Origin of the sequence: Rothia nasimurium (genome assembly GCF_928392795.1) — a bacterium.
Classification (GTDB): domain Bacteria; phylum Actinomycetota; class Actinomycetes; order Actinomycetales; family Micrococcaceae; genus Rothia; species Rothia nasimurium_F.
On sequence record NZ_CAKMTJ010000007.1, the window covers coordinates 115343 to 165504 of the forward strand.

The 50162-nt window shown below is 58.9% G+C and carries 42 protein-coding genes and 1 tRNA gene (1 of these 43 cut by a window edge); 18 read left to right on the forward strand and 25 right to left on the reverse strand.

The features are described 5' to 3' along the window. The 9 genes from L6963_RS08755 to L6963_RS08795 form a co-directional block, all read right to left on the reverse strand. A protein-coding gene (locus L6963_RS08755; protein WP_237206637.1) for a helix-turn-helix transcriptional regulator crosses the window boundary here: on the reverse strand, positions 1-1081 show its 5' portion. 872 nt of this gene lie to the left of the window's left edge; only the first 1081 of its 1953 coding nucleotides appear in the window; the start codon lies at positions 1079-1081; the stop codon falls past the left edge of the window. Between the two features lie 72 nt (positions 1082-1153). Continuing rightward, complete coding sequence (locus tag L6963_RS08760) at positions 1154-1555, reverse strand: FKBP-type peptidyl-prolyl cis-trans isomerase (protein ID WP_237185669.1); 402 nt, start codon at positions 1553-1555, stop codon at positions 1154-1156. 38 nt (positions 1556-1593) lie between these two features. Then, complete coding sequence (locus L6963_RS08765; RefSeq protein ID WP_237206638.1) at positions 1594-2646, reverse strand: FKBP-type peptidyl-prolyl cis-trans isomerase; 1053 nt, start codon at positions 2644-2646, stop codon at positions 1594-1596. A gap of 105 nt (positions 2647-2751) precedes the next feature. After that, positions 2752-4185, reverse strand: a complete 1434-nt coding sequence (gene pafA, locus L6963_RS08770; protein ID WP_237185667.1) for a Pup--protein ligase — start codon at positions 4183-4185, stop codon at positions 2752-2754. A 52-nt stretch (positions 4186-4237) separates the two neighbouring features. Then, on the reverse strand, positions 4238-4435 hold the full coding sequence (locus L6963_RS08775) for a ubiquitin-like protein Pup (RefSeq protein ID WP_237185666.1): 198 nt from the start codon (positions 4433-4435) through the stop codon (positions 4238-4240). 29 nt (positions 4436-4464) lie between these two features. Further along, positions 4465-6069 carry a depupylase/deamidase Dop gene (dop, locus tag L6963_RS08780; RefSeq protein WP_237206639.1) on the reverse strand — a complete coding sequence of 535 codons (1605 nt, stop codon included), beginning with the start codon at positions 6067-6069 and terminating at the stop codon, positions 4465-4467. A gap of 2 nt (positions 6070-6071) precedes the next feature. After that, on the reverse strand, positions 6072-7757 hold the full coding sequence (gene arc / locus L6963_RS08785; RefSeq protein WP_237206640.1) for a proteasome ATPase: 1686 nt from the start codon (positions 7755-7757) through the stop codon (positions 6072-6074). A gap of 87 nt (positions 7758-7844) precedes the next feature. After that, a complete protein-coding gene (locus L6963_RS08790; protein WP_237206641.1) occupies positions 7845-8879 on the reverse strand; it encodes a tRNA (adenine-N1)-methyltransferase in 1035 nt (344 codons plus the stop codon). A gap of 65 nt (positions 8880-8944) precedes the next feature. Beyond that, entirely contained in the window at positions 8945-9985 is a 1041-nt protein-coding gene (locus tag L6963_RS08795) for a site-2 protease family protein (RefSeq protein ID WP_237209115.1), read from the reverse strand. Between the two features lie 205 nt (positions 9986-10190). On the opposite strand from L6963_RS08795, the gene L6963_RS08800 reads away from it, so the two are divergent. Next, a complete protein-coding gene (locus L6963_RS08800) occupies positions 10191-11075 on the forward strand; it encodes a PAC2 family protein (RefSeq protein ID WP_237209114.1) in 885 nt (294 codons plus the stop codon). Here the strand turns inward: L6963_RS08800 and mshC are convergent. The 4 genes from mshC to L6963_RS08820 all read right to left on the reverse strand — a co-directional run bounded on the left by mshC (position 11072) and on the right by L6963_RS08820 (position 14834). Then, the gene (gene mshC / locus L6963_RS08805; protein WP_237185660.1) at positions 11072-12376 is read right to left on the reverse strand and encodes a cysteine--1-D-myo-inosityl 2-amino-2-deoxy-alpha-D-glucopyranoside ligase; all 1305 of its coding nucleotides are present in this window, start codon (positions 12374-12376) and stop codon (positions 11072-11074) included. The genes L6963_RS08800 and mshC overlap by 4 nt on opposite strands. 120 nt (positions 12377-12496) lie before the next feature. Beyond that, on the reverse strand, positions 12497-13327 hold the full coding sequence (locus L6963_RS08810; protein WP_237206644.1) for an undecaprenyl-diphosphate phosphatase: 831 nt from the start codon (positions 13325-13327) through the stop codon (positions 12497-12499). Between the two features lie 89 nt (positions 13328-13416). After that, positions 13417-13719 (reverse strand): hypothetical protein, encoded by a 303-nt coding sequence (locus tag L6963_RS08815; RefSeq protein WP_237206645.1) that lies wholly within the window; start codon positions 13717-13719, stop codon positions 13417-13419. 152 nt (positions 13720-13871) lie between these two features. Continuing rightward, positions 13872-14834 (reverse strand): L-lactate dehydrogenase, encoded by a 963-nt coding sequence (locus L6963_RS08820; RefSeq protein ID WP_237185657.1) that lies wholly within the window; start codon positions 14832-14834, stop codon positions 13872-13874. A gap of 387 nt (positions 14835-15221) precedes the next feature. On the opposite strand from L6963_RS08820, the gene L6963_RS08825 reads away from it, so the two are divergent. Further along, a complete protein-coding gene (locus tag L6963_RS08825; RefSeq protein WP_237206646.1) occupies positions 15222-17288 on the forward strand; it encodes an MDR family MFS transporter in 2067 nt (688 codons plus the stop codon). An 82-nt stretch (positions 17289-17370) separates the two neighbouring features. Here L6963_RS08825 and L6963_RS08830 read toward each other — a convergent pair whose 3' ends face one another. Together L6963_RS08830 and L6963_RS08835 are read right to left on the reverse strand one after the other, a co-directional pair. Further along, a complete protein-coding gene (locus L6963_RS08830; RefSeq protein WP_237206647.1) occupies positions 17371-18876 on the reverse strand; it encodes a protein adenylyltransferase SelO family protein in 1506 nt (501 codons plus the stop codon). 249 nt (positions 18877-19125) lie between these two features. Beyond that, positions 19126-19211: transfer RNA gene (locus L6963_RS08835), tRNA-Leu, on the reverse strand. Positions 19212-19359: 148 nt separating this feature from the next. Between L6963_RS08835 and pepN the strand changes: the two genes are divergently transcribed. Both pepN and L6963_RS08845 read left to right on the forward strand, forming a co-directional pair. Further along, positions 19360-22020, forward strand: coding sequence for an aminopeptidase N (gene pepN, locus L6963_RS08840; RefSeq protein WP_237207661.1), 2661 nt, complete (start codon positions 19360-19362; stop codon positions 22018-22020). A gap of 115 nt (positions 22021-22135) precedes the next feature. Next, the gene (locus L6963_RS08845; protein WP_237207662.1) at positions 22136-23305 is read left to right on the forward strand and encodes an HIRAN domain-containing protein; all 1170 of its coding nucleotides are present in this window, start codon (positions 22136-22138) and stop codon (positions 23303-23305) included. Between the two features lie 85 nt (positions 23306-23390). Here L6963_RS08845 and L6963_RS08850 read toward each other — a convergent pair whose 3' ends face one another. The 4 genes from L6963_RS08850 to L6963_RS08865 all read right to left on the reverse strand — a co-directional run bounded on the left by L6963_RS08850 (position 23391) and on the right by L6963_RS08865 (position 26749). Next, positions 23391-24551: an LCP family protein gene (locus L6963_RS08850; RefSeq protein ID WP_237199055.1), complete on the reverse strand. Its 1161-nt coding sequence runs from the start codon at positions 24549-24551 to the stop codon at positions 23391-23393. Between the two features lie 169 nt (positions 24552-24720). Beyond that, positions 24721-24978 carry a type B 50S ribosomal protein L31 gene (locus tag L6963_RS08855; RefSeq protein WP_083091002.1) on the reverse strand — a complete coding sequence of 86 codons (258 nt, stop codon included), beginning with the start codon at positions 24976-24978 and terminating at the stop codon, positions 24721-24723. Between the two features lie 96 nt (positions 24979-25074). Further along, positions 25075-25953, reverse strand: coding sequence for a TrmH family RNA methyltransferase (locus tag L6963_RS08860; RefSeq protein ID WP_237207663.1), 879 nt, complete (start codon positions 25951-25953; stop codon positions 25075-25077). Between the two features lie 10 nt (positions 25954-25963). Continuing rightward, a complete protein-coding gene (locus L6963_RS08865) occupies positions 25964-26749 on the reverse strand; it encodes an ABC transporter ATP-binding protein (protein WP_237207664.1) in 786 nt (261 codons plus the stop codon). 30 nt (positions 26750-26779) lie between these two features. On the opposite strand from L6963_RS08865, the gene serB reads away from it, so the two are divergent. After that, a complete protein-coding gene (gene serB / locus L6963_RS08870; RefSeq protein WP_237207665.1) occupies positions 26780-27715 on the forward strand; it encodes a phosphoserine phosphatase SerB in 936 nt (311 codons plus the stop codon). Between the two features lie 156 nt (positions 27716-27871). Here serB and L6963_RS08875 read toward each other — a convergent pair whose 3' ends face one another. Both L6963_RS08875 and L6963_RS08880 read right to left on the reverse strand, forming a co-directional pair. Continuing rightward, complete coding sequence (locus L6963_RS08875; protein WP_237207666.1) at positions 27872-28612, reverse strand: SDR family oxidoreductase; 741 nt, start codon at positions 28610-28612, stop codon at positions 27872-27874. Positions 28613-28791: 179 nt separating this feature from the next. Beyond that, entirely contained in the window at positions 28792-29499 is a 708-nt protein-coding gene (locus L6963_RS08880; protein WP_237207667.1) for a beta-ketoacyl-ACP reductase, read from the reverse strand. Positions 29500-29682: 183 nt separating this feature from the next. Between L6963_RS08880 and L6963_RS08885 the strand changes: the two genes are divergently transcribed. Genes L6963_RS08885 through L6963_RS08895 form a run of 3 tightly spaced genes read left to right on the forward strand, consistent with a single transcriptional unit; the run spans position 29683 to position 31424 of the window. Next, complete coding sequence (locus L6963_RS08885; protein WP_237207668.1) at positions 29683-30198, forward strand: DUF3099 domain-containing protein; 516 nt, start codon at positions 29683-29685, stop codon at positions 30196-30198. A gap of 3 nt (positions 30199-30201) precedes the next feature. After that, complete coding sequence (locus L6963_RS08890; protein ID WP_237207669.1) at positions 30202-30444, forward strand: acetone carboxylase; 243 nt, start codon at positions 30202-30204, stop codon at positions 30442-30444. A gap of 11 nt (positions 30445-30455) precedes the next feature. Beyond that, positions 30456-31424, forward strand: coding sequence for an SURF1 family protein (locus L6963_RS08895; RefSeq protein WP_237195936.1), 969 nt, complete (start codon positions 30456-30458; stop codon positions 31422-31424). 83 nt (positions 31425-31507) lie between these two features. Here the strand turns inward: L6963_RS08895 and L6963_RS08900 are convergent, their stop codons facing one another. Both L6963_RS08900 and L6963_RS08905 read right to left on the reverse strand, forming a co-directional pair. Beyond that, on the reverse strand, positions 31508-32098 hold the full coding sequence (locus tag L6963_RS08900) for a xanthine phosphoribosyltransferase (RefSeq protein ID WP_237195934.1): 591 nt from the start codon (positions 32096-32098) through the stop codon (positions 31508-31510). Further along, a complete protein-coding gene (locus L6963_RS08905; RefSeq protein ID WP_237195932.1) occupies positions 32095-33438 on the reverse strand; it encodes a nucleobase:cation symporter-2 family protein in 1344 nt (447 codons plus the stop codon). Before L6963_RS08905 ends, L6963_RS08900 begins: the two co-directional genes overlap by 4 nt. Before the next feature lie 231 nt (positions 33439-33669). Between L6963_RS08905 and L6963_RS08910 the strand changes: the two genes are divergently transcribed. Further along, entirely contained in the window at positions 33670-34401 is a 732-nt protein-coding gene (locus L6963_RS08910; protein WP_237207670.1) for a metal-dependent hydrolase, read from the forward strand. Between the two features lie 587 nt (positions 34402-34988). On the opposite strand, the gene abc-f is transcribed toward L6963_RS08910, so the two are convergent. Then, a complete protein-coding gene (gene abc-f / locus L6963_RS08915; RefSeq protein ID WP_237199046.1) occupies positions 34989-36587 on the reverse strand; it encodes a ribosomal protection-like ABC-F family protein in 1599 nt (532 codons plus the stop codon). Between the two features lie 173 nt (positions 36588-36760). Here abc-f and L6963_RS08920 point away from each other — a divergent pair, with 173 nt between their 5' ends. From L6963_RS08920 to L6963_RS08945, 6 genes are all read left to right on the forward strand, one after another. After that, a complete protein-coding gene (locus L6963_RS08920) occupies positions 36761-37363 on the forward strand; it encodes a biotin transporter BioY (protein ID WP_237207671.1) in 603 nt (200 codons plus the stop codon). 14 nt (positions 37364-37377) lie between these two features. After that, positions 37378-38184, forward strand: a complete 807-nt coding sequence (locus L6963_RS08925) for an energy-coupling factor ABC transporter ATP-binding protein (RefSeq protein ID WP_237195925.1) — start codon at positions 37378-37380, stop codon at positions 38182-38184. Continuing rightward, positions 38181-38795 (forward strand): energy-coupling factor transporter transmembrane component T family protein, encoded by a 615-nt coding sequence (locus tag L6963_RS08930; RefSeq protein ID WP_237207672.1) that lies wholly within the window; start codon positions 38181-38183, stop codon positions 38793-38795. Before L6963_RS08925 ends, L6963_RS08930 begins: the two co-directional genes overlap by 4 nt. A gap of 95 nt (positions 38796-38890) precedes the next feature. Beyond that, on the forward strand, positions 38891-40645 hold the full coding sequence (locus L6963_RS08935) for an ABC transporter ATP-binding protein (RefSeq protein ID WP_237207673.1): 1755 nt from the start codon (positions 38891-38893) through the stop codon (positions 40643-40645). Continuing rightward, complete coding sequence (locus L6963_RS08940) at positions 40642-42564, forward strand: ABC transporter ATP-binding protein (protein WP_237207674.1); 1923 nt, start codon at positions 40642-40644, stop codon at positions 42562-42564. Before L6963_RS08935 ends, L6963_RS08940 begins: the two co-directional genes overlap by 4 nt. Before the next feature lie 151 nt (positions 42565-42715). After that, positions 42716-46093: a DEAD/DEAH box helicase family protein gene (locus L6963_RS08945; RefSeq protein WP_237207675.1), complete on the forward strand. Its 3378-nt coding sequence runs from the start codon at positions 42716-42718 to the stop codon at positions 46091-46093. Positions 46094-46103: 10 nt separating this feature from the next. Here the strand turns inward: L6963_RS08945 and L6963_RS08950 are convergent, their stop codons facing one another. After that, positions 46104-46424, reverse strand: a complete 321-nt coding sequence (locus L6963_RS08950) for a nucleotidyltransferase family protein (RefSeq protein WP_237185634.1) — start codon at positions 46422-46424, stop codon at positions 46104-46106. 74 nt (positions 46425-46498) lie between these two features. Between L6963_RS08950 and L6963_RS08955 the strand changes: the two genes are divergently transcribed. From L6963_RS08955 to L6963_RS08965, 3 genes are read left to right on the forward strand one after another with little or no spacing between them, the layout of a single operon-like run. After that, positions 46499-47980 carry a type I restriction-modification system subunit M gene (locus L6963_RS08955; protein WP_237207676.1) on the forward strand — a complete coding sequence of 494 codons (1482 nt, stop codon included), beginning with the start codon at positions 46499-46501 and terminating at the stop codon, positions 47978-47980. After that, the gene (locus L6963_RS08960; RefSeq protein WP_237207677.1) at positions 47977-49068 is read left to right on the forward strand and encodes a restriction endonuclease subunit S; all 1092 of its coding nucleotides are present in this window, start codon (positions 47977-47979) and stop codon (positions 49066-49068) included. The genes L6963_RS08955 and L6963_RS08960 overlap by 4 nt, the downstream gene beginning before the upstream one ends. Before the next feature lie 16 nt (positions 49069-49084). After that, positions 49085-49903 (forward strand): hypothetical protein, encoded by an 819-nt coding sequence (locus L6963_RS08965; protein WP_237207678.1) that lies wholly within the window; start codon positions 49085-49087, stop codon positions 49901-49903. Positions 49904-50162 lie beyond the last annotated feature (259 nt).

The following is a 50162-nucleotide window of genomic DNA, read 5'->3' on the forward strand; positions in this document are numbered from 1 at the left end:
AATCGGCCAGGGAAGTTAGCGGCAGGCCACCGGTGCTTTCCACCAGGGAGACCATCAGTAGAAGCCTCATCAGCTGATCAGCGGCGCTTTCACGCGACCGCTGGGCGGCCACCGGCTTCCAAGCTTTTGCACGTTCAGGAATAACTAGATCAGGCAAAGAGGTGTGCCAGGCCCTCAGCTCCTGCCGCAGGCCGGCTTCTTTCTCAGCAACCTTCTGCTGGTAACCCTGAACCACACCAGCAACCTCCCTGTCTAAGGGGAGCAGGTGGGTGCGTCCGTCCTTTATAGCCTGCAGGGCAGACTCCACCAGCCCGTAGGAGGGGCTCAGCTGCGGCTCGTCCTTACCGTCGTCCTCTGCCACCAGAGGCAGGCTGGCCACCAGTGGAACCTGCTCGGGCTCCAAGGCTGCCAGCTCCCGCACCATCGAAAAGGACGCCGGAGGCTCCGGCCCCTCCACTGCAAGGACAGCCAGGCCCGCAGCCCGGTCAAGCCTAAAAATACGCTGGCCCTGCCGGGCCCTATCCCAGCCCACCAGATACCAGTGCCCAAACCGTAAACCTAAGCCCCAGCAGGTAACCGTCCGCACCTCATCCCGGCCAGCATACTGAAAACTCACTCCCTTGCCCTCAGCCACCGCTGCCAGGCACTCAGCAACCCCGGGGACCGTCGTAAACCGAGCTGGCTCCCCCAGCTCACCGCCCAGGCGCTGGCCCACACTCGCCCCCACCTTCAGCAAGGCAGCCCGCGCCAAGCGCTCCAACTCGGTGCCCTCCCAGGCCCTGGCACAGTGACTCAAAACCACCACATCCAAGGCAGAAAAATCAGCAACCGCCTGAGACTTGCTCTCAAGACGGTACACAAAACCCAGCTGTGACCGGTCAGCCCGCTCAGCTACCAGCTCAACACCCAAGGCTCGCAAAACCTGCTTATCCCGCTCAAACATACGCTCAAAAGCAGCATCTGTAGCGGCTAGATCATACCCCGGCACCCGCTGACGCAGGGCCTGTCGGTCCAGCCCCCAGGGGGCCGACGAAAGCACATCAAGCAGGGCAGCGGCACGTTCAACAGCTTTAGAAGTCACATACATAAAGATAGCCCCCGGCTCTTTCGAACCGGGGGCCAAACACGCTCAGGCAGAGACCAGGAGCAAGAATTAACGCTTGATGACGTCTACCAGGTCAACCACGAAAATCAAAGATTCGTTAGGACCAATAGCAGAACCGGCACCGCGGGAACCGTACGCCATCTCGCTGGGGATCTCCAGGCGACGGCGGCCGCCCACCTTCATACCCAGCAGGCCCTCATCCCAGCCGCGGATCACCATACCGACACCAACCTGGAAACGCAGGGGCTCACCGCGACCCCAGGAAGAGTCAAACTCTTCACCGGTGGAGAAAGCTACACCCACGTAGTGGGCTGAAACGGTATCGCCAGCCTCAACGACCTCACCGGCACCCTCAATCTCATCGATGATGATGAGTTCTTCGGGGGTGCCGCCTTCGGGAAAATCAATTTCGGGCTTGCTACGGTCGAGATTACGCTGACCAAATGACATGAGGTTTTACCTTTTCTAATCGAGTGATAACAGAGGTCTTATTCGCTGGCTGAGGCGGTAGCTTCAGCGCTCGCAGACTCAGAAGCAGACTCGGTAGCGCTGGCATCTGCGGTTGCGGACGCGTCGGCTGAGGCGCTAGCTGATGCTGCGGCGGTGCGGGTGGGTGAGGAGCCCAGGATGTCTACCACGAAGACCAGGGCACCTTCGGGGGCGCCGCTGGTGGCGGCGTCCTCGCCGTAGGCCAGCTCGCTGGGGATGACCAGCAGGACGCGGGAACCGACGGTCTTACCGGCCAGGCCCTGCTTCCAGCCCTCGATGACGCCGTTCAGGGAGAGGGCGGTGGGGGTAGCGCCGAAGTTGCCGTCGAACTGGGTGCCGTCTGACCAGGTCACACCAACGTAGTTGACGTAGAGGGTGTCGGATTCACTCACAGTTGCACCGGTGCCGGTGATGAGGTCTTCAGTGTAAAGCTCGGTGGGGGCATCGCCGCGGTCTGCTGACAGGGTCAGGGTGGCGGTGCCGTCATCGGCAAGGGAGAAGCTTTCCAGGGCGGACGACTTCTTCTCGTTCTCGGTGCCTTCAGCGCTCTTGAGCAGCTTACCGGAGACGGTGTAGACCTCGACGTTGGTGGCGGTGCCCGCTGAAACGGTGGGGGTTGCCTCAGCGGTTGAGGTGGAGGTGGTATCGATGTTGGTGGAGTAAGAGAAGGACATACCGACCTTTGAGCCGATCAGAATGTCGTATAGCTCGGGGGCGGCGTTCTTCAGGTCTTCGCCCACGGGGATAATCATGGGTGCGTCGGTGTAGGTGGTGCCCAGGGAGGTGCCGTCGGCTCCGCTGAAGACGGTGGCGTCAACGAGCAGGCTGTCGCCGTCCTCGATGGTGGCGCCGTCGCCGTCCTCAATCTTGTAGGCTTCGGTGCCGTTGGCTGCGAAGGGGGTTGCGAAGGAAACCGAGGGTTCGGCGGTTGCCCCGTTCATGGAGTAGTCGACATCTGAGAGGCTGCTGCCGCTGCCGGAGCCGCCGCAGGCAGACAGAACGAGGGCGAGCACGGCGCCGCTGGATGCGAAAAGGGCTGACTTTTTCTTCACTGGTTTCACTTTCCTTGAGGTTGCGCTCTTCAGCAGAACGCTTTTATTCACCGCGTACATACTAGCGGATAGAGCTGGGTGGGGTCTGGTAATTTGCCGGTTTGCCTAGATAAAGGGTGGGGACCAGGCGTCCTGGGGGCCGGGGTTGAGGGTGGCCAGCAGGTCGTCCATGGCGGCGCTTTCGGTGGCGAAGGGGTCCTTGCACATGACGGTCAGGTGGGGCTTGTTGTTGAGTTTCAGGTGTACCCAGTCCACGGTGAAGGGCTCGCCGGCGTTGCGGGCAGCACTGATGAAGCGGCCGCGCAGGGAGGCCCTGGTGGCAGGAGGGTGCACGGTGGCATGGGCAATGTCATCGGGGCTGACCAGGTTCTTGACCAGGCCCTTGCGGGTGAGCAGGCCAAAGACGCCTCGTGCGGGGTCGATATCGTGGTAGGCCAAATCAAGCTGCTGGATTTTGGGGTCGTCGTAGCCACTGGCCCCGCGGGCGATGTAGGTATCGAGTAGCTTCTTTTTGATGGCCCAGTCAATTTCGGTATCGATCTGGGAGGTATCGCCGCTTTCCACCGCATCCAGGGCCCGGCCCCAGAGATCCAGGATATAGGGCACGTCCTCGTGGTGGGCCCCTTTCTCTTCGATGTAGCGGGTGGCGGCCACCTGGTAGTGACGTTGCAGGGTCAGGGCGTTGGCTTCACGGCCGTCCGCCAGGGGGAAGGTTGCTGTGCCGGTCAGGTCGTGGGAGATAACGCGCAGGGCGGTGGCGGTGTCTTTGATTTCGAAGTTCTCGAGGGGGTAGTAGTCCTCAAGCATGCGAAGCACCAGGTCGGTAGCCCCGAGTTTGAGCAGGGTGGTGGCCTGCGACATGTTGGAATCCCCGTTGATGACGTGCATACGACGGTAGAGCGAGGCGTCGGCGTGGGGCTCGTCGCGGGTGTTGATGATGGGGCGGGCCCTGGTGGTGGCTGTTGATGAGCCCTCCCAGATGTAGTCGGCGCGCTGGGAGAAGGAGAAGCTGGGCTGCCCCTCTGGCCCGAGCGGACGTCCGCCCCACTGCGGGGGGCCTGCCGGGTGTACCTTACCCGCCCCCACCACAATCTGGCGGGTAATCAGGAAGGGAATCAGGGAGCGGACCAGGCGGGAGAACTCCACCTTGCGCTCTAGCATGTAGTTCTCGTGGGAGCCGAAAGAGTTGCCCGCCGAGTCAACATTGTTTTTGAAGAGGAAAATCTGCCCCTGATAGCCCTCTGCTTCGAGGGAATCTTCTGCCTGGTTGACCAGGTCATTGAGCAGGTACTCCCCCGCCTTGTCCTGAATCAGGGCATCGCGAACCGAGGCGGTCTCGGCGGTGGCGTATTCGGGGTGGGATCCCACATCGAGGTAGAGTCGCCCGCCGTTGGGCAGGAAGACGTTGGAGGAACGCCAGGTGTCTACCACCGGTTTGAAGAGCTTGCGGGCGGCCTCTTCTGGGGCCAGGGGGCCAAGCCCTTTCGGGATGTATCTGATGCCGAACTCGGTTTCGATGCCGAATATTCTGCGTTCCACGGGTCTTCCTTAGGCGTTGGGGCGGGTACTGGCTGCTTGTGAGGGGCTGGGCCTACTGGCCGCCCTTTTGGACGAAGCCCTTGACGAAGTCTTCGGCGTTCTCTTCGAGCACGCCGTCGATTTCTGCCAGCAGGTCATCGATGTCTGATACTGCCTGCTCGTTCACCTCGGTGTTCTGGTGGGCGATGGCTACTTCTTCTACCTGCTGGGAGGTGGTTGAGGTGGTGTTCTGACGCTGGATGCGGTCCATGATGTCTCTCTTTCTATGTGGTATGACGGCTAGCTGTGCTGCTGCTGGCCGGCCAGTAGGGCAAAAAGCTGGTCTGCGTGCTCTAGCCCCAGGTGGGGTTCAACGATTTCGGCGGTAAAGTACTCGGGGTTATCCATGGTCAGACGGTGCAGGTCGATGGAGAGCGGGTTGCGTACCGAGAGGGTGTCCCAGTTGGCTCCCACGACCTCGTCGGGCCAGGTGGTGATGAGTTTACCGCGCAAGTAGGCACGGGTGTCGCGTGGCGGCTCGGCGGCGGCCCGGGCAATGTCTTCGGGGCTGAAGAGTGTCTTCATGCGACCCAGGGCTACCAGCTTGTGGTACAGGCCCTTGCCGGGGCGGACGTCCGAATACTGCAGGTCGATGGCGGCCAGCTTGGGGTTATCCCAGCTCAGGCCCCGGTCAACGTAGCCCTTCAGTAGGGCGTACTTGGCAACCCAGTCCAGGCGGTCGGCCAGGGATAGGGGGTTATCTGCCAGGACCTCTAGCACCTCGCCCCAAAGCTGCAGAATCTCGGCGGTTGCCTCATCGGGGTTGGTCTCTAGCGCGATGGCAGCATCGAGGTAGGCCCGCTGAATCTGCAGGGCGCTCATGCTGCCCCCGCCCGCGAGGGGCAGCTGGGTGCTCAGGGTCAGGTCGTGGCTGACCGTGTGCATGGCAGCAACCGGGTCAGCCAGTTTGATGGCGGGAGCAGTTTTCGCCTCAATGAGGTTCAGCACCAGGGACATGGTGCCAAACTTGAGCAGGTTAGAGGTGTGCGATAGGTTAGCGTCGCCGGTGATCACGTGCAGGCGGCGATAGCGGTTGCTATCGGCGTGGGGCTCGTCGCGGGTGTTAATCAGAGGGCGGCGAACGGTGGTTTCCAGCCCGACGGTGCGCTCAAAGAAGTCAGCGCGCTGGGAAATCTGAAAACCTGCCTGCTCCCCCGCTGTACCCAAGCCCAGCCGTCCTGCCCCCACCATGACCTGGCGGGTGGCGAAGAAGGGCAGCAGGCTAGCTGCCAGGTACTCAAAATCGACGGTGCGGGGCACCAGATAGTTCTCGTGGGAACCGTAGGACTGGCCCTTGCCGTCCGTATTGTTCTTGTAGAGGTTGACCGCAGGCATAGCCGAACTCTGGCTAGCGGTTACCTTTTCAATGGTGGCTACGGTTTGTGCGGCGATGTGGTCGCCTGCCGCATCCCAGAGGACGGCGTCGCGCGGGTTAGTCACCTCGGGCGAGGAGTACTCGGGGTGGGCATGGTCCACGTAGAAACGGGCCCCGTTGGGCAGAATCGAGTTCATGGTGACCGCGTCCCAGTCGATACGCTCGGCAAAATGCCCGGCCTCGCTCAGGGCTTCTGCTGCGATGTCTTCGCTGGTGAGCACGTGGGCGGTATCGGTTAGCTGGGTGGGGTGGGCCTGCTCGCGCGGCATGTCGAAACCGCGAGCATCGGCTAACGGTGCTTCTGAACCGTACTCCCAGCGGGTTTCAAGGGCCGCTGAGAGCTCCTGCTTGAAAAGGGTGTCGTAGGTGTTGACTACAAAGGCAGAGAGCACCGTGGGGTTGGCGTGGGGCTTTTCCGGGGCGTGCACCCCGTACTCGGTCTCGGCCCCCATGATACGGCGAACAGTCATCGCTAGACCCCCGCTCCGGTATCGACGGCACGAGCCGGGGCTGCGTTAAGCACGCGCAAACGAATGTTGAGGGTGGAGAGGACGTCCTCAATTTCGCTGGCCTGGGGCACCTCGACCTGGTCCTCGAATTCTGCGCGCACGGCCTCAAGCAGGTGCTCGGTGCTGATGCCCTCAGCCCCGGTAGACAGGTAAGACTTAATCGCCAGCTTCTTAGCCTGATCGACGATATTGCGGATCACTGCGCCCGAGAGGAAGTCGCCCCTGAAGAGCCAGCGGCTCACGCCGTTCTCTAGATCAACGCTGATGTAACGGTTCGCCGGCTCAGCGGAGAAGAGGTGTTCAATGACCGTCTCAATCATGCTGGCAACAGCTTTCTGCTGGGACCCGGCTCGTGCCACCTCAGCCTGACTAATCGGCAGGTCCTCTGTCAGGTAAAGCCCGAAGATTTCGGCAGCGCCGGCCCTGTTGGGGCGGTTAATGCGGATCTTCACGTCCAAACGCCCCGGGCGCAGCACGGCCGGGTCAATCATGTCTTCGCGGTTGGTCGCACCAATCACAATGACGTTATCCAGGCTCTCAACCCCGTCAATCTCAGCCAGAAGCTGGGGCACAATGGTGGTTTCTACGTCCGAAGACCGGCCCGAACCGCGGGTGCGGAAGAGCGACTCCATCTCGTCAAAGAAAACCACCACGGGGTGGCCCGCTCGTGCCTTGTCGCGGGCAGCAGAGAAGATATCGCGAATCTGTCGCTCGGTCTCACCCACATACTTATCCAGCAGCTCCGGGCCCTTGATGTTCAAGAAGTAGCCGGTCTTTTTACCATTCTCAGACCGCTCCGCAGCCCGCGCAGCCAGAGAGTTAGCCACAGCCTTGGCAATCAGGGTCTTACCGTTGCCGGGAGGGCCGTAGAGCAAGATACCCTTGGGCGGGGTGAGGCGGTACTGGCGGTAAATATCGGGGTGCAGGAAGGGCAGTTCAACGGCGTCCCTAATCAGGTCAATCTGGTCACCCAGGCCACCGATATTGTCATAGGTAACATCGGGTACCTCTTCCAGCACCAGCTCCTGGGCATCGGTATGGGGAACCAGGGAGGTCACCATCTGAATACGCGAATCGTAGGTGACGGTATCCCCCACCCGCAGCTCGTCCGGGTCCAGAGCGCCCGAGATGCGGGCCACAGCCTTTGACTGGTTGGGCAGGTCAACCACCAGGTGATCGTGATCGAGCACCTCACGCACCGTCACCACATCACCGTAGCCCTCAAACCCCAGCGACACCACGGCCTGGGTCTGCTCGTTGAGCAGGACGGTCATACCCGGCTTCACCTGGGCAATCGGCAACAGGGGTGAGCAGGTGATACGCACCAGACGGCCGCCCAAGAGCACATCAAGATACTCCTCAATCTCAGCCGGAGTCTTGCCCTCGGCAAGATCCTGGTAGGTCATCGTCGCCCCGTGCACCCCCAGCACCAGGGCAGAATTCAGCGGCGGAGCCACCTCCTGAGCCAGCGCCATGCGCAGGTGCTCAATCTCGTTCTTAGTCTTGGTCAGAGCCGTCACCAGTTTTTGATTACGCTCACCAGCGGCCCGCAACTGCCGGTCAAGGTTGCGGCGGTTATCGTTGGCTATGTTGAGCTGCCGCAGAATTCGCTCGTAATCAACCGACGAGACGGTCAAACGTTCATTCATGCTGGAGGCACTTCCTTCTGGTAAGACTCACCGGTGAGCCAGAACCCCGCCACCCCAAAACTCGGGTAGCGGGGCCGTCATGGGGTTTTAGTTTTCGGAATCCTGGTCAGTCTGCGCTGCCTCAGCCTTCTGGGCTGCTGAAGCTGCCTTCTCAGCCAGGTTCAGGGCATCTCGGCCAGCCCGGCGCAGCTTGCGGTCAGAGACGTTACGCTCACCCAGGGCTGCCGGAGTCCAGGCGTTGAGATCCTCTTCTGAGAAATCGGTCTTGGAGGCACGACGCTTAGGGGCCAGACGCTCCGCCCCGTCGGCCAGACGACGGGCGGTAATGAGGAAGCCGGTGTGGGCTACCATGCGATGGTCGGGGCGAACTGCCAGGCCCTCAACGTGCCAGCCGCGCACCATGGTTTCGTGGGATTCGGGCTCGGTGAAGCGGCCATCGGCGCGCAGGGCCTCAGCCACGCGGGAGAGCTGGGTTACGGTTGCAACGTAGCAGATGATGACGCCACCGGGCGCCAGGGCGGTGGCTACAGCATCCAGGCACTCCCAGGGGGCCAGCATGTCGAGGACGGCGCGGTCTACGCTACCGGGTTCTTCGACCTCGCCCAGTGCTTCAGCCAAATCGCCCAGGGTCAGCGACCAGGCGGGGTGCTCCCCACCGAAGAAGGTCTCGATGTTGCCGCGGGCGATATCGGCAAATTCTTCTCGGCGTTCGAAAGAGCGCAGGTGGCCGCCGTCCCCCACGGCCCGCAGCAGGGCGATAGAGAGGGCACCGGAGCCGACGCCAGCTTCAATCACGCGGGCACCGGGGAAGATATCGGCCATGGCCACAATCTGGCCGGCGTCCTTGGGGTAGACCACGGCAGCGCCGCGGGGCATAGAAAGCACAAAGTCCTTGTAGAGCGGGCGCAGGGCCTGGAACTTGAACCCCTCGGAGTTTTCAATCACGGTGCCCTCAACGTTGCCGATGAGCTCGCTGTGCTTAAAGAAACCGCGGTGGGAGTGGTACTCCCCGCCTTCAGCCAGGGTAATGGTGGTCATGCGTCCGCGCTCGTCGGTTAGCTGGACGCGCTCTCCCGGGCGGAAGGGGCCACGGCGGTTGACACTACCGGTAGGGGTGCTCATAAGGTCAGATTTCTCTTTCGTTTTTGGTCTGGTTTCTTCTATTGTCTCAGAAAAGCGCGGTGGGGTCATTTAGATGAAGACGTGCCAGCGCCCACGGTGGCGAGCACCGCCTGGGTCATGGCCTGGGAGGTCACCAGCCCTACGGGGGTGGCGGCGTCCATCACCACCCAGGTGAGGTTCTGCCCCCGCTGCTCTTCGGGCAGCCGGTAGTGGGCAAAGCCGCTGTACTCATCGAGGGTGTCGATGTAACCGGTCTGGATGCCCAGGGTGCGGGCTGCAAGGGGCTGGGCGATTGCAGCTAGAGGCTGCTGGTCAAGAGTGCCCAGCGAGGCAGCGAGCGTTGTGGGTTCAACGAGGGCTAGGGGGTGCACGGATGTTCCCTGCTGCTCTACCAGGAGAAGGTGGGATACGCCGTCCCAGCGCTGGTGGGCACCACCGATGCTGCTGTGCGGGTCAGCAAGCTGGGCGGGAACCATCAGGGCGGACGCCCGTAGGGGGTGGTGAGGGTCAGAATCCTGCGCGAGTTGTTTGAGGGAGTGGTTGGTACCGCTCCACAGATAAAAGGCCAGGGCAGCGGCCACCAGTAACACCCAGGGGGACCGCCACAGGCCGGTAAAGAGCAGGGCGCTAGCTAAGAGGGCAAGGAGCAGAAGTCCCGTATAGGCCGTCACCCGGGTTGCCACCGACCGGCGTCCTACCAGGATAAAGACCAGGGCTTCGAGGGCATAGCCACCGTCGAGGGGGAAGGCCGGTATCAGGTTAAAAATACCGATAGCAAGGTTGACCTGGGCAGCTAAGGCGAAGCCAAAGAAGTCGGCGGAACCCGTCACCAGCCAGATAAGCTGGCACAGGGCCGCTACCGCAAAGTTCACCAGCGGGCCAGCCACCGACACCAGCAGCGAGGTAGCTGCCGAAGCGGTCTGCATCTTGGTCTGCCCGCCCCACATGTTCAGGGAGATGGACGAAATCCGCACCCCCCGTGCCCGGCCCACAGCTGCGTGGGCAAGTTCGTGGGCGAAAACACCCAGCGCCAGGGTACCGGCAACCACACCTGCAGCGAGATAGCCCTGCACCTCTGTTAAAGACCGCAATGACGCCAGATTCATACCGTAACCCACCACAACCAAAGCCATGAGGGGGAACCAGGAGAGGCGCAGATATATTGGCGCCCCCGCGAAAGAACCAATCCGAAGACCCGGATGGGACGTCATACCTTTACCTCCTGAGCGCTACATCACCGGAGCTACCGCCCCGGAACTCTCTAGTCTATTGCCTGTAGAGGTTACGGCCTATCAGGAGTAGGATATGGGGGTGATTAATCAGCCCCTCCCCCTCAACGCTCTGAACCATTTTGCAAGCACCTCCACCCTACCGGCTCACGCCCCCACCGTGCTCCTGGTCGGTTTCGCTGGGTGGAATGACGCCGGTGATGCCGTTATCGACGCCTTCCGCGCACTGTGGGAGCACTACCCCGCCACACCGGCGCCCGGCTTTGACGTGAGCGGCTGCTACAACTACACCGAAACCCGGCCTCTTCTGAGTATCGACGAGGACGGCACCCAGCGCATTGCCTGGCCCGATACAGTCTTCACCGAGGCACACACCACCGCCGGCGTCCGCCTGCTGACCCTCTCGGGTCCCGAACCCTCCATGAACTGGCAGACCTACATCGAGCGTTTTAAAGACCTGGTGCAACGGGAACAGGTTGACCTGGTTGTTTTCTGCGGGGCCCTGCTCGATGAGGTCCCCCATACCCGCCCCCTGCCGCTGAGCGTTACCAGCTATACCAGCAGCGTCCTCGCCTTAGAGGGCGTAGAAGCCAATACCTACCAGGGCCCAACCGGCCTGATCGGCGTGTTGGCGTTCGAAGCCGGGCAGGCTCATATACCGGCCCTCTCCCTCTGGGTCTCGGTTCCCCACTACCTGCCTGAGCCGCCCCACCCCAAGGCAACCTTCACCCTGCTCTCTGCCCTCGAAGCGATTCTGGGCTTCCCCATGCCCCTAGAGCGCAGCGCAGACGACATCGCCAGCTGGAACCACCAGGCCGACGCCCTCATCGAGGACGAGCCCGAGCTGGCCAGCTACGTACGAACCCTAGAATCAATAGCTGAGGCCAACGACGATATCGCTGACCTCAGCCAAATAGATATTGCGGCCCAGTTCGAGAAATTCCTCAAGGACCAGGACGACAACTAGGCAGCAGGTACCAAATCAACACCCAGGCGGGCCATGAGCAGGTCGGCTACCAGCTGACCGCCGGCACCACCGTTCTCAAGGGTAGAGAGGGCCCACTGGTCAAGGGCAACCAGAGCGGCGGGAGTGTTGAGGTCGTCGGCAAGATGCTGGCGGACGCTCTCAAGCAGGGAAAGGGCGGCCTCATCGGGCTGCCCCTCGGCAGCTTCCGCAGCCGAGCGGTAGAGTTCCAGACGCCCCTGGGCCTTGGTCAGCAAATCTTCCTGCCAGAACCAGTCGGTGCGGTAGTGGTTATCCATAATCGCCAGGCGGATAGCAGCAGGTTCTACACCGGCAGCCCGCAGCTTCGACACCAGCACCAGGTTACCCAGGGACTTGCTCATCTTCTCCCCGTCAAGACCCACCATGCCGGTGTGCATGTAGTGGCGGGCCATAGGCTCACCGTTCAGGGCAAAGGAATGGCTCGAACCCAAATCGTGGTGCGGGAAAATCAGGTCAGAGCCACCGCCCTGAACAGAGAAGGGTGCGCCCAAGAACTCACTCGAGATCACACTGCACTCGATATGCCAGCCGGGGCGGCCGCGTCCTAGCTCCCCCGCCTCCCAGGCAGGCTCCCCCGCCCGCTCAACGCGCCACAGCAGGGGGTCAAGGGCATTACGCTTACCGGGGCGATTAGGGTCACCGCCGCGCTCGCCAAAAATGGTCAGCATCTCTTCCAGACTGTAATGGGCCACCTGACCCAGCGACCAGCCGCCTTCGCGGCCTTCACCCAGTTTCTGGGCGGCCTCAATATCGAAGTAGATATCACCGTCGGGCTGGGTAACACCATGCTCATCGGTGAAACCGGGCACGCGGTAGGCCACGCCCTCGTGCAACAGTTTCTGCACGGCAGCCGCCACAGAGGGCACCGAGTCGACAACGCTCACGTAGTGGTCGGGGGCAATGACGTTCAGGGCCACCATATCGGTACGGAACAGCTCGGTCTGTTCCTCAGCCAGCTGCCGCCAGTCAACGCCGGTCGCTTCGGCACGTTCAAGCAGGGGATCATCAACGTCGGTGACGTTCTGTACGAAGGTTACCTCTACCCCGGCATCGCGCCAGGCCCGGTTCAGCACGTCAAAAGCAACATAGGTAGAAGCGTGCCCCATGTGGGTAGCGTCGTAGGGGGTAATGCCGCAGACATACAGCCCTGCACGGCTCTCACGCTCGAGGGTCTGCCTGCCCCCGGCCGCAGTATCAAAGACGGTGGGAAGGGGCGCCTGCCCCGGGAGTGACGGAATGGTGGGCTGGTCCCAAGCTCGCATGAAAACCTCACGATAGTTGATGTGCGCCTACCCCGAATAGCCTCGGGCGGCACTTTTTCTCTTCCTAAAACAATACCCGCCCGGAAAGGTATTTCCGGGCGGGTAAAAAGTGAGACAGGTCTACGCGGCGAGGACGCCGGTGCCCAGCAGGATGTACAGGGCAAGACCCAGGGCGATACGGTACCAGACGAAGATGCTGTAGCTCTTGTTGGAAACGTACTTGAGGAACCAACCAATAATCAGGTAGCCGACCACGAAAGCAACCAGGGTTGCGACCATGGTGGAGCCGAAACCGTAGTAGCCGGTGAAGCCCTCGGAGATGCTGCCTGCCAGCTTATAGAGACCCGATGCGAAAACCGCGGGGATTGCCAGCAGGAAGGAGTAACGGGCGGCAGCCTCACGGGTGTAGCCCATGAGCAGACCGGCCATGATAGTACCGCCGGAGCGAGAAACACCGGGAACCAGGGCCAGGGCCTGCGCGAAACCGTACAGAATACCGTGCTTGATGGTGAGGTCTTTCAGCTCGCGCTGTTCGCGACCGATACGGTCTGCAATACCCAGGAAGATTGCGAACACAATCAGCATGGTTGCGGTAATCCAGAGGCTACGGAAGGTTGAATCGATGTAGTTCTCCAGCAGGATGCCCAGAATACCAATCGGCAGGGAGCCGATGATAATGAACCAGCCCATGCGGGCGTCCGGATCCTTCTTATCAACCTTGCCCACCAAAGAACCGAACCAGTTCTTGATGATGCGAACGATGTCCTTCCAGAAGAAGACCAAAACAGCCGCTTCAGTACCCAGCTGGGTAATAGCGGTAAAAGCCGCACCGGGATCCTCGCTGTTCGGCAAGAACTGACCCACGATACGAATATGACCCGATGACGAGATCGGCAAAAACTCAGTTAGACCCTGGACGAGACCCAGGATGATTGCTTGTATCCATTCCACAGCAGAAAACTCTACGCGAGTCAAAGAAAAAGCACAGCACCGCTCGCGGTGCTGTGCTTGGAATAACAGGTAGAACTTAGGTAACCGGTCTACTTCTGCTCTTCATCGAGGTAGTACTCCACCTCATCATCATCGTCTTCGTCGTCTTCATCATCGAAGTCGTAGTCAAAGTCATCGTCGTCGTCTTCATCTTCGATGAAAACTTCGAGCGGTGTGACCTCTTCGTAGGCGTCGAACAGGGCTTCTTCGTAGCGTTCAAAGGCGTTTGCGATGGCTACGTAGGTGTTGTCGACGGCGGCGTCGTGTTCACCGCGGCTATTGATAATAGCGTTGAGGTGCTCTTCGAGGGCGGCGGTCAGGTGAGCCAGTTCGGCACGAGGGTTATTACTCATACAGTAGACGTTACCCCCTTTCTCGGTAGGTGGGAAATACCGAGCGGTGAAAATTTGGTGAATCACACATAACAGTGCCGCCCCGCTCGGGTGGGAGCGGGGCGGCACCGTCTATAGGGCCAGGCTTCGGATGCGCTAGTGACTTACCGGTTTTAGAAGCCCAGGGTTGCCAGTGAGGAGTTGATGGCGTTGGCTGAGGCGCGCAGACGCTCGATTTCCTCATCGGTCATGGGGACGTCGAGTACACGCTTGACGCCGTCACGGGAGACAACGGAGGGCAGTGAGAGAGCGGCTTCGCCCTCGATGCCGTAGCGGCCGCGCACCTGGGTTGCGACGTTGAGTACGGCGTCCTGGCCGTGCAGGATAGCTTCGGCGATGCGGGTAGCTGAGATACCGATGGCGTAGTTGGTGGAACCCTTACCTTCGATGACCTTGTAGGCTGCACGCATAGCTTCTTCTGCCAGTTCTGCCTTGACCTCTTCGGTGAAGACCTTTTCGCCGTCTTCGTTGGTCCACTCATCAAGGGGAACCATACCGATGTTGGCTGCTGACCAGACGGGGAATTCTGAGTCGCCGTGCTCACCAACGATGTTGGCGTGAACTGACTTGATGGAGACACCAGCCTTTTCAGCGATCAGCCAGCGCAGGCGGGATGAGTCGAGCACGGTACCTGATGCGAAGCAGCGCTCGGTGGGCAGGCCGGTGATCTTCTGAGCAACAACGGCGAGGACGTCGCAGGGGTTGGTGACGATCATGAGGATAGCGTTGGGGGCTACCTCCATGACCTTGGGAAGCATGGACTTGAAGATGTTGACGTTTGCTTCTGCCAGTTCGAGGCGGGGCTGACCGGGCTTCTGGCGGGCGCCTGCGGTAACGATGATGAGGTCTGAGTCGCGCAGGATTTCTACATCGCCGCTGCCTGAAACTTCAGCTTCGTGGGCGAACATGGTGCCGTGGGCGATATCGAGGCCTTCTGCCTCAGCGCGCTCACCGGCGATGTCGTAGATAACGATTTCATCAGCTGCGCCGCGCAGGGTTGCTGCGTAGGCGGTTGCTGAACCAACACCACCTGCGCCGATAACGCCGAGCTTGGTGTTCTTCTTTTCGAGAGCCATGGGAGGTTCCTTTCAGCAGATGCTGTGGGGTTGTTTTGTGTTCGTTACATCTCAAGTATGCCAGAAAAAATACGCTTTTATGTGGGTTTATCTGCTTTTCATTTGGGGTTTTGCTGACCTTTACTCAGAAAAGCCCACAAAACCAAATATGTGCAGGATGACCCTTTGTGAAAGCTCACACCCGGTCTTACGTAGATAATTTCAAGCTACCCTGCCCACTGTGGTGCACAAGACGCTTTCAGAAGGAAGTATTTTTGCAGAACTGCACTTAAGCTTGTTAAGTTCGCGAACCCAAGACTACGCAACCGCCCGCCACAAGCGTCCGCGCACCGTAGACCAAGCAAAACCGCGCGAACCCGCAATTCACTCCAGACCTAAAGGTTCGTCATGTCTACAGCACCAGCTACACCAGAGCAGACAACCACCCAAGACCAACCCCTCATGACCCATCGGCAAATCATGCTGGTCATCGTCGGTCTTATGGCGGGCATGTTCCTCTCATCCCTCGATCAAACCATCGTCTCTACAGCTATCAGGACGATCGGTGATGACCTCCACGGCCTAGAACAGCAGGCGTGGGTCACCACCGCCTACATGATCACCTCCACGATCACCACCCCTATCTACGGCAAGCTCTCCGACCTCTTCGGCCGTCGCCCCCTCTACCTCTTCGGTATCGTCGTCTTTATTCTGGGTTCGCTTTTTTCCAGCTTCTCCACCTCGATGATTATGCTGGCTGCCTTCCGCGCTTTCCAGGGCATCGGTGCGGGCGCCCTCATGTCTCTACCCATGGCGATTATGGGTGATATGCTGGCTCCCCGTGAGCGCGCCAAGTACCAGGGCTACTTTCTGGCCGTCTTTGGCATCTCCTCCGTGCTCGGCCCCCTCACCGGTGGCCTCTTTGCCGGTAGCGACGAAATTCTGTGGATTACCGGCTGGCGCTGGGTCTTCCTCATCAACGTCCCCATCGGCATCATTGCCCTGGCTATGGTCTGGAAGTTCCTGCACCTGCCCCGCATCACCGATGCTGCCCTCAAGCCCCGCGTTGACTGGTGGGGTGCAACCAGCGTTGTTGTAGCTCTGGTCCCCCTCCTGCTCGTGGCTGAACAGGGTCGCGAATGGGGCTGGACCTCCGCTGCGTCCATCACCTGCTTCGTCATCTCCGCCCTGGGTCTAGCAGCCTTCCTCATCATCGAATCCAAGATGGGCCAGGACGCCATCCTCCCGCTGGCTCTCTTCCGCTCCGGTGCCTTCTCCATGTCGTCCCTTCTGGGCTTCCTGGTTGGCTTCGGCATGTTCGGCGCCATGATGACTATCCCCCTCTACCTGCAGATTGTCACCGGGCTAACCCCCACCGAGTCGGGCTTCGCAACCCTACCCATGATGGCCGGTATTATGACCGCCTCCATCGTGTCGGGTCGCATGGTCGCTAGCACCGGTAAATACCGCATCTTCCCCATTCTGGGCACCGCCCTCATGGTAGTTGCCTACTACTACCTGACCTTCATGACAGCGGACCGCCCCCTCTGGTTCCTCATGCTGGGCATGTTCATCATGGGTCTTGGCCTGGGTCAGCTCATGCAGTCCCTGACCCTGGCAGCCCAGAATGCTGTTGCTCCCTCCTACATGGGTGTGGCGTCCTCCGCCGCCACCTTCTTCCGTCAGATCGGTGGCACCATGGGTACCGCCGTCCTGCTGTCGGTTCTCTTCTCAGCTATGCCCGGCAACATCATGAAGGCCATGGGCAACGAGGACGACCTGCGTTCGGGTCTTGACGCCGCGCTGACTCCCGCAGTGGCCTCCGCTCCTGAAAACCAGGGCATCATGGAGCAGATGTGGAATCAGATTGTGGAGCCCGTCCAGAGCTCTATCGCCTCTCAGCTCTCAACCGCCTCTGACCAGGCTCGAACCGCCGCCGACGATACGGTGTACCAGCAGGTTTCTGCTGCGGTTCAGGCCCAGGTTGACGCTGGTGCCCTGCCTGCCGACCAGGCCCAGACCTTCATTGACACCCAGGTAGCTGAAGCCACCCCGGCCGCTGAAGAGGCCGCACTGGCATCTGCCGCCGAGCAGGCTCACGCGTCGGTTCAGGACGGCACCCTGGCCGTTGACTGGTCCGATGAAGCCCAGCGCTCCTACTGGGTAGACCAGCTCACCCCCACCCTGGCAGAGCAGATTTCTTCTACCTCCACCGATGGTGAAGGTTCAGGCGTTTCAACCTCTGATACCTCTTACCTCACCGGTGCGGACGCCCGCCTCACCCGCCCCTTCATGGTTGGCTTCAACGCTTCAACCCTGTCGGTCTACTGGGTTGCCTTCTTTGCCACCGTTCTGGCCTTTGTTCTGGCTCTCTTCTTCAAGACTCCCCCGCTGCGTGCAGCTTCAGGTCTGCAGGAAAATGCCCAGGGCAACAAGCAGGCTGAAGATGCCGCTCCCGCTAGGCGCTCCCGCTAGCAGAAGGCCGGGGCCTGTCACCGAACTTGTCGGTGGTAGGCCCCGGCCTTTTTAAACCAAATTCTAGATAAGAGAAGTTGCTCTATGTTCCGCAAAAGCTCGTGAAGAAGCGGGACTCGGCAGGAGCGCCTTCCAGATAGTCCAGGCCGGCATGGCGCTCAAAGGGGTTACTGACGGCTTCCAGCAGCTCCTCAATCGGTTGCCGATTCCCGCGCTCCATCTGCCGTAGGGCAGCGTCGAGGGCTAAATTTCTGGGGATGTAGACAGGGTTATGTGCCAGCATGAGTTCCGTGGCCCGTTCAGGGGTAGTACCTGTAGCGACCTTCAGTTCTTCCCATCGAGCCAACCAGCCCTGCCGGTCTTCCTCGGGTAGCATGCAGGTTCCTTCAGCCAAAGACCTAAAGAACCCTGTAAAGTCCAGCGCGTGGCGCTCTAGCAGCCCCAGAGTTGCCTGCCCGAACCTGCCCACTTGGGCGCGGACGTCCTCACCAACCCCGCCCAGGTCAAGCCCCAGCTTGATAGCAAATGCCGCTATTTGCTGCTCTACCACTTCATCTTCGAACTCCGAAATCACTTCGGTGGCTAGGTGGATTGCCCGGTTCGGATCTTCAGGGTCGATGATATCGAGCAGGGTTTCAGCAAAGCGGGAAAGGTTCCAGGCGGTGATACCGGGCTGGTGGTTGTAGGCGTAGCGGCCCTGACGGTCGATAGAACTAAAAACCTTGCCGCGCTCAAAAGCATCAATGAAAGCGCAGGGGCCAAAATCGATAGCCTCGCCGGATATAGTCACGTTATCGGTGTTGAGCACCCCGTGCACGAACCCCAGCGCCTGCCAGCTAGCTACCAGGTGAGCTTGCCGCTGCGCCACAGCACGAAGCAGGGCAAGGGCCCGCTCACTGCGGGTTTCTCCCGGGGTGAGGTCGGGGTAATGACGGGCCAGGGCATAATCGACCAGCTGCCCCCGCACCTCGGGGTCGCAGTGGTACTGGGCAAACTGGAAGGTACCTACCCGCAGGTGGCTGGCGGCAACACGCAGAACCAGCCCCGCCGGTTCCGGTTCAGGTGCGCGGCGCTGCACCTTCTCGCCGGTCTCGAACACAGCCAGGGCTCTGGTGGTCGGCAGACCGAGCGCATGCAGGGACTCCCCGATGACCGCCTCGCGCCAGGCCGCCGAGAGTGGAGCCTTGCCGTCCGAACCGGGGCGCGAGAAGGGCGTCCGGCCACTGCCTTTGATGTGTAAATCGCAGCGGGCAGCACTACCGCCTTCTTCCCGCGCGGGGATAGCCAGTTCACCAACGAGGTGGGCCCGACCATCGCCCAGCACCGGCGAGAGCTGCCCGAACTGGTAGCCCGAGTAGGCCAGGGCGACCGTGGGGGCCTCTCCCCTGCCGGTCATCCAGGCTAGACCGGCGTCAGTGCGCAACCAGGCCGGGTTCAGCCCCAAGTCGCGGGCAAGATTCTCGTTGAGCCAGGTCAGGCGGGTCCCCTGCGGGATATCCGGCTGGGCAGGGCGGGTGAGGCCGGGGAAGGTCTCACTGTAGGTATGGTCAAGGAGCGGGGCGGACGCACGGGGTTCAGTAGGCTGCATAGGGCTAGTTTATCGCCCGGTTGAAGGCTAGAGAGACTGGCTTAAAGGCAGGGAGCTGCCACCGATTTCAAAATTTTTTAAGGGCGCCAGCCAAAAATTATCAGTTTAACTGATGAATAAAGTTGATAATCTACCGGAGCATAAGAATTCCGCCAGGGCCTGGTTCGTAGCAATAGGGCCTAAGTCAATAAAAAACCGGCCCCTGTCAACAGGAGCCGGTTTTTTATATGTCCCACATGGGGTTTATTGTGCGCGAGGGGGGACTTGAACCCCCACCCTCTAATACGAGGACTAGCACCTCAAGCTAGCGCGTCTGCCTATTCCGCCACCCGCGCAAGGCGTCTTACAGACTTCAACTGAAGCCGTGCTGGCAACGAGTTATTACTATACACAATGTTGAGCGAACGTGCAAAATCCACCTTCCACCACCCCACCATCACTCCCCAGCTCGACCTTGTACATACAGGGGCTTACTATAGTGATGTGAATAACGAAAATTTGACTCAAGAAGAGGCCGCTCTGCGCGCCCGTACTATCAGCGTTGATACCTACGATGTGCATGTTGATCTCACCCATGCCAGCTCTGATTTTGAAACCTACCCGGTAGCCACCACTGTCCGGTTTACGGCGACCGAGGGTGCTAGCACCTTTATTGACTACATTCATCAGTCGGTGGAGTCGGTGAAGCTCAACGGAGTGTCGCTGCCTGTTGATGAGGTGGTTGAGGGCTCTCGCATCACCCTCCCCCAGTTACAGACGGAAAATACTCTCACCATCAAGGGGCGGTCGTACTTTAGCCGCTCAGGCGAAGGTCTGCACCGCTACATCGACCCGGCCGATGGCAAGATTTATCTCTACACCCAGTATGAGCCGGCGGATTGTCGTCGGGTTTTCCCGAATTTTGAGCAACCCGACCTCAAGGCTGTGTTTAACTTCCGTATTACGGCCCCTAAGAGCTGGGTGGTGAGCTCGAATGCTGAGCTGGACCGCGAAATTGATGACCCGTCAGATTCATCGATTTCCAAGCGTGTCTTCAAGCCTACTGCCCGTATCTCCACCTACATCACCGCCATTGTGGCCGGCGAGTACTTTACCGCTTTCGACACCTACACCCCCGCGTCCGCTGTTAATTCCGGGCCTATCCCCCTGGTTGCCTACTGCCGTCAGTCTCTCAAAGAGCACTTTGACTACCAGAACATTTTTACCGTGACCAAGCAGGGTCTGGACTTCTTCCAGGACCTCTTTGACTATGCCTACCCCTACCCCAAGTACGAGCAGGCTTTTGTGCCGGAATACAACCTGGGGGCGATGGAGAACCCCGGCCTGGTGACCTTCACCGAGGGGTACATTTTTGTCTCCGGCGCTGATGAGTCCCAGCTTGAGGGCCGGGCTAATGTGATTTGCCACGAGATGAGCCACATGTGGTTTGGTGACCTGGTCACCATGAAGTGGTGGAATGAACTGTGGCTCAAGGAGTCTTTTGCAGACTTCATGGGGCACCTGGGCGCTGCTGAGGCCAATGGCTATAAGGATGCCTGGGTCACCTTTGCGAATTCCCGTAAGGCTTGGGCTTACCGTCAGGATCAGCTGCCGACTACTCACCCGATTGTTGCGGATATCCCCCACCTTGAAGCTGCCCGTCAGAACTTTGACGGTATTACCTACGCCAAGGGGGCGAGCGCCCTGAAGCAGCTGGTTGCTTATGTTGGGTTTGATCAGTTTATTGAGGCTGCGCGGGTGTACTTTAAGCGGTTTGAGTGGGGTAATACGACTCTGGATGATTTCTTGGGTGTGCTTGATGAGGTTTCTGATCGGGATGTGCGCACTTGGGCTGAGGCTTGGTTGCAGACCAGTGGTTTGTCTGAGCTGTCGTGTGAGCGTGTAACCGGTGCTGATGGTTCTGTGCAGCTGGTGGTGCGTCAGGTGTTGCCTGTGGGTGTTCCCGCTGAGCTGGGGCGTCCGCACCTGTTGAAGATTGCCCTGTTCGCGTCTGAGGGCGGACGTCTGGTACCGACGGGTGTGGTGTCTGCTGATCTTCCTGTGGGTCAGAATGAGGTGCTGGTTGAGTTGACTGAGCAGGAGCAGGCTCTTGTGGCTGCTGCTGATCTGGTTTTGCTCAATGCTGAGGATTTGACCTATGCCAAGGTTGCCCTGGCTGAGGCTGATGGGCTTGAGTTGGCTTTGAGCCAGATATCGTCGGTGGAGGATGCCCTGTCGCGCGGGTTGCTGTGGGGTAGCTTGTGGAATATGGTGCGTGATGGGAAGCTTGCTAGCCGCCGGTTTGTGCTGGCTGTGGGGCAGGCTGCCGCTGCTGAGCCGTCCGCTACTCTTCTGTCGAATATTGTGGATCAGGCGCAGGCTGCGATTTCTTTGTACACTCCGGCGGGTGCTCGTGGGGAGTTGTGGGATGCCCTGTATGCTGCGCTGTCTGAGGCTCTTGCTAGCGCGAAGGAGGGTAGTGATGAGCAGCTGATTCTGGTGCGGGCACTACTGTCTGTGTCGGCGCATTCGCAGTTGGGTCTTGAGTTCGCTCAGGATCTGGCGCGGGGTGCGAGCAGGCAGGTTGAGGGCTTTATTTCTGATGCTCCTGGTATGAGCTATAACCAGACTCTGGGTTGGAAGGCTCTGGGGGCGCTTGCGGTTCAGGACGCGGTGACTCGGCAGGAGCTGGATGAGGCGCGGTCTTTCCGTCCTTCTGCCACGGCTGAGCGTGGCTATGCTTTTGCGACCGCTGCTCTGCCGGTGGCGGCTGCGAAGCAGGCCGCCTGGAACCTGGTGACTGAAGATATGAGCCTATCGAATGAGTTGCTGTCGGCGACCGCTGCTGGTTTCCAGCACGGGCCGGAGGAGCTGCGCACCGGTTACCGGGATGCTTTCTTTGAGCTTCTTGCCCCCACCTGGGCTGCCCGTACCGGCGGTATGGCTACCCGTGTTATTCGTGGCCTCTACCCGGCGGTAGAGCTGGCAGAGGGCACTGCGGGAACCCACCCGGTCGTCCGCGCCACCGAGCGCTGGCTAGCCGAGCATACGGACGCCCCCACCGCCCTGGTGCGACTGGTGCGGGAGCTACTCGATGATGCCGTCCGCATCCTTACCGCTCAGGCCTATAACGCATCTGCCACCGAAGAGGTGGCAGGTAACTAGGTCTTTACCTGGGAATCTACGCAGAAAGCCGGTTTTGGGACGCAGCATTGCAAACCAAAATCGGCTTTTTCGTGAGAAGCTATAGAGAGTAACTTTTTGGGATAAGGAGCCTACTGTGACCGACTACGTACTGGGCGATCGCGGCACCGTGCAGGTCATCACCGATGACTACTACGATGCAGAAATTCTTCAGGTTTTTGAAGAACTCTTGATTGACCGTGAACGGGTCTGGAACGGTGAGGTTCGCCTTGTACCAGAACCCGATAACCCCTACCAGCCCCAGGCCATTGCGGTCTACGCTGACGACCTTAAGCTGGGGCGTCTTTCCCCCGAGGACTCCGCTGCCTATTGGGGCCCGATTACCCGCGTTGTGGCCTCGGGCTACGACGCTGTGACCCGTATGCAGCTCTCTGCTGTTCTGCGCGGGGTCACCGGTGAAACCCACATCGAAAGCAGCGGCCAGCTCTCCCTGAGCGCCCCTGGCTCCCTCTTCCCCCTCAACAATGCCCCCACCCAGGCAACCCTGCTACCCCAGGGGGCCTCTATGAAGGTGCTCGATGAGAAAGACCACTCCGAGTACCTGCACTCCATCCTGCCTCCCTCCGGTGAGGGTCGGGTGATTCTCTCCCTGGAGAACAACCAGATTAAGCACGCGGACGGGCGTGTGGTTGACTCGGTCGACGTCCTGCACGACCGCAAGGTGGTGGGCCGCCTTTCCACCCAGATCTCCGAGCAGCTGGCCCCTGTCATCCGCTACGCCTACGAGCACGATAAGCTCACCAGCGCCTGGGGCACGATTCGCGGCAACTCCTTTGAGCTGTCCCTGACGGTGCAGGCCGTCCGCCCCTCTGAGATTCCCACCGAGTGGTACCAGGAGCTCCCCAACTACCTGCCCGAGCTTCTACCGGCTGCACCCTCCTACGAGGTGCCCCCCGCCTATGTGCCGACCGAGGGTGAAGCGACCCGCAGCAACGCCCCCAAGAAAAAGCGCTCACTCATGCCCAACCGTCCGGCCGCAAGCGAGCACACTACCGTTGAAGCCAACGGCGTAGAAGCCGCAGAACCCACCGCCGCACATTCCCTGGGCCTACAGCGCATCTCTGTTCTCCTTGGGCTTGTCGGTGGACTTATCCTGGTCACAGGTCTGGTTCTTGTCTTCTTCAAGCCCCTGCTCGGCATTTTAGGTATAGTGCTCGGCGCATCCGTAGCCTTCCTGGCTCTCTTCGTCGGTCGCGATAACAGCTATACCGAAGAAGAAGTATCTGCCGACCCGCTCGAACACTAGCCTCAAGGTAAAAAGAAAATATAAGGGGAGCCCCACCAGTTTGGTGGGGCTCCCCTTATATCCTCTGGCGAGGGACTACCTGGATTTAGTCAGAACCGTAGGTAGCAATGTAACTAGGCATGGTATCGGTCTTCAGAGCGTTCGACAGAGCGCTGGTTGCAGCGGCATCGAGCACCACAATCGACTGACCATCCCAGGACCAGCCGGTACCGGCATTCGGCAGGGTCATGGAAACCAGCTGAGTGTTACCGTTAGCCAGAACAGGCTGGGCAATACCCACGATGGCTGAAGGGGATAGACCCTGATCTACGGTCATGTAGGGAGATACAGACTCGATGACCTGCAGCAGCTTGCTAGCAGAAGACAGGGCACCATCGGCTTTTAGCTCGTTATAGACGCCGCGCAGGAAGGCACGCTGGTTACGGACGCGCTGGTAGTCACCGTCAGAGAAAACGTAGCGTTCGCGCACGAAGACCAGCGCCTCACCACCGGTCATGGTTTGAGGACCAGCAGCAAAGGAGTACCCAGCGGGAGTTGCGTTAAAAGCGAAGGGAACATCAACAGTTACACCGCCCAGGGTATCAACCAGAGCCTTAAAACCCTGGAAGTCAATTTCAGCGACGTGATCCATCTGGATGCCGAGAAGCTGCTCAATGGTAGCAACCTGCAGGTCAACACCACCGTAGTTCAGACCGGCATTAACCTTGTGGGAGCCGTAACCGGGGATATTAACCCAGGTATCGCGCATTACCGAGATCAGGTAGGCAGCGGAGCCGTCCTCAGGGATGTGCAGCACCATGATGGTATCTGCTCGGGCACCGGTCACAACCTGTGCTTCGGCACCGGAACGCTGGTCAGAACCTAGCAGCAGGATATCGGTGGCAGCAGTGTTAACCGGACGGTCGGTGACGGCACCACCTTCATAGATATCAAGGATGCCGTTACCGTTAGCATCGCCCTCAGAGACGTTACTTTCTAAGGTAGCGCCCGATTCATTGGTAATCGTTGCGTTAGCTGCCTCATCTACTATTTTCTGCAGCTCGTCATTATGGGGGGTAGTTACGGAGCCGTCCTCATTCGGCATGGCGCTATCAAAGGTCTCAGACTTATTCCATGCCTTATTGATCATGAACAGGTACCCGCCCACAGCGATGACCGGAATCAGCAGCAGAATGAGCAGGGTAATCCAGAGGGCTTTTTTACTTTTCTTCTTTTTAGGTTCTTCTTCGTGAGCCGCGACGGACACGGTACCTCCCTAACTTGTCTCAAAAGGGGCGCAACCACCCGGCAAGGGTGTAATACGCGGAGTGAATCGAACCCAATTCTACGCAGTGAACCTACAAAAACACCCCGTAACGCGTGATAAATCACGGTCACGGGGTGTGATATTAAGCCTGAATAGACTGGCTGTAAACTTAGGCCTTCTTGCCGAAGTTTGCGAAGCGAGCGTTGAAGCGCTCAACACGACCAGCGGCGTCCATGATGCGCTGCTTGCCGGTGTAGAAGGGGTGTGAAGCTGATGAGATTTCAACTTCTACGAGGGGGTACTCGTTGCCGTCTTCCCACTTTTCGGTCTTCTGAGAAGTCATAGTTGACTTGGTCAGGAAGGTCTCGCCTGATGCGAGGTCGCGGAAGAGAACGTAGTTGTATTCAGGGTGGATGCCAGCCTGCATGATATTTACCTTCTTCGTGCCCTGGATTTTGCCAGTGCATATCTTGTTGCTACCGGGGCGGGTGCCTACCGGTGGTTGCGGTTTACAACCGAGGAACTACTCTACCATCTTTGGGCGGGTTTCCCAGAAGGCAACGGCTGAGGCGGCCGCTACATTGAGGGAATCAACCCCGTGGCTCATGGGAATCATGACGGTGTGCTGGGTAGCTGCCAGGGTGGACTTTGCCAGCCCGTGCCCCTCGGTGCCCAAAATCAGAGCTAGTTTCTCATCGTTGCGGTTAGCCAGTTCGGTCAGGCTCAAAGAATCCTCTTCTAAGGCGAGCGCGGCGGTGGTGAAGCCCGCTGCGTGCAGGGTGTCGAGGGCGCCGGGCCAGGAGTCCAGTCTGGCCCAGGGTACCTGGAAGACGGTTCCCATGGAGACGCGGATTGAGCGCCGGTAGAGCGGGTCAGCGCAGCGCGGGGTCACCAGCACCAGGTCGACGTCGAGGGCGGCTGCCGAGCGGAAGATGGCACCCACGTTGGTGTGGTCCACGATGTCTTCCAGAATTGCGATGCGCCGCACCCCCTCAAGCAGGGTTTGTAAGGGAACAGGTTCGGGCCTAGCCATGGCGGCCAGGGCCCCGCGGTGCAGGGCGAAGCCGGTAACCTGCTCCAGCTCGTCCTCACTTCCCACATAGGCGGGTACCTCGGGGTGCTCCTGCAACACGTCAATGAGGTCGTCGGCCCATTTTTCGCTCATGAGAAACGAGAGAGGCCGGTGCCCGGCGGCGAGCGCCCGGCGGATTACCTTGGAGGATTCTGCAATGTAGATTCCCCATTCGGGTTCTTTGATGGAGCGCAGTTTGACGTCGGTGAGGTGGGTGTAGAAGCGGGTGGCCTCGCTCGGGGCCGTGCTGAGGGGATGTACGTTAGGCAGGGCAGCAACGCGGGCAGAGCGTTCTGCCAGCTGCTCAGGGGTGAGCTGTTTGGGCTTCATTCTCGGTTCTCTAGCGGGCGAAGGCTGAGTAGCGGCCAGAATCGTGAATGGTGAGGTCCAAATCTAGACCGTAGGTGGCAGAAACATTGGCCTGGGTGAGGGTTTCTTCGATGGGGCCAGCAGCAACAATTTCGCCCTCGCGCAGCAGCAGGGCGTGGGTGAAGCCCGCGGGAATCTCTTCCAGGTGGTGGGTGACCAAAATAGTGGCAGGGGCGTAGGGGTCTAGAGCCAGGTGGGTCAGGCGCTTGACCAAACCTTCACGCCCGGCAATATCCATACCGGCACCGGGTTCATCGAGAATCAGCATTTCGGGGTCTGTCATCAGGGCGCGAGCAATGAGCACGCGCTTCTTCTCACCTTCCGAGAGGGTGCCGAAGGGGCGGTCAGCTAGGTGGGCTACCCCCCAATCGTCAAGAAGGGCCTTGCCCTGGTTGTCGTCGAAGGAGTCGTATTCTTCGTTCCAGCGGCCTGCTACGCCGTAGGCTGCGGTGATGACGACATCGAGCACGGTTTCGTTGCTGGGGATTTGGGCGGCCATGGGGGCTGATGAGAGGCCGATGCGGGGGCGTAGTTCAAAAACGTCGACGGCGCCGAGGATTTCGTCGAGGATGTCGACTTCGCCGCGGGTGGGGTGCAGGCGGGCTGCCGCAATGGAGAGCAGGGTGGTTTTGCCCGCGCCGTTGGGGCCAAGGACGACCCAGCGTTCGCCTTCTTCGACAGACCAGGTGATGTTGTGGATGAGGTTCTTACCGCTTCGTGAGACAGTAACCTTATTAAGTTCAAGAACTGATGCCATGGTTCACAACTTTAGTAGATAATGGTGCCTATGAGTACTTCTGTGAATATTGTTGCTATTTCTCGTGCGGACGCCCCCCTGATTGCTACCGAGGAGCAGCTGGTTGCTGCGCTGCAGGCGGTTGAGGGTCTGGAGCTTGAGTCGGGTCTTTTGATGGAGGTTCCTGCCTCTCGCGTGGAGCGCGAGGCTGAGGGCCCGGCCTACTCGGTCTATATTGCTGCGGCTTCGTGGGAGCGCGGTGGTGTTGAGGATGCCCGCGGCGCCCTGGGGCTGCTCGATGGGGCACGCTCGCTGGGCTTTGACCTGAATGTGGTGCCCGCTGAGCTGGCCAACGATGAGAAGAAGCTGCTCATTATGGATGTTGACTCTACCCTGATTCGTCAGGAGGTCATTGATGAGCTGGCAGCTGCGGCAGGACGCGGCGCTGAGGTTGCTGAGGTGACCGAGCGGGCGATGCGCGGGGAGCTCGATTTTGAGGCGTCCTTGCGTGAGCGGGTTGCCACCCTTGCTGGTCTCGATGAGTCAGTCATCGACGAGGTAGCGTCTCGGGTGCTCTACTCCCCCGGTGCCACCAAGCTGGTTGAGGTTTTCCTAGCGGCTGGCCACGAGGTGTGCGTTGTATCCGGTGGTTTCGTGCAGGTACTTTCCCCGCTAGCGGGCTACCTGAACCTTTCCAAGGCGCGCGCCAACGTCCTTGACATCATCGAGGGCAAGCTGACCGGCAAGGTGAGTGGTGAGGTCATTACCGGTGAGGTCAAGAAGGAGTCGTTGAAGGAGTGGGCTAAGGAGTTCGATATCAAGTCCTCCCAGACCATTGCTGTGGGCGACGGAGCTAACGATGTGCTCATGATTCTTGAGGCTGAGCTGGGTGTTGCCTTCAACGCTAAGACCGCCCTGCTTGAGGTCGCAGACGCCCAGATTAACACTCTGCGACTGGACGCGGTACGCCACTTCGCTGGTCTCTAGACACTCGCTTCATTTTGCCCCGTAGGGCAGGCAAAAGGACGCTGGTAGGTGGCTACCAGCGTCCTTTTACGTGCTGAAATCATCGGGTTTGTACCATGCCCTGCCCACTTTTGACCCTAAAAACGTGCAGGGTGCGGTACAAAGTTCGGCGGGTGACTACTTAATGAAGCCGCCTGCGCCGCCGACCAGCTCGATGTGGCCGGTTTCAACGTCGGCAGTTACCATCTTGGCAACTTCCTGGGCGAACTCGTTGACGGTGTAGAGCTTGCCGGCTTCTTCGCGGCGGGCCTCAATGGCGCCGGGGTGCAGGCGGTTGAGTAGGGCCGCGGTGACGGTACCCTCAATCATGTCGGCGGAGATAACCACCAGGGAGATGCCCTTTTCGGTGAGGGCGGGGATTTCTGCTAGCAGGGCGTCCTCGCCGGCGCGCTTGGACTCAGCAACCGGCTTGTACTCGGGCATAGTCTCTACTTCGCGGATGAAGTGGGCCTGGTGGCTGGTCACAAAGACGATGCGGCCGCCCTCAGGCATCTTTTCGGCTGCCAGGCGGGCCAGGCGCAGCTGGGAGTCGCGGTTGAGCACCATGGCGTAGTCGTCGGGCATACCGGCCTCCATGCCGCCAGAGGCGTTGAGAATGAGGTAGTCCAGGGAGCCGAAGTTCTCGATGGCAGCTTCTACCAGGGCGGCGGCGTCCTCAGCCTTGGTCACATCGCCCTGTACGGCAACAGCCTTGCCACCGGCTTCTTCAATGGCCGCAACAACCTTGGTGGCACGGGGTGCCTTAGAGCGGTAGTTGACGATGATGTTGGCTCCCTGGGCGGCAAGAATCTGGGCAGTGTCTGCGCCCACGCCGCGGGAGGAACCGGTAATGATAATGGTCTTGTTCTGAAGTGACATTCTGAGTCCTTATTAGCGCTGTATAAATGATTTGTTTAGGTAGCAGTGGGCGGTAGCTCCCCGGCAGCCGACTGGCTGGGGCTGGCATGAATCGCCTGTGAGCGATAGCGAACCGGCGAGAAGGTTAGTCGGCAGAGGGGAGCTACCGCCCTTCGCTGGCACACACCGCCCAGGCTGTATTAGTGCCCCATGCCCAGGCCACCGTCAACGGGAATCACGGCACCTGAGATGTACCCTGCGGCGTCGGAGGCGAGGAAGAGGGCTACGTCGGCGATTTCTTTGGGTTCGGCGAAGCGGCGGGCGGGGATGGAGTCGGTGTACTGCTTTTTGAGGTCGTCGGAGAGTTCTTCGGTCATGTCGGTTTTGATGAAGCCGGGGGCGATGACGTTGGCGGTGATGTTGCGGGCGCCGAGTTCGCGGGTGATGGAGCGGGCCATGCCGACGAGTCCGGCTTTGGAGGCTGAGTAGTTGACCTGGCCGGGGTTGCCGTAGAGGCCGACGACGGAGGAGATGAAGATGATGCGGCCGCCCTTGTTTTTGAGTAGGCCCTTGGTGGCGCGTTGGGCGACGCGGAAGGCTCCGGTGAGGTTGGTGTCGATGACGGAGGTGAAGTCGTCTTCTTTCATGCGCATGAGCAGGGTGTCTTTGGTGATGCCGGCGTTGGCGATGACGACGCCTACGGGGCCGAATTCTGCTTCGACGGCGGTGAAGGCTACGTCGATGGAGGCTGTGTCGGTGACGTCTGCTTTGACGGCGAAGAATTCTGCGGGGGGTTCGCCGGAGCGGTAAGTGATGGCGACGTTGTAGCCGGCTTTTTTGAATTCGGTGGCGATGGCGTAGCCGATGCCTCGGTTGCCGCCGGTGATGAGTACGGTGGGGTTGGTCATTGTTTCACCTTGTTGTGGGGTTTTGGTTCTGCCCCTATCTTACGCTCTTGAGAAAAAAGTGGTGGTTTGTTCAAGTAGGCGCGTGTTATTTGGCCTGTTGGGTTCGGTTAGAGTGTGGGGTGGGGTTGATGGTCGGGGGTAGACTGGTGGGGTGAGTTTGTGCCTGTGTGAGGAGGTTTTCCGGTGGCGCAGAAGTATTGGACTGCTGAGGATTTGCAGGCTGCCGGTTACTCTTCGGGGGAGCCTGAGGTTTTTGAGATTACGGACGCTGCTGAGCGGCAGTCTGTGGGGGTCAGTTCTCGGGCTAAGGTTTATGCTTTCAAGATGTTTTTGCGCATTGTCTTTATCATCGCTGCGGTGATGGTGGAGGGGGTGTGGCAGTGGGTGTGCCTGGCTGCGGCTGCGATTATTCCCTGGACGGCAGTGGTGGTGGCTAACGGTGAGGCTCAGCAGGGTGGCGGTGGGTTTTCTGCCATGCTGCCGCCGGAGCAGCAGGCCGCGATTGAGGCGGCGCAGGCTGACCGGGCTGCACGCGCTGAGGCTGCTCAGGGCCAGGGTTCTGAGGGTGCGGACGCCGGTGCTCACGATTCCCCGGCAGGTGGGGCGAGCACTCCCCCGGCTAACCCCTGGGCAGATTGTTCAGGTGAGCCTGTGATTATTGATGGTGAAGTGGTTTTTGATGAGGATAGTAAGGGGTAGCGAGTGGATATTTTAGGGTCTTTGAATCAGGGTCAGGCTGCTGCGGGTGAGCAGGGGCCTGATTTTGTGAAGTGTAGTCGTAAGGGCTGCCAGAAGCAGGCTCGTTTTGAGGTGCTGTGGAATAACCCGAAGGTGCATGCCCCGGGGCGGCTCAAGAGCTGGGCGGCCTGTGAGGAGCACGTGCAGTATTTGCAGGATTTTTTGGTGGCGCGTAGTTTTTGGAAGCAGACTGTCCCTCTGGGATAGGGTGGTTGCTTGTGAAGAAATACGGTTTTTTGCTCTCTGGTAAGTGGGTTGGCCTGTTTGTGCTGACTGTGGTCGCCTCGCTGGTATGCCTGTATTTGGCGAGCTGGCAGATGAGCCGTAAGGAGGCGCTTGATTTTTCGAATGAGCGTATTTCGCAGAACTATGATGCCGCTCCCCTGGATTTTGCGGACGATTCTAGCCTGTTTGCGTCCGCTCATTCTGAGCTGCGCTGGCAGCCGGTGACCATGACCGGCCAGTACCTGAGTGAGCACCAGTTGCTGGTGCGCAACCGGCCCTATAACGGGTTGAACGGGTATGAGGTGCTGGTGCCTTTCCAGACCGACCAGGGCCATATTGTGGTGGTCAACCGCGGCTGGATGGAGGCTGCGTTTGGGGATGCCGGTTCGACGGCTTCCCCGGTGCCTGCTCCCCCGGCTGGGCAGGTGACGATTACGGTGCGTCTGGTGGAGGGTGAGATTGATACGGGTGCTTCATCGGTGGATGGGCAGATTAGCAGTATTGACCTTCCCGAGGTTGCTGAGGTGACCGGTCTTGATCTCGATACGGTCAATTACGGTGTGATGGCTTCTGAGAGCCCGGCTCCGGCGAGCGCCCCGGTTGTCAAGGATAAGCCGGAGGAAGATTACGGGCCGAACCTGTCGTATTCGGTGCAGTGGTACTGTTTTGCGGCCATGTTCTATATTGCCTATTTCTGGTCTGCCCGCCAGAAGGTGCGCAACGATGAGCTCGATGCGCAGGTTGCCGCTGAGCTTGAGGCCTATTTTGGTCAGTTCTACGATGCTGATGGCACCTATATCGGCGATGAGGACGAAGAGGTGGTGCGCCGCCGCATGGAGTTTGTGGATGATATGCCCGCGCATATGAAGTCCATCGTGCGCCCCAAGGCCCCTAAGCGCAGTAAGAAGATTACCGATGAAGAGGTGGAGGACGCCCTGCTCGATGAGCAGCTCTACCGCTAGGCTTTGTGGGTGATTGAGAAAAGAAAATGCTCCCTTCCACCGGTTCAGGGTGGAGGGGAGCATTTCTTGAGCTGGTTGCTGTGCTACTGGGTTTTTTCTACCTCGTGGGTAAAGACCACTCCGTCGTCGGTGAAGTGGTCGATCATGGCCAGGGAGTAGACGTCGTAGCCGCGGTCGCGGAATTCTTTGCCGCCGCCCTGGAAGACCTTTTCGATGGCGATACCGATGCCGGCTACCTGGGCCCCGCCCTGTTCGCAGAGGTGGGTTAGGCCGTGCAGGGCCTGGCCGTTGGCGAGGAAGTCATCGATAATCAGGATGCGGTCCTCGGGGGTGACAAAACGCTTGTCGACGCGGATGTCGTACTCGATTTTCTTGGTATACGAGAAAACCTTGGAGTGGTAGGTGTCGGTGGAGAGGGTTTTGGAGGAAATCTTCTTGGCAAAGACCATGGGCACGCCCAGGTGCAGGGCAGCGGTCATGGCCATAGAGATGCCGGAGACTTCGAGGGTGAGGACGCGGGTGATTCCAGCGTCCTTGAAGTGCTCGGCGAAGTCGCGGCCCATGTCCATCATGAGCTGGGGGTCGACCTGGTGGTTGACGAACTGGTCGACTTTGAGGATGTTGCCGGGCAGGATGCGGCCGTCGCGGCGGATGCGGTCTTCGAGGAGTTTCATGCTGTTTTCTTCTTTCGGTCAACCAGGATGATGTTGAGCAGCAGGGCTGCCAGGGTTCCGGTGGAGATGCCGGAGGAGAGAATCATCTGCAGGGCGGTGGGCAGGTTGGCGAGCATGTCGGGGCGCACAGTCACGCCAATGCCCAGGGCGAAGGCCACCGAGACGATGAGCAGTTCGCGGTCACCCAGTTCGATGGTGGTGAGGGTTTTGATGCCCTGGGCTGCGACCAGACCGAACATGATGACGCCTGCACCACCGAGGACGGGCTGGGGCATCACGGAAATCAGGGCTGAGAGCTTGGGGAAGACGCCGAGGATAGCCAGGATGATGCCTGCGGTAATCATGACGCGGCGGGAGGCTACCTTGGTGAGGGTAATCAGGCCGACGTTCTGGGAGAAGGCGGTGTTGGGGCCCGCGCCGAAAGCGCCTGCTAGAGCTGAGCCGACGCCGTCCGCAAGTACGCCGTTAGAGACGCGCTTGCTGTCGAGTGTGGCGCCGGAGGCCTGGCCGATAGCCATCATGATGCCGACCGTTCCGATGGTGGAGACGATGTAGGCGGGGACGAAGGCCAGGGTGGAGGCCAGGTCAAAGTGCAGGCCGTAGGCGAAGATGTTGGGCAGGGCGAACCAGGCGGCGTCTGAGACGACAGAAAGGTCAACTAGGCCCAGGGGGATGCAGACCAGGTAGCCGACGACCATGCCGATAAAGACGGCAGCAGCGCGCAGAATACCGCGGCCAAAGTGGGCGATCGCGAGGGTGAGGGCCATGACGCCGAAGGCAATGGTGAGGTTCTGCAGGGAGCCGTAGTCCTCGGAGCCCGCGCCGCCTGCTGCCCAGTCCATGGAGACCGGTAGCAGGGTGATGCCGATGAGGGCCACCACGGTGCCGGTAATCAGCGGCGGGAAGAAGCGCATCAGGGGCTTAATGAAGCGGGAGAGCACAATCTCAACTAGTGAGGCGCTGATGGTGGCGGCCACGATTCCGGCCATGCCGAACTGGGAGCCAACCGCGATGGTGGGGTTGACGAAGGTGAAGTCGGTGCCCATCATGCCGGGCACGCGAGCGCCCACGGGGCCGATGCCGCGGGACTGGATGAAGGTGGTGAGGCCCGCGACGAAGATGGAGGCGCTGACCATCAGTGAGGTTTGGGCGACGTTAAAGCCGAGGGCGGTGCAGACAACCAGGGGTACTGCGATGATTCCGGCGAAGGCTGCCAGGATGTGTTGGAGCGCTAGCAGGATAGAGACACCGAGGGGTGGGGTGTCGTCGATCTGGTAGAGCATGTCGGTTGAAGTTTCAGCAGGGGCCTGGGGTTCTGACCCTTGGGTATGTTGGTTCAACGAAGGACTTTCGGTATGTAGTTGTGGTGGGTGTAAGGACGCTGGCCCCCGGCAGGGCTGCCGGGGCGGGGTGGTCCTAGTTTCAGTCTACGCTTCTTGCTCGCTCTGGGCGAACAATCCCCCGGTTTTGCCTACTCCGTGACCACCGGCGTCCTTTTAGAACAAATATTCTAAATTATGTTAAAGTGGTGCTTTCACTTCCAGAGGATTATTCATAAGGATCGCACCATCATGATGGGTTATTCCCACTCCATTAGCGCAGCAGCAGCCTGGCTAGCCCTCAACGAGGCGGGAGTCCTGGGCATTGACGACCCCACCACCCTGGCCGTCACTACCCTAGCGGCTGCCGGTGCGGGCATGCTCCCCGATATTGATCACCATAACGGCACCATCGCCCACTCGATTCCGCCGGTCAGTCGCTGGGTTGCCCTGTTGGTGGGGCGACTTTCAGGCGGCCACCGCAAGGGAACCCATTCTTTAGTTGGCCTAGCAGCCTTTTGGGCCCTGGCCTTTTTTGCCGACCGCCTGACCTACGCGGGTATCCCCGTCCTAGCTCTGGCTCTAGCCGGTTTTGCTGGTGGCCTGGCCCTGCGTATCTTCAGGGCACCGGGGGGCTGGCTGGGGGCGCTCGCGGTTATTGCCGGAACCATCTATACCGATTCACTGGCTCTGATGCCCTGGGCGGTTCTTACCGGGGCGACCGCCCACATTCTGGGTGATGCCCTGACCACCCGCGGGGTTAACCCCTTCTGGCCCGTCACCATCAAGCCCGTTGTGCCCAGCAAGCTCTGGCGCAAGAGCGGCTACATGGCCCTACCTATCCTGGGTGATGCTGGCTCAGCCCGCGAGAACTTCCTCACCGCAGCCCTAACCGTCTATATCGGGGCCTACACCCTGGCCTTTTTCGGTTTCCTCACCAGCTACCCCACCCAGCTGATCAGCGGCTTCTTCACAGGAGCCTAAGACTTCAGGCAACAACAGGGGCCCGGCACCGTATGGTGCCGGGCCCCTGTCTTTCACCCGTGTATCACTTCTATGTAGTCACTCATTGAGGTGAGGTGGGAAGGAAAACAAAAATATATCCGTGCCGCTGAGGCGAACGATGTTTAGTCTTCGGTCCAGAAAACGTCGACCTCTACGCCCTCTTCAGCGATTTCGGGGTAACGTACGTCGTGTGATTCCAGCATAGAATCATCCTTTCAAGGTTCGGCCCAACGTCGGTGTTGGATTTGTGTGCCGCCTCATCGGTGAGGCGGTGTTCTTGAGGTGCAGCTGGGGAAGATTGGCTTCCGAAGCTGGTATTTACTTTACGCCGCCCGGCTCACCCTGCACCAGGGAAATAGTCCCGTTATCATTTCGTGACCTTTGTTTGGGAACAAAAAACCCACGAAACACACAGGCCTTTTTCGTAGAGTGTGGTGGCCCCAACAGTAGGCTTGCGTAAGAAACAGACACACAAGCCTATTTGTACGGACCAAAAAAGGGGTGTCAACACAAGACCGCCCCGCCCGGTCAGCTACCGGGCGGGGCGGGCGTCCGCTCATTCCTGCCTAAGCCAGGGAGATGAGGTCCTGATATTCCTTGCTCCACAAATCTTCTACCGCATCGGGCAGCAGTAGCACGCGCTCGGGGTCAAGGGCTTCAACTGCCCCCTCATCGTGGGAAACCATCACGATGGCCCCCCGATAGTTCTTCAGGGCGTTCAAAATCTCTTCGCGCGAGGCCGGGTCGAGGTTATTGGTGGGCTCATCGAGCAGCAGAACATTGGCGGACGAGGCCACCAGGGTTGCCAGCGACAGGCGGGTTTTCTCACCACCGGAGAGCACGCCGGCGGGCTTATCGACGTCGTCCCCCGAGAAGAGGAAGGAGCCGAGAATAGTGCGGACGCGGGTGTCATCGAGGTCGGGGGCCGCCGACTTCATGTTCTCAAAGACGGTGCGGTCGTGATCCAGAATTTCGTGTTCCTGGGCAAAGTAGCCCACCTTGGCCCCGTGGCCGTAGATGACCTCGCCGGTATCGGGCTGGGTGCTCTTAGCCAGCATGCGCAGCAGGGTGGTCTTACCGGCGCCGTTAAAGCCCAGCACCACCACGCGCGAGCCTCGGTCAATCGCCAAGTCGACATCGGTGAAAATTTCGAGGGAGCCGTAGCTCTTGGACAGCCCCGTCGCCGACAGGGGCGTCTTGCCACAGGGGGCAGGGTCGGGGAAGCGAATCGCGGCCACCTTATCGACCTGGCGCTCTTCTTCCAGCCCGCGCATGAGCTTTTCGGCGCGCTTGATCATCTGCTGGGCTGCAACCGCCTTGGTTGCCTTGGCGCGCATCTTGTTGGCCTGCTCCATCAGGGCCGAGGCCTTTTTCTGGGCGTTGGCGCGCTCGCGCTTGCGGCGGGCCTCGTCCTGCTCGCGCTGCAGCAGGTAGTTCTTCCAGCCCATGTTGTAGATATCGATGACGCAGCGGTTGGCATCCAGGTAGAAGACCTTATTGACCACCAGTTCCATCAGTTCCACGTCGTGGGAGATGACCAGGATGCCGCCCTGGTAGTTCTTCAAAAACTCGCGCAGCCAGACTACCGAGTCGGCGTCCAGGTGGTTGGTGGGCTCATCGAGCAGCATGGTGTCTGCGTTGGCAAAGAGAATGCGGGCCAGCTCGACGCGGCGGCGCTGACCACCGGAGAGGGTTGACAGGGGCTGATTAAGGACGCGCTCGGGCAGGTCAAGATTGGCGGTGATGGTAGCTGCCTCAGACTCGGCCGCATAGCCGCCACCGGCAATGAACTCAGCTTCGAGCCGGTCGTAGCGGCGCATGCCCTTGGCGTGCTCTGCGGGGTCTTCGCTAGCCATCATTTCCTGGGCCTGGCGCATTTTGCGGGCAACCCCATCCAGGCCGCGGGCCGAGAAGATGCGGTCCTTGGCGAGCTGGGTCATGTCATCGACCTTGGGGTCCTGGGGCAGGTAGCCGATGGTGCCGCCGCGGGTGACGGTACCGTCAGCGGGCAGGGTCAGCCCGGCCAGCACCTTGGTCATGGTGGTTTTACCGGCGCCGTTTCGACCCACGAGGCCAACCTTATCGCCCTTATCGATGCGGAAGGTGACGTCCTCCATGAGTAGGCGAGCGCCAGCTCGCAGTTCGAGGTTGTTGACTGACAGCACGGGTCTGCTCCTTGGGTGGGGGGTGGGTTGGCCAGCTATCTATCTTACCGCCCCGGTGTGGTGCTGGTCGATGTTGGAAGGGCCACCGGGGCGTTGGTTCGGGCTGGCGTCACAGAAGTGAAAGAAAGGCAGAGTTTTTGAACGGTGTTCAAAACCTGTTTATAGTAGTGGGCATGACATCATCACAGACTTCCGTGCGCCCGGCGCGCGCCGCTGCCAATCCCGGTCGCGATCTGGCTCTTATCGCTGTTTTTGCCGCTTTTATTACCGTATGTGCCCTGTTGCCCGCTATTCCGGTGGGCCCGGCCGCTGTTCCGATTACCCTCCAGACCCTGGCGATTTACATCGCAGCCCTGACCTTAGGTGGCACCCGCGCTGCCCTTGCCGTTACCCTGTATGTCGTCGCTGGCCTGATTGGCCTTCCGGTTTTCTCTGGGGGTAAGGGCGGCTTCGGCACCATTGTCTCTCCCTCATTTGGCTACCTGCTGGGCTTTATTCCCGGTGCCCTGGTGACCGGCGGGCTTGCCTACGCAGCCCTGCGCCGCCGTATGAGCGGGGCCGGCCTGTTTGGCGCCTTTGTGGTGGCTGTACTGGCAGGTTTTGCCATCATCCAGGTCTTTGGCGTTGCCGGCATGATGATCAATGCCAACCTTGAACTGGGCGCTGCCGTTGCCGCTGCCCTGATTTACATCCCCGGCGATCTCATTAAGTGCCTGGTAGCCGTGCTGGTTGCCCTGGCTGTACACCGAGCCTTCCCCACCCTGGCCCGCCGCTAGGTACGATAGAGCCCGTGTTTTTTTCTCGCTCTTCACGCGCAAGCGCTGCAAGCCCGTCGGCTCGGTTTTCGGACGACGGGCTGCTTGCCACCCGCTCAGCCACCGTTACCGTTGACACCGGCACCAGCGACCGCACTCTCTTACACAACATCACCGTGGAGCTTTCAGCCCCGCGTACCGCAGTGCTCGGCCTCAACGGCTCGGGTAAGTCAACCTTCTTACGACTCTTCAACGGGCTCTCCCAGCTCACCTCGGGCGAGGTCACCGTCCACGGGGTGAGCGTGAGCGAGCATCTACCTGCGGTGCGCTCGCGGGTGGGTATGCTCTTTTCAGACCCCGGCGCCCAGCTGGTGATGCCGACGGGGGTTGAGGATGTCGAGCTCTCCCTTCAGCACATCAAGGGCAAGGACGCCCGCCGCGCCGCTGCTCTGGAGGCCCTTGCTGAGCGAGGGGTTGAGCACCGCGCTTTTGACTCTGTCTATAACCTCTCAGGCGGTGAAAAGCAGTTGACCGCCCTAGCTGCTGTACTTGCAGTAGACCCTAAGGTTCTACTTTTAGATGAACCCACAACTCTTTTAGACCTCAAGAATAGGTTGAGGCTATTTGACCTGCTCGATTCCCTTCCCCAGCAGCAGGTCATCTCCACCCACGATCTTGACCTGGCAGCTACCTGCGATGAGGCAATCGTCATCCACGAGGGCCGCTTGCTGGCGCAGGGGCCGGCGGCAGACGTCCTGGCAGATTACCAGCGCTGGTGTGCCACGGACTTCCCAGCCCCACCTGAATCTGCTGAGCCCCAACGTCCCGGGGGCCGGGCGTGAACATTGCCAACCAGCTCTTTGGCACCTACCAGCCCCTCAGCTCCCCGGCGCACCGGGCACCCCTGTGGGCTAAAGGCGTCTTTATTCTTCTGCTGGGCATCTACCTGGCAGCTACCAGCCACTGGGGGTTTGGCCTTGCGGCCCTCGCGCTGGTGCTAGTTCTTGGGGCTCTGGCAAAAATTCCCTGGCGCACCTGGGTACAATCCCTGGCTTCTCTTTCCTGGTTGCTGGCAATTCTGTTGGTCTACTACCTGGTGAGCGGCAAGATTGAGTCGGGGGCGGACGTCCTACTGACCCTACTCACCATGATTGCAGCTTCAAAGGTGCTGCTGTGGTCGACCCCTATGCCGGTCTTGATTGACGGGTTTATCTGGCTGTGCACCCCCCTGAAGTGGGTGGGTGGCTCCCCTGAGCGGGTGGGGCTGGCTCTGGCCCTGATGGTGCGCTCTATTCCGGTGATTATGGATAGCTGGCAGCTAATTCAGGCGGCGGTAGCTGCCCGAGGAATCAAGGTCGCCCAGTTCCGGCTTTTCATTCCCCTGGTGATTGCCACGGTGGCCTACGCCCAAGAAACCGGCGACGCCCTGGCCGCCCGGGGCCTTGACCAATAAGGAATCTAGGCAAGCTCAGCCAAGAGGGGCATAATAGAAAGGACGAAGGTGCAGAGATGCACCTTTTTTCTTTGACGAAAACGCCCTAGGATTCCATGAAAATCAACCAATTCATTCACCGGCGAGAATGGTTACTCGTCCTGGTGGCGGTGCTGTCCATCGTGGCTCAGGTCTACCTTGACCTCAAGGTACCCGAGTACATGGAGAACATCACCCTCACCATCTCAACCCCCGGGTCCAAACTGAGGGACGTCACCTCAGACGGCACTCTCATGCTGGCAGCCGCCCTGGCCTCGATGGTCTGTGCCATTATCACCGGCTACTGCACCGCAATTTTCGGTACCACCCTAGCCCGGCGCATGCGGGCCGGGGTCTACAACAAGACCTTTGACCTCTCCAGTGCCGAGGTGAACCACATCGGTACCGACAGCCTCATCACCCGCTCCACCAACGATGTGACCCAGGTGCAGATGTTTGTGGTCATGGGTCTGCAGATGAGCATTAAGGCCCCCATCATGGCGGTCTGGGCTAGCTCCAAAATCGCTACCCAGTCGCTGACCTGGACTATCCCTACCGGGATCGCCGTCCTCGCCACCCTGCTGGTGCTGGGCGTCGCCATGGGCCTGGCAATCCCCCGCATGATGCGCATGCAGAAAATCACCGACCGCCTCAACCGGGTAACCCGCGAGCACCTGACCGGTCTGCGCGTCATTCGGGCCTACACCACCGGGGACTTCCACGAAGAGCGCTTTGAAGAGGTCAACACCGACCTGCGCAACACCACCCTCTTCGTCAACTCCACCATGGCCTTCATCATGCCCCTGCTGACCGCCATCATGACGGGCCTGTCCCTCTCTATCTATGTGCTGGGTGCTGTGCTGATTGACGGCACCGCCGACCTGACCGAGCGCGTCACCCTCTTTGGGCAGATGGTGGTCTTCTCCACCTACGCCCTGCAGGTGGTGACCAGCTTCATGATGATGACCGTCATCTTCGTCATGGGCCCGCGAGCCCTGGTTGCCTGGCGTCGTATCCGCGAGGTGCTCTCCACCGAGCCCGCGATTGTGGACGGCGGGGCGAGCGCTGGGGCTGCCCCGGCAGGTTCCCTGGAGTTTAGGGACGTGTCCTTCCGCTACCCCGAGGCTGACGGGGACGCCCTGCATTCGATTTCATTTACGGCTGCCCCGGGTGAGACCGTGGCGATTATCGGCTCAACCGGCTCGGGTAAGTCCACCCTGGTGAATCTGATTCCGCGTTTTGCCGATGTGCGTGAGGGGTCGGTACTGGTGGACGGTGTTGATGTGCGCGCCTGGAACCAGAAGGACCTGCGCGACCGCCTGGCCTATGTGCCCCAAAAGAGTGTGCTCTTCTCGGGCTCGGTGGCCTCGAACCTGGCCCTGGGCGAAGGCCTGCACCCGGTGACCCCCGAGGACGTGGTGGCGGCGGCTCACGCTGCTGCGGCGGCTGAGTTCGTGGGGAAGAAAGAGGACGGCTACGCCTCGGCTGTTGCCCAGAACGGCAAGAACTTCTCAGGCGGCCAGCGGCAGCGCCTGTCGATGGCCCGGGCCTTTGCCCGCGGCGGGGAAATCATGATTTTCGATGACTCCTTCTCAGCCCTGGACTATAAGACCGAGCGGGATATCCGCAGCCAGCTCAAGAACTCCGCTAAGGGGGCAACCATTGTGGTGGTGGCCCAGCGTATCGGTACGGTACGGGAGGCCGACAAGATTCTGGTGCTCGATAAGGGCCGTCTGGTTGGCTCTGGCACCCACGAGGAACTGCTGGCTACCAACGAGGTCTACCAGGATATTGCCCTGTCCCAGCTCTCTGAGGAGGAACTTCGCTCATGAGCCAGTCACCAGTCTTTACCCCCGAAGAGCTAGAGTCAGCACGCCGGGGCCTTGAGTCTTCTGAGCAGCTGCGCGATAGCCAGCTCAAAAGCGAGAAGGCAGGACGCCCCGGAGGTCACGGCGGGCCCGGCGGCCCGCCGCGCGCACCCATGCCGGGGCAGGCGTCCGCCCCCTTTAAGCAAACTATGGGCAAGCTCCTGGCCTACCTGCGCCCGGTGCTGCCGGGCATGGTGGTCGCTATTGTCGCTGCCGTCATCGGGGTCATTCTCACCATTGTTGCCCCGCAGTTCCTCTCGGCCATCACCGACGAAATTCAAAAGGGCTTCACCGGCCAGCTGGATATGGGCGAAATCTACCGCCTCATGTGGATCTCCATCGGCATGCTGGTGACTTCCCTGCTCCTGAGTCTGGTGGAGGGGCAGATCATGGCCCGCTCGACCGTCTGGGTATCGCGCTCCATGCGCCACGACCTAGACCGCAAAATCGATCGCCTCCCCCTGGCCTACATGGATAAGGGTTCTACCGGCGACACCCTCTCGCGCGTGACCAACGACGTCGACACCCTGCAGCAGACCCTCAACAACTCCCTGGCTACCACCATTACCGGTGTGGTCACTCTGGTTGGCTCAGCCGTCATGATGTTTGTGACCGACTGGCGCATGGCCCTGGCCGCTATTGCCGCCTCCCTGCTCGGCATTGTGGCCTCCGGCTTCGTGCTGGCCCGCAGCCAGAAGTACTTCGTGGCCCAGCAGCAGCTCCTGGGTAAGCTCAACGGCCATATCGAAGAAACCCTGAGTGGCCACTCCATGATCCGCGCCTACAACGGTGAAACCGCCGCCCGCGCCGAATTTGCCGACCGCAACACTGACCTCTATCGGGTGGCCTGGAAGTCCATGTTCTTCTCGGGCCTCATGTTCCCCCTCATGGGTTTCATCGGCAACCTGGGCTACGTGGTGGTCTGCGTGGTCGGCGCCGCCCTGGTACTGAACAACACCATCACCTTCGGCGTCATCGTTGCCTTCATCGTCTACGTCCGCCTCTTCACCAATCCCCTGGGCCAGCTGGCCCAGTCGGCTACCTCCCTGCAGTCGGCGGCGGCTGCGGGCGCTCGCGTCTTTGAGTTCTTGGAGGCCGAGGAACTGGCGGACGAGTCCGCCAAGAGCACTCCCCTGCCCCAGCCCGTGCGCGGCGCTGTGGACTTTGAGGACGTGCGGTTCAGCTACGAGCCGGGCAAGGAGATTATCCACGGCTTTACCGCCTCTGTGGCCCCCGGCCAGAAGGTGGCGATTGTGGGCCCGACCGGGGCCGGTAAGACTACTCTGGTCAACCTGCTCATGCGCTTCTACGAGCTCGATTCGGGGCAGATTCGCATTGACGGGGTACCCACCACCGACCTGACCCGTGAGCAGGTTGATTCCCTCTTTGCTATGGTGCTGCAAGATACTTGGCTCTTTGAGGGCACCCTGCGAGAGAACGTGGTTTACGGGGCCGGGGAAGTCAGCCAGGAGCGCCTGGATGAGGTCATGGCCTCGGTTGGCCTTGATGAGCTGGTATCGCAGCTACACGACGGGTACGACACGGTACTGACCGACCAGACCCAGCTTTCTGCCGGGCAGAAGCAGCTGGTCACGATTGCCCGCGCCATGGTGGCCCAGAAGCCCCTACTGATTCTGGATGAGGCGACCTCGTCGGTCGATACCCGCACCGAACTGCTGATTGCCCGGGCCCTGGGCCAGCTGGCAGTGGGCAAGACCTCCTTCGTGATTGCCCACCGTCTCTCTACTATTCGGGACGCCGACGTCATCTTTGCTATGCGCGACGGCGACATCGTCGAATCCGGCTCCCACGCTGAGCTGCTGGAGCGCGACGGCTTCTACGCCGAGCTCTATAACTCGCAGTTCGCGGGGGCGGACGAGTAAGCCCCACCCCCGCCCCCAAGGGGACCTGATTTCCAAAAAGGGACCGCATAATGTGCGGTCCCTTTTAGGTTTTGAGGTCCCCTTCCAAGCGCTGACCAGGCTAAAATATGTGTGATTGCACCTACACCTTCTCGCACAGTCACGAGGCGCTATGTCTAACTTTGCTTTTGTTTACCAGGCCCTGCCTGAGCTCTACCAGGATTGTGCCAAGGCCGAGGGCTATCTGGTGACGGACGCGCCCACCGCCTGCTTCTACGCCCGGCGGGCTATCGAGGGTTTGGTTGAGCATATTTACCGGGTGCGGGGTATCTATCGCCCGGAGCAGGCCACGTTGGCAACGCTGACCAGCAATGAGGCTTTCTCGGTATATCTCGACAATGACAAGCGTCTGAAGTTTAAGACTATCCGCCATCTGGGCAACGATGCGGCCCATAACTCCCGGAAAGTGCTGTCTGAGCGGGACGCCCAGCGGGCTGTTACCGACCTATTTCACCTGATGGTCTGGGGTGTGTACAACCATTCGGCAAACCCAGCCCTAGCTCCTATGGGCAAGGCTTTTGACCGCCAGCTGATTCCCACGCTACGTCGTCAGGCGGAGCAGCGGGCCCTGACCCAGCAGCACATGGCTGAGGCTGAGGCAGAACGCACGGCTGAGATGGAGAGGATAGCAGCTGAGCACCAGGCGCGGGTGGATGCAATGGACGCCGAGCTGGAGCGTCTTCGCGCCCAGTTGGCTGAAGCCCAGGCAGCTAAGACCTTGCCAGATACCCACGACTACAATGAGGCGGAGACCCGCGACTACTTCATCGACCTGCTCCTGGGCGAAGCTGGCTGGCCCCTTGCTCATCAGCGGGACCGTGAGTACCCTGTGACGGGTCTGCCCACCCCCAGTGGGTCGGGCCGGGTTGATTACGTGCTGTGGGGTAGGGACGGCCGCCCCCTCGGCTTGGTTGAGGCCAAGCGGGCGCGGGAGTCGGTGGATGTTGGCCGCGACCAGGCAAAGGCCTATGCAGACGCGCTCCAGGCGGCAACCGGCGTCCGCCCGGTTATTTTCTATACCAACGGCTATACCCACTACCTGTGGGATGACGCTGCCGGTTACCCGCCGCGTGAGGTGCAGGGTTTCCTCACCGAAGATGAGCTGGCCCTTTTGATTGAGCGCAGGACCAGCCGCCAGCAGTTGAGCGGTCAGCAGGTGAATACTGAGATTGCGGGGCGCGACTATCAGCTGCGGGCTGTTGCTTCGGTGGCTGAGGCTTTTGATGCCCGGCGTCGTAAGGCCCTGCTGGTGATGGCGACCGGTTCGGGTAAGACCCGCACAACCATCGCGCTGGTGGACCTGCTTTCGCGCGCCGGGTGGGTCAAGCGCGTCCTGTTCCTGGCTGACCGCACCGCCCTGGTGAATCAAGCGGTCAAGGCTTTCAAGGCCCATCTGCCGAATCTGGCTACGGTGAATCTGGTGGAAGATAAGCAGGCCAATGGCCGGGTCTATGCCAGCACCTACCCCACCATGCTGAACATCATTAACCGCACCCGGGCTGAGGGCGAGGCCACTCTGCGCGAATTCGGCCCCGGTTACTTCGATTTGATTGTGATCGATGAGGCTCACCGGTCGGTCTATGCCAAGTACAAGGCGATTTTTGAGTACTTTGACGCCCTGCTGGTGGGGCTCACCGCTACCCCTAAGGACGAGGTTGATTTCAACACCTATGCCCTCTTTGACCTAGAAGCCGGCGTGCCAACCGACGCCTATACTCTCGATCAGGCGGTGAGCAATGGTTACCTGGTTCCTGCCCGGGGCTTTAGCGTGGGCACCTGTTTCTTGCGTGAGGGTATCCGTTATGACCAGCTGAGTGAGGCTGAGCAGGAGCAGTGGGAGTCTGCCGACTGGGGTGATACTGTGCCCGAAGAAATTACCAGCGAAGCCCTGAATCGTTTTCTGTTTAACGCCGATACGGTCGATAAGGTGCTGACCACGCTCATGGAGCACGGCTACCGGGTAGCTGACGGTGAGTTACTGGGCAAGACCATCATTTTCGCCAAGAACCAGGCCCACGCTGATTTTATCTACGAACGGTTTAACGCGCTCTTCCCCGGCTACGGTGGCTCCTATGCCCAGGTGATTACTAACCGCACTTACGCGGCTGAGTCGGCGATTGAGAAGTTCTCCGAGCCGGAGTCTCTGCCTCGCATTGCCATCAGCGTGGACATGCTCGATACCGGCATTGATGTGCCTGAGATTCTGAACCTGGTCTTTTTCAAGCTGGTACGGGCCAAGACCAAGTTCTGGCAGATGTTGGGGCGCGGCACCCGCCTAGCACCCGATGTTTTTGGCCCCGGGGCTGATAAGCAGGACTTCTTGGTCTTCGATTTCTGCCAGAACCTGGAGTATTTCAGCCAGGAACTGCCCGGCTCTGAGGGTCAGCTGGCAAAGCCTGTCTCTCAGCGGGTGTTTGAGACCCGGGTGAGGCTGGCTCGGGCCCTAGTGGGTTCTGGCACCGTGAGTGCTGGGGACGATTACGCGGTGGCGGTGCGCTCTGATCTGGCTGCCTTTGTGGGTAGGTTCGATATGGGCAATGTGCTGGTGCGCCCCCACCGGGCTGCAGTGGAGCGCTTTGCATCCGCGGACGCCTGGGCGCAGCTTTCTGAGACAGAGGCCGAGTTGGCGCTGAGCTTGGGGGCTGTTGCCTCAACTGTGCCGGTTGAAGGAACCCTGGAGGCCAAGCAGTTTGACCTGCTCATGCTCGGGGCCCAGCTCTCTGCCCTCACCGGTGATTCTGCCGCACTGGCCCGCACCAAAGAGGTGGCCCAGACCCTCGCCGAGGACCTGCTGACCAAGGCAGCGGTTCCTGCCATCACGGCCGTTCTGCCCCACCTGGAGCAGCTGGCCGCAGATGACTGGTGGGTGGATGTCTCCCCTGCTCTGCTGGAGTTCATGCGCAAGAAGCTGCGCGGTGTCACCCACCTGCTTGATAAGGGCCAGAAGAAGATTGTCTACACCAATTTTCAGGACGAGCTTATCGACCCGGTTGAGGTCGAGGTAGTGCGCACCCAGGTGGGCATGAACCAGGAGCGGTTTGAGCAGAAAATGCAGGAGTACCTGCGCGAGCACCTGGATGCTGTTGCCGTGCAGAAGGTTCTTCGCGGCAAGCAGCTAACGGACGAGGATTTTGTTGCCCTGGCTGATTTGATCGACGCTTCGGGAATTGGCGGGCCGGCAAATATGCAGGTGGCGCGTGAGTCCGGGGGTCTGGGTATGTTTGTGCGCTCGCTGGTGGGTTTGAGCCGGGACGAGGCCCGGGCGGCTTTTGCGGTCTTTTTGGATGAGTCGCGGTATTCGGCGACGCAGATTCGGTTTGTGCAGCGCATTGTGGATGAGCTGAGTGAGAATGGTACGGTTGACCCGTCGCGTCTCTATGAGGATCCCTATGTGAGTTTGGGTGACCCGCTTGAGATGTTCGGAGACGATGACGCCTTTGAGATTGTCTCGATTCTCAACCGAATCAGGGCTACGGCCGAGGTGGCTTAAGGGAAATCTTTTAGCAGATGGTGACTAGGTCTTTCTTGGCTTCTGCTGAGATTTTCTCTCGCAAAACTGTGGGGGTAACAACGTCAACCCTGACACCTAAGAGCCGTCTGAGTGATTCTGAAATTCCAGCGAGTTTCATGATGGTTGCGCCTTTGGTGTCGTCAATGTCGACCATGATGTCGATGTCGCTCTGTGCATGAGCATCCCCACGCGCGACTGAACCGAAAAGCCTGGGGTTGGTGGCTCCGTACTTGCGGAAGATTGCGCCGATAGCGTCGCTGTTATCAGCAATGAGTTTCTGTAGTCTCAGTGAATCTGCGCTGGCTGTCATGTTCCCTAGTCTACGCAAGGTTTTCTTCCCTGGGTAGAGGCTGCCCAGAGGTATAACCCCATATACTTAGAACTATGGCTATTGCAATCTCGGGCGAGACTAAACCGCGTATTGATCGTATTTGGAATGATTTTTGGTCGGGCGGTATTTCTAACCCGCTAGAGGTTATTGAGCAGATGACTTATCTGCTGTTTATTCGTCGTTTGGATGATGCGCAGACCCGTGCTGAGAAGAAGGCTCGGTTGACTGGCCGCCCGGTGGAGAACCCCGTCTTCGGTGAAGGTCAGGAGCTGCTGCGGTGGCAGAATTTTAAGAATCAGGATCCTCAGGTCATGTTTGACCTGATGAATACTGGTATTTTCCCCTTTTTGCGGAATTTGGGGAGTCAGGTGGGTGGTGAGGCGTCCACGTATTCGCAGCATATGAAGGACGCTACTTTCCGCATTCCCTCCCCTGCCTTGTTGGCTAAGGTGGTTGATCAGTTAGACGCGATAGCTCTTGATGATCTTGATACGAGTGGCGACTTGTATGAGTACATGCTCTCAAAGTTGGCAACGTCGGGTACGAATGGCCAGTTCCGCACTCCGCGACACATTATTGAGTTGATGGTGGCGATGATGGCGCCTGATGTTGAGGACGTCATTGTGGACCCTGCCTGCGGTACGGCTGGTTTTTTGGTGGCGGCTGCTGAGTGGGTGCGTGAGAATCGTGACCCGTTTACGAACGCGAAGCACCGGGAGCATTTCCATGGGGGTATGTTCCACGGGTATGACTTTGATTCGACTATGTTGCGTATTGGGTCGATGAATATGATGTTGCACGGGGTGAATAACCCTGATATTCGCTACCGGGATTCTTTGAGTGAGGGTGCCAGTGAGGACGCCGAGAAGTATTCTTTGATTCTGGCGAATCCGCCGTTTGCGGGAAGCTTGGATTATGAGGCCACGAGCCAGGATTTGTTGAAGGTCGCTAAGACCAAGAAGACTGAGCTGCTGTTTTTGGCTCTGTTTTTGAAGTTGTTGAAGCCCGGTGGTCGGGCTGCTGTGATTGTGCCTGATGGTGTTTTATTTGGGTCGTCGAAGGCTCATAAGGACGTTCGCCGCGCCTTGGTTGAGGACCAGAAGCTGGACGCTGTGGTTAAGTTACCTTCGGGTGTCTTTAAGCCCTATGCGGGTGTTTCGACCGCGATTTTGTTCTTTACAAAGACGAATTCGGGTGGCACTGACGAGGTGTGGTTCTTTGATGTTGAGGCTGATGGGTTCAGTCTGGATGATAAGCGGAACCCGGTTGAGGCTAATGACCTGCCGGAGGTTTTGAAGCGCTGGGCTGAGCGTGATGGGGCTGAACGTGAGCGGGCCCGCACGGAGAAGTCTTTTACTGTTCCTAAGAGTGAGATTGTGGAGCAGGGCTATGACCTCTCTATTAACCGGTATAAGGAGCTGGTTTTTGAAGAGGTAGCCTACCGTTCCCCTGAGGAGATTATTGCGGAGCTGGAGCAGACCCAGCGCGAAATTGGCGAGCACATTGAGCAGCTGAAGAAGGTGATGGGGCTGTGAGCGAGACAAGGACGGTGAGGCTCGGTGATTACTGCCATAAAATTGAAAAGATTACTTCAAAAAACTTCTCGGATGAATCATTTCAGTACGTAGATTTAAGTTCAATCGACAACAAGAAGAAAATCATAACTAGGGTCAGCAAGATATTAACAACAGAAGCTCCAAGTCGCGCTAAACAGTTACTCAAAAAGGGAGATATTCTCGTATCCACGGTACGCCCCAATTTAAATGCTGTAGCTGTTGTTCCAGATGAGCTTGATGGATGCATCGGCTCAACAGGATTTTCGGTCCTTCGTCCTACCGATGAACTGGACCCTGTTTATCTTTTCTCTTGGGTGTGCTCTCCTACATTTGTAAATAGCATGGCAAACCTAGCTACTGGCGCTAGCTACCCGGCTATCAGCGATAGAGTAGTGAAAGATTCTCTTATTCCGCTCCCCCCACTCGAAGAACAAAAGAGAATTGCAGCTGAATTCACTCTAACAAGATTAATTTCACAAAAGCGTGAGCGCCAGCAGGAGCTTTTCGAAGAACTTAAATCAGCAGTTTTCCATGACTTATTCGGTGCCTACAACGAGAACGTGGTTAAGCTAGGCGAGGTAGCTGATATTACTGCGGGTATCACCAAGGGACGTAAAACCAATCAAGCTACCCGGGAAGTCCCCTATCTGGCGGTGGCAAATGTTCAATCAGGCTTTCTCAAACTGGATAACGTGAAAACAATTGAAGCTACAGAAGCTGAAATTGAAAAATACCGTCTACAAAAAGGGGATATCATTCTTACCGAGGGTGGGGACCCTGACAAACTGGGGCGTGGTACTGTTTGGAATGATGAGCTGCCAGAAGTAATCCACCAAAACCATATTTTTCGCGTACGTTTACACACAGACTCAGGGCTTACCCCTGAGTTCGTAGAGGGTTATTTATCTGACCCTCGAGCTCGTAAACACTTCCTAAGAAGTGCTAAACAAACCACAGGAATTGCCTCAATCAATAAAACACAGTTATCAAGTTTAACCATACCAATCCCTCAGAGCAATTTCATAAAAAAATTTAACAAACAAAATGAAGTTTTCAAAAATATTTGACCGAAAAATATAAAGCATGGATAACACTCAAAAAGAATCACGAGATTCGCAAAATAAAAATTTATTGAAATTTATTAATCAGGAAAATCCATTCGGCGCCCTAAAAGCGCTCCCCCTTTTAGTAATTATTGCAAATATCATAATATTCTCATCAGCATTAAAGCTTACAGGTGGAGACTACTATCTTGCTAGCGAAGCTATAAAAAGCATTGACTTGAATTCATGGTGGATATCCAATCTATCTACAATAGTATTAGCTATATTTTTTTGCGCTTCACCGCTTTTCTACTACCCTAGCCAAGGAATTTCAAGTCGCGCAATTTTCTACTTCAAAGAAACCTTTTCTATCACTAAAATTCCACCGTACACAGAGACAATAACTGCCCAAGTTCTAGCCTCTTTCTTTATTCTATCCACCTCTGCATACATTAATTACATTCTCGGATTTAAAAGTTTTATTGTTCCCGGACTCATTACATCATTTGCGTATCTCATCATTTCTCTTATAATAATTTTTGCAGGAATTCCCTCAAAAGGCGAGCTGCAACAATACACAAAATCAATATCTAAAAAGCTTCCAGTGATAGTTTCTATAATATTAACTTTCCTCTCTCCAGTTATCGTTTCTGATTCCGCCATCTTAGGACAGAGCTGCTTAATTCAAACATCAGATGAAGGATCAAAACCTATTGCAGATATCATTCCACTTGATTTTTCAAAAGATTCACTTAAAGCAATATATTTAAATGACCCTGGTTACATCAAACACAGCACCATCGATGAATCTTTTTCAATCTACCCAAACTCATGTGACTCAATCGATTTTTCACCATAATCAAATGCACATGGCAAGATTAAGCAGAAATAGTGAAAGCAAAATTTTTAATGCAATAACTAAATCAAATGTAGCATTTGCCAATTATTTCTGACCTATGCTGTGATGATATATTTCATCAAAACTAGGTTAAGAGGCTTATTCAAAAGTAGGCACGCACCCCACACCCACCAACTAGACAACGGCCCCACCCGCGGCAAAAATATGAGCGTTAAATCTCTACAAATAACCTCAAGCCATACCGGACAAGACCGTTGCC

Coding starts and splice junctions, on each gene's coding strand:
- L6963_RS08760 (WP_237185669.1), bottom strand. CDS start 1,555: ATGTCATTTGGTCAGCGTAATCTCGACCGTAGCAAGCCCGAAATTGAT.
- L6963_RS08775 (WP_237185666.1), bottom strand. CDS start 4,435: ATGGACCGCATCCAGCGTCAGAACACCACCTCAACCACCTCCCAGCAG.
- dop (WP_237206639.1), bottom strand. CDS start 6,069: ATGACTGTTCGCCGTATCATGGGGGCCGAGACCGAGTACGGGGTGCAC.
- arc (WP_237206640.1), bottom strand. CDS start 7,757: ATGAATGAACGTTTGACCGTCTCGTCGGTTGATTACGAGCGAATTCTG.
- L6963_RS08790 (WP_237206641.1), bottom strand. CDS start 8,879: ATGAGCACCCCTACCGGTAGTGTCAACCGCCGTGGCCCCTTCCGCCCG.
- L6963_RS08795 (WP_237209115.1), bottom strand. CDS start 9,985: ATGAATCTGGCGTCATTGCGGTCTTTAACAGAGGTGCAGGGCTATCTC.
- mshC (WP_237185660.1), bottom strand. CDS start 12,376: ATGCGAGCTTGGGACCAGCCCACCATTCCGTCACTCCCGGGGCAGGCG.
- L6963_RS08815 (WP_237206645.1), bottom strand. CDS start 13,719: ATGAGTAATAACCCTCGTGCCGAACTGGCTCACCTGACCGCCGCCCTC.
- L6963_RS08820 (WP_237185657.1), bottom strand. CDS start 14,834: ATGGCTCTCGAAAAGAAGAACACCAAGCTCGGCGTTATCGGCGCAGGT.
- L6963_RS08825 (WP_237206646.1), top strand. CDS start 15,222: ATGTCTACAGCACCAGCTACACCAGAGCAGACAACCACCCAAGACCAA.
- L6963_RS08830 (WP_237206647.1), bottom strand. CDS start 18,876: ATGCAGCCTACTGAACCCCGTGCGTCCGCCCCGCTCCTTGACCATACC.
- L6963_RS08855 (WP_083091002.1), bottom strand. CDS start 24,978: ATGCAGGCTGGCATCCACCCTGAATACAACTACGTTCTCTTCCGCGAC.
- L6963_RS08860 (WP_237207663.1), bottom strand. CDS start 25,953: ATGAAGCCCAAACAGCTCACCCCTGAGCAGCTGGCAGAACGCTCTGCC.
- L6963_RS08865 (WP_237207664.1), bottom strand. CDS start 26,749: ATGGCATCAGTTCTTGAACTTAATAAGGTTACTGTCTCACGAAGCGGT.
- serB (WP_237207665.1), top strand. CDS start 26,780: ATGAGTACTTCTGTGAATATTGTTGCTATTTCTCGTGCGGACGCCCCC.
- L6963_RS08875 (WP_237207666.1), bottom strand. CDS start 28,612: ATGTCACTTCAGAACAAGACCATTATCATTACCGGTTCCTCCCGCGGC.
- L6963_RS08880 (WP_237207667.1), bottom strand. CDS start 29,499: ATGACCAACCCCACCGTACTCATCACCGGCGGCAACCGAGGCATCGGC.
- L6963_RS08900 (WP_237195934.1), bottom strand. CDS start 32,098: ATGAAACTCCTCGAAGACCGCATCCGCCGCGACGGCCGCATCCTGCCC.
- L6963_RS08910 (WP_237207670.1), top strand. CDS start 33,670: ATGATGGGTTATTCCCACTCCATTAGCGCAGCAGCAGCCTGGCTAGCC.
- L6963_RS08920 (WP_237207671.1), top strand. CDS start 36,761: ATGACATCATCACAGACTTCCGTGCGCCCGGCGCGCGCCGCTGCCAAT.
- L6963_RS08935 (WP_237207673.1), top strand. CDS start 38,891: ATGAAAATCAACCAATTCATTCACCGGCGAGAATGGTTACTCGTCCTG.
- L6963_RS08940 (WP_237207674.1), top strand. CDS start 40,642: ATGAGCCAGTCACCAGTCTTTACCCCCGAAGAGCTAGAGTCAGCACGC.
- L6963_RS08945 (WP_237207675.1), top strand. CDS start 42,716: ATGTCTAACTTTGCTTTTGTTTACCAGGCCCTGCCTGAGCTCTACCAG.
- L6963_RS08950 (WP_237185634.1), bottom strand. CDS start 46,424: ATGACAGCCAGCGCAGATTCACTGAGACTACAGAAACTCATTGCTGAT.
- L6963_RS08955 (WP_237207676.1), top strand. CDS start 46,499: ATGGCTATTGCAATCTCGGGCGAGACTAAACCGCGTATTGATCGTATT.
- L6963_RS08965 (WP_237207678.1), top strand. CDS start 49,085: ATGGATAACACTCAAAAAGAATCACGAGATTCGCAAAATAAAAATTTA.